Annotated in this window: 59 protein-coding genes, 1 tRNA gene and 1 pseudogene; 15 read left to right on the top strand and 46 right to left on the bottom strand. The window is 64.3% G+C overall.

Annotated elements, in window-relative coordinates:
- Positions 1-1,397 precede the first annotated feature (1,397 nt).
- The 3 genes from AC5RWA_RS14975 to AC5RWA_RS14985 all read right to left on the bottom strand — a co-directional run bounded on the left by AC5RWA_RS14975 (position 1,398) and on the right by AC5RWA_RS14985 (position 2,141).
- On the bottom strand, positions 1,398-1,586 hold the full coding sequence (locus tag AC5RWA_RS14975) for a hypothetical protein (protein WP_494058155.1): 189 nt from the start codon (positions 1,584-1,586) through the stop codon (positions 1,398-1,400).
- A gap of 64 nt (positions 1,587-1,650) precedes the next feature.
- On the bottom strand, positions 1,651-1,923 hold the full coding sequence (locus tag AC5RWA_RS14980) for a thymidylate synthase (RefSeq protein ID WP_494058156.1): 273 nt from the start codon (positions 1,921-1,923) through the stop codon (positions 1,651-1,653).
- Between the two features lie 62 nt (positions 1,924-1,985).
- A complete protein-coding gene (locus AC5RWA_RS14985; RefSeq protein ID WP_494058157.1) occupies positions 1,986-2,141 on the bottom strand; it encodes a thymidylate synthase in 156 nt (51 codons plus the stop codon).
- Positions 2,142-2,271: 130 nt separating this feature from the next.
- Here AC5RWA_RS14985 and AC5RWA_RS14990 point away from each other — a divergent pair, with 130 nt between their 5' ends.
- Entirely contained in the window at positions 2,272-2,940 is a 669-nt protein-coding gene (locus AC5RWA_RS14990) for a hypothetical protein (protein WP_494058158.1), read from the top strand.
- A gap of 284 nt (positions 2,941-3,224) precedes the next feature.
- On the opposite strand, the gene AC5RWA_RS14995 is transcribed toward AC5RWA_RS14990, so the two are convergent.
- From AC5RWA_RS14995 to AC5RWA_RS15035, 9 genes are all read right to left on the bottom strand, one after another.
- On the bottom strand, positions 3,225-3,713 hold the full coding sequence (locus AC5RWA_RS14995) for a hypothetical protein (protein WP_494058159.1): 489 nt from the start codon (positions 3,711-3,713) through the stop codon (positions 3,225-3,227).
- A 57-nt stretch (positions 3,714-3,770) separates the two neighbouring features.
- Positions 3,771-4,061 (bottom strand): hypothetical protein, encoded by a 291-nt coding sequence (locus AC5RWA_RS15000; RefSeq protein ID WP_494058160.1) that lies wholly within the window; start codon positions 4,059-4,061, stop codon positions 3,771-3,773.
- Positions 4,054-4,806: a hypothetical protein gene (locus tag AC5RWA_RS15005; protein ID WP_494058161.1), complete on the bottom strand. Its 753-nt coding sequence runs from the start codon at positions 4,804-4,806 to the stop codon at positions 4,054-4,056. The genes AC5RWA_RS15000 and AC5RWA_RS15005 overlap by 8 nt, the downstream gene beginning before the upstream one ends.
- Positions 4,807-5,039: 233 nt before the next feature.
- The gene (locus tag AC5RWA_RS15010; RefSeq protein WP_494058162.1) at positions 5,040-5,468 is read right to left on the bottom strand and encodes a hypothetical protein; all 429 of its coding nucleotides are present in this window, start codon (positions 5,466-5,468) and stop codon (positions 5,040-5,042) included.
- Between the two features lie 72 nt (positions 5,469-5,540).
- Complete coding sequence (locus tag AC5RWA_RS15015) at positions 5,541-6,290, bottom strand: NUDIX hydrolase (protein ID WP_494058163.1); 750 nt, start codon at positions 6,288-6,290, stop codon at positions 5,541-5,543.
- On the bottom strand, positions 6,287-7,393 hold the full coding sequence (locus tag AC5RWA_RS15020; RefSeq protein WP_494058164.1) for an AAA family ATPase: 1,107 nt from the start codon (positions 7,391-7,393) through the stop codon (positions 6,287-6,289). The genes AC5RWA_RS15015 and AC5RWA_RS15020 overlap by 4 nt, the downstream gene beginning before the upstream one ends.
- A gap of 1 nt (position 7,394) precedes the next feature.
- Positions 7,395-8,066: a nicotinamide riboside transporter PnuC gene (pnuC, locus tag AC5RWA_RS15025; RefSeq protein ID WP_494058165.1), complete on the bottom strand. Its 672-nt coding sequence runs from the start codon at positions 8,064-8,066 to the stop codon at positions 7,395-7,397.
- Between the two features lie 123 nt (positions 8,067-8,189).
- Positions 8,190-8,471 carry a hypothetical protein gene (locus tag AC5RWA_RS15030; protein WP_494058166.1) on the bottom strand — a complete coding sequence of 94 codons (282 nt, stop codon included), beginning with the start codon at positions 8,469-8,471 and terminating at the stop codon, positions 8,190-8,192.
- 95 nt (positions 8,472-8,566) lie between these two features.
- On the bottom strand, positions 8,567-9,040 hold the full coding sequence (locus tag AC5RWA_RS15035) for a DNA adenine methylase (RefSeq protein ID WP_494058167.1): 474 nt from the start codon (positions 9,038-9,040) through the stop codon (positions 8,567-8,569).
- Positions 9,041-9,421: 381 nt separating this feature from the next.
- On the opposite strand from AC5RWA_RS15035, the gene AC5RWA_RS15040 reads away from it, so the two are divergent.
- Positions 9,422-9,700, top strand: coding sequence for a helix-turn-helix domain-containing protein (locus AC5RWA_RS15040; RefSeq protein WP_494058168.1), 279 nt, complete (start codon positions 9,422-9,424; stop codon positions 9,698-9,700).
- 250 nt (positions 9,701-9,950) lie between these two features.
- Here AC5RWA_RS15040 and AC5RWA_RS15045 read toward each other — a convergent pair whose 3' ends face one another.
- Positions 9,951-10,280, bottom strand: coding sequence for a histone-like nucleoid-structuring protein Lsr2 (locus AC5RWA_RS15045; RefSeq protein ID WP_494058169.1), 330 nt, complete (start codon positions 10,278-10,280; stop codon positions 9,951-9,953).
- 100 nt (positions 10,281-10,380) lie between these two features.
- Here AC5RWA_RS15045 and AC5RWA_RS15050 point away from each other — a divergent pair, with 100 nt between their 5' ends.
- The 3 genes and pseudogenes from AC5RWA_RS15050 to AC5RWA_RS15060 all read left to right on the top strand — a co-directional run bounded on the left by AC5RWA_RS15050 (position 10,381) and on the right by AC5RWA_RS15060 (position 11,928).
- On the top strand, positions 10,381-11,163 hold the full coding sequence (locus AC5RWA_RS15050) for a hypothetical protein (RefSeq protein ID WP_494058170.1): 783 nt from the start codon (positions 10,381-10,383) through the stop codon (positions 11,161-11,163).
- A gap of 262 nt (positions 11,164-11,425) precedes the next feature.
- The gene (locus AC5RWA_RS15055) at positions 11,426-11,560 is read left to right on the top strand and encodes a hypothetical protein (protein WP_494058171.1); all 135 of its coding nucleotides are present in this window, start codon (positions 11,426-11,428) and stop codon (positions 11,558-11,560) included.
- A gap of 39 nt (positions 11,561-11,599) precedes the next feature.
- Positions 11,600-11,928 (top strand): annotated as a pseudogene (locus tag AC5RWA_RS15060) (M15 family metallopeptidase).
- A gap of 1 nt (position 11,929) precedes the next feature.
- On the opposite strand, the gene AC5RWA_RS15065 reads toward AC5RWA_RS15060, so the two are convergent.
- Both AC5RWA_RS15065 and AC5RWA_RS15070 read right to left on the bottom strand, forming a co-directional pair.
- Positions 11,930-12,436 carry an HAD domain-containing protein gene (locus tag AC5RWA_RS15065; protein WP_494058172.1) on the bottom strand — a complete coding sequence of 169 codons (507 nt, stop codon included), beginning with the start codon at positions 12,434-12,436 and terminating at the stop codon, positions 11,930-11,932.
- An 86-nt stretch (positions 12,437-12,522) separates the two neighbouring features.
- A complete protein-coding gene (locus AC5RWA_RS15070) occupies positions 12,523-14,145 on the bottom strand; it encodes a competence protein CoiA family protein (RefSeq protein ID WP_494058173.1) in 1,623 nt (540 codons plus the stop codon).
- Between the two features lie 1,765 nt (positions 14,146-15,910).
- On the opposite strand from AC5RWA_RS15070, the gene AC5RWA_RS15075 reads away from it, so the two are divergent.
- Both AC5RWA_RS15075 and AC5RWA_RS15080 read left to right on the top strand, forming a co-directional pair.
- Positions 15,911-17,101 (top strand): hypothetical protein, encoded by a 1,191-nt coding sequence (locus AC5RWA_RS15075; protein WP_494058174.1) that lies wholly within the window; start codon positions 15,911-15,913, stop codon positions 17,099-17,101.
- Positions 17,102-17,210: 109 nt separating this feature from the next.
- Entirely contained in the window at positions 17,211-17,636 is a 426-nt protein-coding gene (locus AC5RWA_RS15080) for a hypothetical protein (RefSeq protein ID WP_494058175.1), read from the top strand.
- Positions 17,637-17,727: 91 nt separating this feature from the next.
- On the opposite strand, the gene AC5RWA_RS15085 is transcribed toward AC5RWA_RS15080, so the two are convergent.
- A complete protein-coding gene (locus AC5RWA_RS15085; protein ID WP_494058176.1) occupies positions 17,728-18,180 on the bottom strand; it encodes a hypothetical protein in 453 nt (150 codons plus the stop codon).
- Between the two features lie 214 nt (positions 18,181-18,394).
- Between AC5RWA_RS15085 and AC5RWA_RS15090 the strand changes: the two genes are divergently transcribed.
- On the top strand, positions 18,395-19,450 hold the full coding sequence (locus AC5RWA_RS15090; protein WP_494058177.1) for a hypothetical protein: 1,056 nt from the start codon (positions 18,395-18,397) through the stop codon (positions 19,448-19,450).
- A gap of 307 nt (positions 19,451-19,757) precedes the next feature.
- Here AC5RWA_RS15090 and AC5RWA_RS15095 read toward each other — a convergent pair whose 3' ends face one another.
- The 3 genes from AC5RWA_RS15095 to AC5RWA_RS15105 all read right to left on the bottom strand — a co-directional run bounded on the left by AC5RWA_RS15095 (position 19,758) and on the right by AC5RWA_RS15105 (position 22,433).
- The gene (locus tag AC5RWA_RS15095; protein ID WP_494058178.1) at positions 19,758-20,765 is read right to left on the bottom strand and encodes an NYN domain-containing protein; all 1,008 of its coding nucleotides are present in this window, start codon (positions 20,763-20,765) and stop codon (positions 19,758-19,760) included.
- A gap of 429 nt (positions 20,766-21,194) precedes the next feature.
- Complete coding sequence (locus tag AC5RWA_RS15100; protein ID WP_494058179.1) at positions 21,195-21,494, bottom strand: DUF4193 domain-containing protein; 300 nt, start codon at positions 21,492-21,494, stop codon at positions 21,195-21,197.
- Positions 21,495-21,632: 138 nt separating this feature from the next.
- On the bottom strand, positions 21,633-22,433 hold the full coding sequence (locus AC5RWA_RS15105; RefSeq protein WP_494058180.1) for a hypothetical protein: 801 nt from the start codon (positions 22,431-22,433) through the stop codon (positions 21,633-21,635).
- A 102-nt stretch (positions 22,434-22,535) separates the two neighbouring features.
- Here AC5RWA_RS15105 and AC5RWA_RS15110 point away from each other — a divergent pair, with 102 nt between their 5' ends.
- The 5 genes from AC5RWA_RS15110 to AC5RWA_RS15130 all read left to right on the top strand — a co-directional run bounded on the left by AC5RWA_RS15110 (position 22,536) and on the right by AC5RWA_RS15130 (position 25,759).
- Positions 22,536-23,240, top strand: coding sequence for an SOS response-associated peptidase (locus tag AC5RWA_RS15110; protein WP_494058181.1), 705 nt, complete (start codon positions 22,536-22,538; stop codon positions 23,238-23,240).
- Complete coding sequence (locus AC5RWA_RS15115) at positions 23,237-23,641, top strand: hypothetical protein (RefSeq protein ID WP_494058182.1); 405 nt, start codon at positions 23,237-23,239, stop codon at positions 23,639-23,641. Before AC5RWA_RS15110 ends, AC5RWA_RS15115 begins: the two co-directional genes overlap by 4 nt.
- Before the next feature lie 93 nt (positions 23,642-23,734).
- Complete coding sequence (locus tag AC5RWA_RS15120; protein ID WP_494058183.1) at positions 23,735-24,196, top strand: suppressor of fused domain protein; 462 nt, start codon at positions 23,735-23,737, stop codon at positions 24,194-24,196.
- Positions 24,197-25,102: 906 nt separating this feature from the next.
- Positions 25,103-25,255, top strand: a complete 153-nt coding sequence (locus tag AC5RWA_RS15125) for a hypothetical protein (protein ID WP_494058184.1) — start codon at positions 25,103-25,105, stop codon at positions 25,253-25,255.
- Between the two features lie 39 nt (positions 25,256-25,294).
- The gene (locus tag AC5RWA_RS15130; protein ID WP_494058185.1) at positions 25,295-25,759 is read left to right on the top strand and encodes a helix-turn-helix domain-containing protein; all 465 of its coding nucleotides are present in this window, start codon (positions 25,295-25,297) and stop codon (positions 25,757-25,759) included.
- On the opposite strand, the gene AC5RWA_RS15135 is transcribed toward AC5RWA_RS15130, so the two are convergent.
- From AC5RWA_RS15135 to AC5RWA_RS15170, 8 genes are all read right to left on the bottom strand, one after another.
- Positions 25,686-26,324, bottom strand: a complete 639-nt coding sequence (locus tag AC5RWA_RS15135) for a hypothetical protein (RefSeq protein WP_494058186.1) — start codon at positions 26,322-26,324, stop codon at positions 25,686-25,688. The genes AC5RWA_RS15130 and AC5RWA_RS15135 overlap by 74 nt on opposite strands.
- Positions 26,325-26,477: 153 nt before the next feature.
- Entirely contained in the window at positions 26,478-26,741 is a 264-nt protein-coding gene (locus tag AC5RWA_RS15140; RefSeq protein WP_494058187.1) for a type II toxin-antitoxin system VapB family antitoxin, read from the bottom strand.
- Positions 26,742-27,162: 421 nt separating this feature from the next.
- Entirely contained in the window at positions 27,163-28,395 is a 1,233-nt protein-coding gene (locus AC5RWA_RS15145) for a tyrosine-type recombinase/integrase (protein ID WP_494058188.1), read from the bottom strand.
- Positions 28,395-28,607 carry a helix-turn-helix transcriptional regulator gene (locus tag AC5RWA_RS15150; RefSeq protein ID WP_494058189.1) on the bottom strand — a complete coding sequence of 71 codons (213 nt, stop codon included), beginning with the start codon at positions 28,605-28,607 and terminating at the stop codon, positions 28,395-28,397. The genes AC5RWA_RS15145 and AC5RWA_RS15150 overlap by 1 nt, the downstream gene beginning before the upstream one ends.
- Before the next feature lie 372 nt (positions 28,608-28,979).
- The gene (locus AC5RWA_RS15155; protein ID WP_494058190.1) at positions 28,980-29,639 is read right to left on the bottom strand and encodes an HNH endonuclease family protein; all 660 of its coding nucleotides are present in this window, start codon (positions 29,637-29,639) and stop codon (positions 28,980-28,982) included.
- Positions 29,640-29,815: 176 nt separating this feature from the next.
- A complete protein-coding gene (locus AC5RWA_RS15160) occupies positions 29,816-30,088 on the bottom strand; it encodes a hypothetical protein (RefSeq protein ID WP_251423341.1) in 273 nt (90 codons plus the stop codon).
- Between the two features lie 127 nt (positions 30,089-30,215).
- Positions 30,216-31,346, bottom strand: coding sequence for a tyrosine-type recombinase/integrase (locus AC5RWA_RS15165; protein ID WP_494058191.1), 1,131 nt, complete (start codon positions 31,344-31,346; stop codon positions 30,216-30,218).
- A gap of 87 nt (positions 31,347-31,433) precedes the next feature.
- Positions 31,434-31,515 (bottom strand) — tRNA-Leu (locus AC5RWA_RS15170).
- A 204-nt stretch (positions 31,516-31,719) separates the two neighbouring features.
- Here AC5RWA_RS15170 and AC5RWA_RS15175 point away from each other — a divergent pair.
- Complete coding sequence (locus AC5RWA_RS15175; protein ID WP_009358190.1) at positions 31,720-32,325, top strand: ANTAR domain-containing response regulator; 606 nt, start codon at positions 31,720-31,722, stop codon at positions 32,323-32,325.
- 62 nt (positions 32,326-32,387) lie between these two features.
- Here the strand turns inward: AC5RWA_RS15175 and pyk are convergent, their stop codons facing one another.
- From pyk to hisI, 11 genes are all read right to left on the bottom strand, one after another.
- Entirely contained in the window at positions 32,388-33,878 is a 1,491-nt protein-coding gene (pyk, locus tag AC5RWA_RS15180) for a pyruvate kinase (RefSeq protein ID WP_115524577.1), read from the bottom strand.
- Between the two features lie 70 nt (positions 33,879-33,948).
- Positions 33,949-35,406, bottom strand: coding sequence for a glutamate synthase subunit beta (locus AC5RWA_RS15185; RefSeq protein ID WP_494058192.1), 1,458 nt, complete (start codon positions 35,404-35,406; stop codon positions 33,949-33,951).
- Positions 35,399-40,012, bottom strand: coding sequence for a glutamate synthase large subunit (gene gltB / locus AC5RWA_RS15190; protein WP_494058193.1), 4,614 nt, complete (start codon positions 40,010-40,012; stop codon positions 35,399-35,401). Before gltB ends, AC5RWA_RS15185 begins: the two co-directional genes overlap by 8 nt.
- A 262-nt stretch (positions 40,013-40,274) precedes the next feature.
- Positions 40,275-41,441, bottom strand: coding sequence for a prolipoprotein diacylglyceryl transferase (lgt, locus tag AC5RWA_RS15195; RefSeq protein WP_494058194.1), 1,167 nt, complete (start codon positions 41,439-41,441; stop codon positions 40,275-40,277).
- A gap of 4 nt (positions 41,442-41,445) precedes the next feature.
- On the bottom strand, positions 41,446-42,258 hold the full coding sequence (trpA, locus tag AC5RWA_RS15200; protein WP_275729395.1) for a tryptophan synthase subunit alpha: 813 nt from the start codon (positions 42,256-42,258) through the stop codon (positions 41,446-41,448).
- An 11-nt stretch (positions 42,259-42,269) separates the two neighbouring features.
- Positions 42,270-43,589, bottom strand: coding sequence for a tryptophan synthase subunit beta (trpB, locus tag AC5RWA_RS15205; RefSeq protein WP_079597065.1), 1,320 nt, complete (start codon positions 43,587-43,589; stop codon positions 42,270-42,272).
- 119 nt (positions 43,590-43,708) lie between these two features.
- Complete coding sequence (gene trpC / locus AC5RWA_RS15210) at positions 43,709-44,530, bottom strand: indole-3-glycerol phosphate synthase TrpC (protein ID WP_494058195.1); 822 nt, start codon at positions 44,528-44,530, stop codon at positions 43,709-43,711.
- Complete coding sequence (locus AC5RWA_RS15215; protein ID WP_476246688.1) at positions 44,530-44,817, bottom strand: HGxxPAAW family protein; 288 nt, start codon at positions 44,815-44,817, stop codon at positions 44,530-44,532. Before AC5RWA_RS15215 ends, trpC begins: the two co-directional genes overlap by 1 nt.
- A 105-nt stretch (positions 44,818-44,922) precedes the next feature.
- Positions 44,923-45,561: a Trp biosynthesis-associated membrane protein gene (locus tag AC5RWA_RS15220; RefSeq protein WP_494058196.1), complete on the bottom strand. Its 639-nt coding sequence runs from the start codon at positions 45,559-45,561 to the stop codon at positions 44,923-44,925.
- Positions 45,561-47,123 carry an anthranilate synthase component I gene (locus tag AC5RWA_RS15225; protein ID WP_115524584.1) on the bottom strand — a complete coding sequence of 521 codons (1,563 nt, stop codon included), beginning with the start codon at positions 47,121-47,123 and terminating at the stop codon, positions 45,561-45,563. The genes AC5RWA_RS15220 and AC5RWA_RS15225 overlap by 1 nt, the downstream gene beginning before the upstream one ends.
- A gap of 120 nt (positions 47,124-47,243) precedes the next feature.
- Positions 47,244-47,687: a phosphoribosyl-AMP cyclohydrolase gene (hisI, locus tag AC5RWA_RS15230; protein ID WP_115524585.1), complete on the bottom strand. Its 444-nt coding sequence runs from the start codon at positions 47,685-47,687 to the stop codon at positions 47,244-47,246.
- 111 nt (positions 47,688-47,798) lie between these two features.
- On the opposite strand from hisI, the gene AC5RWA_RS15235 reads away from it, so the two are divergent.
- The gene (locus tag AC5RWA_RS15235) at positions 47,799-48,443 is read left to right on the top strand and encodes a TIGR03085 family metal-binding protein (protein WP_079597230.1); all 645 of its coding nucleotides are present in this window, start codon (positions 47,799-47,801) and stop codon (positions 48,441-48,443) included.
- 78 nt (positions 48,444-48,521) lie between these two features.
- On the opposite strand, the gene hisF is transcribed toward AC5RWA_RS15235, so the two are convergent.
- The 8 genes from hisF to ribD all read right to left on the bottom strand — a co-directional run bounded on the left by hisF (position 48,522) and on the right by ribD (position 54,451).
- Entirely contained in the window at positions 48,522-49,298 is a 777-nt protein-coding gene (gene hisF, locus AC5RWA_RS15240) for an imidazole glycerol phosphate synthase subunit HisF (protein WP_079597071.1), read from the bottom strand.
- A gap of 45 nt (positions 49,299-49,343) precedes the next feature.
- A complete protein-coding gene (gene hisG, locus AC5RWA_RS15245) occupies positions 49,344-50,204 on the bottom strand; it encodes an ATP phosphoribosyltransferase (RefSeq protein ID WP_079597072.1) in 861 nt (286 codons plus the stop codon).
- An 88-nt stretch (positions 50,205-50,292) separates the two neighbouring features.
- The gene (locus tag AC5RWA_RS15250) at positions 50,293-50,556 is read right to left on the bottom strand and encodes a phosphoribosyl-ATP diphosphatase (protein ID WP_009358176.1); all 264 of its coding nucleotides are present in this window, start codon (positions 50,554-50,556) and stop codon (positions 50,293-50,295) included.
- 95 nt (positions 50,557-50,651) lie between these two features.
- Positions 50,652-51,137: a 6,7-dimethyl-8-ribityllumazine synthase gene (ribH, locus tag AC5RWA_RS15255; RefSeq protein WP_494058197.1), complete on the bottom strand. Its 486-nt coding sequence runs from the start codon at positions 51,135-51,137 to the stop codon at positions 50,652-50,654.
- A gap of 17 nt (positions 51,138-51,154) precedes the next feature.
- Entirely contained in the window at positions 51,155-51,886 is a 732-nt protein-coding gene (gene ribA, locus AC5RWA_RS15260; protein WP_494058198.1) for a GTP cyclohydrolase II, read from the bottom strand.
- Positions 51,883-52,650, bottom strand: coding sequence for a 3,4-dihydroxy-2-butanone-4-phosphate synthase (ribB, locus tag AC5RWA_RS15265; protein ID WP_494058199.1), 768 nt, complete (start codon positions 52,648-52,650; stop codon positions 51,883-51,885). Before ribB ends, ribA begins: the two co-directional genes overlap by 4 nt.
- On the bottom strand, positions 52,647-53,291 hold the full coding sequence (locus tag AC5RWA_RS15270; protein WP_494058200.1) for a riboflavin synthase: 645 nt from the start codon (positions 53,289-53,291) through the stop codon (positions 52,647-52,649). Before AC5RWA_RS15270 ends, ribB begins: the two co-directional genes overlap by 4 nt.
- Positions 53,291-54,451 (bottom strand): bifunctional diaminohydroxyphosphoribosylaminopyrimidine deaminase/5-amino-6-(5-phosphoribosylamino)uracil reductase RibD, encoded by a 1,161-nt coding sequence (gene ribD / locus AC5RWA_RS15275; RefSeq protein WP_494058278.1) that lies wholly within the window; start codon positions 54,449-54,451, stop codon positions 53,291-53,293. Before ribD ends, AC5RWA_RS15270 begins: the two co-directional genes overlap by 1 nt.
- Positions 54,452-54,676: the final 225 nt, after the last annotated feature.

Consider the following 54,676-nt stretch of genomic DNA (forward strand, 5'->3'; position numbering starts at 1 on the left):
CACCCTGGGCTCCCGCGCACATGCACTTCGGCGTGGGCCGTAGTAACCGCCGGGTCTGCCCCCGCGCCCTTCCGACACTGTTCCACCCGCACCCTGGATTCCCGCATACGTTCACTTCGGAGTGGCAAACGCTCGCTTTCCTACTGCTTCGACGCGGCCACCAAACCATCAGATACCAAACTGCTCTATGAAGTTCTCAAGAAAACGCGCCTGGATAGTCTCCGGTGCTGGAGTGGTGGCGCTGACGCGGCCTCACTCTGCCATTGACCATGCGTAGGCCGAACCAGTTCAGCTGCTCGCACCGCTGTTGGATGTCTCATCCACCCATTTCCCGGGATCCAAGCAGCAGGGTTTCGATGCTCGAGAACGGGGGGGAGGGACCCAACACGACGTGGATCATGCTTCGCGATGAACGGCAGGGACTTCGGGAAAGCGCTGTTCGGCACTTCGATCGGGAGTTGGTCATGCCCGTTAGTGTGCGGCCGATCCAAGTTGGAGGCGGACGGTGAGAAGCCGTTTGAGGCCAGAGCGGTCGTCGCCGAAATCGCTGGCTGCGGGCTCCGAGCGTTCCTGCTGGGCCGGGAAACGGCTAGTCGGTGTCGAACCGACCGGAACCGACCAAGACCGACCGGGGGGTAGGAAGAATTTCGGGATCAAAAAGCCCGGAAATAAAGGGCGAAAGGGCCCTTCTATCTATCTATACCTACTTACCTACCTTAAAACACACACATATAGGGGCTCTCAAAGTGTTAATGTTCCCTCCTCCAAAACACAACACATCATTGTTCCCTTATGGAGATGTTGTTCCCCGGTCGGTGTGGTCGGTTTACCCCTCTTGCGACACCCAAAACCCCTAGAATCCGCGGCAAAACGGGTATAAATTAGACCGACCGGGGGTCGGTTTGGAGCTGGTAAGGGGTGGGATTCACCCCACAAAAGTAGGTTTCAGGGCGCCAGCGCGACTTTTTGCAGGTTCCTCTGCCGTTCACCCGGGAGCCGAGCTAAACCGACCGAGGTGGGTTCAGGGATCTCGATGCTTCCCTGCGCACCACTCCGGTCGGGTACGTGACCTTGTTTAGGAGGTGACGACACTGGCGAAGTGGGCACAGGCGGAGCCCGGCGCCTAAATTGCTGCTGTTCGGCTTTGTGGTCGACTGGGCGGCGCCCTCGTCCGGCCGTTCCAGACGTGGTCATGTCGTCTCGAGCTTCATTTCGTGGCTGAAGCCGTGGAGGTTTCCATGAGCCGTAGCTGGGGTCCGAAGGTCAGATGCTTGCCCTCGACACCCTAGCCATCGTTGCACGTGCCGCTGCAGGGCCTCACGCAACCTGTGAGATTGGCTCTTGGATTCCAACCAGTCGTAGGCCCGCGAAGTAGCCGAATCTTGCATCGTCCACGCTCATGCCGGGCACGGACTTCTGCCCTTGTCCAGGGCATACAGTTCTTCGGCCCGGTCGATGGAGTAGGGCAGGACGTTTGGCCAGGTAGGTCCGGCACATCGTCGAGCTGGTGCTTCCCTGCCTGCGACGTCGGCCCAGTACTGGTCCTGCTGGTAAGTCCCCGGAACGATGTCCACGCTCTGCGTCATCCCAGCTTAGACTTCACGATCTCGCTCACGGCCTTGCCGTCAAAGCGGCCGGCGATCTTGGGCGTCACGGACGGCAGTTCAGCTTCCAGGGGTCGCCGTCTGCGTCCGGGGTGACGTGGAACTGGAAAATGGTGTGGCACGGCGGCAACGCCATGTCGTTGATCCGGGCGACGTTCCAGGCGTTCACGATGTGCCGGCGGCTGAGCGGGGCCTTCACCAGACCCTCCAGCAGCACCTCGATCTGATCGATGTAGCCGCCACCCTCTGCTCCCGGAACGTCCCAGGGGCGCGACTGGTGGTCATAGACGGGTCCGAGGCTGCCGTTTCTTTGGCCCATTCTTTCCAGATGTTCAGGTTCTTGTCCCGAAGGGTGTGTTCGTTGGTGTCGCCGTCCAGGATTCACAGGAGCTCTTCGATGATGCCGCGGGTGAACACCTTCTTGGTAGTGATGAGCGGAAACGCCTTGCTCAGGTCATAGCGGATCGGGGCGCCGAAGATGCCGATCGTGCCGGTGCCGGTGCGGTCGCTGCGGTGGGGTGCCGGTCTCCACAACATGGCGGAGCAGGTCCTCATAAGGGGTGTTGGTCATGATGGCTTCCGTTGGGGGTCTCCTTGCTTCATGCAGACTCTTGGCTCGTTGCCGATGCCGGCGCTTCCCGAATGGGGTCAGTAAACAGTTGACCCCATGATCACCTCGGCGGATACTCCGCATATGAGCGCTAAGCCAACCGGCCAGGCTCGCCCGGATGATTCCGGCGGGAGGGTCACCTGGTCGAACTTCTGGAAGCGGCCAGAAATTATCTTTCCTGTCGCCATCGGCTTAGCTGCCTCGGTGTGGGGTGTTATGGCTGCACAGCCAGGGCCTGATCCCGTAGCAGAGTGTCGAAAGAAATATCCTGACGCGCAAGGGAAACCAGTCCGCATTGGAGTGAACACGCCCCAGACGTACAGCATCGAAGGCTGCAGGAGTCCAGGTATTCCGGGCGTCGGCGATGACGGGCTTTGGAAGGCCGACCTGCGCATCTACGGAATACCTGGATCTGCGCTAGCTGATCTGTACACCCAAATAGAAGTCTTCACGACCGATTGCTCGGCTGTTGGGCTCGACTACCTATTCGATAACCAAGGAACAACCGTCCATCACCGGATGACAGTTCAGAACGGGCAAACGGTATCGGGTTACACCGGCGGGGCGGAAAACGTCTTTTACCCGGCCACTCCAGATGATGTGCAGAACATGTCACCCTCCAAAGATCGACTGCTTGTCTACATCAACGGCAGGTATCAACTTGAGACTGTCAGCTGTGAAGAGGTCAGCGCTGTGACTCCGGTAATCAGACCTGAGGAAAGGTAGGTCTGCACGGGCACCGTCTCACCTCTGTGCCCTGGGCTGGACTTGAACCAGCGACCCGCGGTTTAGGAAACCGGCGCTCTATCCGACTGGGCTACCGAGGCATGTGGTGTGCAGATCATCACGATGGCAGCCCCGAGACTCCGCCGTGGACCCCCACGGTGGGGTGATGTGCGGCATTCCGTGGCACCAGCGACCACGGCCGGCCAGTTTGCTTCCCCGGGGCCCTGGTCGGACGGCTTCCCTCGGCCCGGGGCTGATCGCTTGATCCCGGCGCGTGCAATCTTCTATGCGGGAACTTCCGCGACGGCGGTCACTGGTGCTGCCGTCTTCGCGGCCTCCTCCGCCATGTAGAGCTGGTAGCAAGCTTCCATCGACTGTTCGGTGGTTTCAGCCTTGCCGTCGCGCAGGTCGCGAAGGTACGCCAGGACGCGCTGCTTGGGTGTCTCCTGCTGGTAGACCGAGCTCTCTCCGTCGTTGATCGGGTAGATGCGGTATGTGGTCGACCAGAGTTCCTCGAAGGTGTTCCACAAGGCACTGCCTTCGGCGTCGTTGGAGCCCATGTGGAACAGGTGCCCGAAGAAGCAGTTGGTGGCCCCGTCGGCTGAACGCACAGTCTTGACCCGCCAGGAGTCCTCTGCCGTGGCTTCCATGTAGGCGATGACCAGGTCCAGGGTTTCCAGCTGGCCATGTACCCACCGCCCGGCGCGGAGGTGCTCCGCCTTTTTCCTTGCGTCCATGGGGCCCATGTGTGCGGGCGCCGGAGGCTCCTTCACCGGAGGCTCCTTCACCGGAGCCTCAGTACCTTCGTCAAAGTTCTGGCGCTTCGTCCCTCAGGTCGTGCTTCCTCCAGTACAGGACTCACCTGTCACGACCAGCACGCCAAGGATTCGGGCGATGAAGCCGCCAGCGGTGGTCTCGGCATCTGATGCCTGGTTTCCGTCAACGGCCCCAGTTGATGTGGTAGCCGCAGGAGTGGCCTCCGCTGCGGAGACGTCTGTTGGACCTTCGGCGGCGGCTTCGGCCGGGGCAACAACGGCAGCAGCTGCACCACGGAGGACCATGGCCGCGGCGAGGAGCAGGGAGGCCAGCCCAGCGCCTCCGGCGGCGATGCGCTCACGCACGGTGGCCTCCAACTTTGCGGGCGAGGCGGCGCGGACGAATGATGAAGGCGTAGGCCGCAGCTGCCCCCACGGCCAGGATTCCGAGAACGGAGAACACCAGGACAGCTCCTGTTGGGGCTTCCGTAGATGCCGATGCGGTGTCCGCCTTGATCACGAGCCGCGCGGCGCTCTCTGAAGCCGTCGCAGAACCAATGGCTGACGGGCTGGCAGATGCGGAGGGCGCCTCGGAGGCAGCTGCCGTGTCAACGGTCGACTCTGCCCCGGCTTCCGCCGCCCCACCAGCTGGGACCTCTGCCTCGGCCGCAGGCGCTTGACCTGCAGGTTCGACGGCAACAGGAGCGCCGGGAATATTGGCCGGTGCCGGTACGCGGACGACAGCCGGGGCTGGCACCTGGGCGACCGGCCCAACGGGCTGGAGGTTCTGCTGCACATTGGCAGGGACAGGCACTGGTGCAGGAGCGGCCGGAGCTGGGGCAATGGGCGCAGGGACGTAGGCCGGCGGCGGAGCAGGTGCCGCAGATGGTGGGGCGGCTGGAGCAGGTGCCGCTGGCGGCGGGGCAACGATGCCACCCCCTCCCCCAACACTGCCCGTGCCCGGAGCCACACCGCCGGAACCGTCGACCCAGCAGTACTGGGCCCCGTTGGGCGCTATGGCGCAGACCTCGGCGGCGGAAGCAGGCGTGGCCAGGAGCAGTGGTCCGGCAAGGATGGCGAGGCATAGTCCGGCCCCGGTTTTGATGCGCATTGTTCCCCCAATTACGTGCCGGTAACGGACCGGCTAGGGATAGCGTATCCGACCTCGCCTTTTCTATATCCGCCGGTCAGACGGTTACAGGGGGCAAGCTCAACCAACGCATCGACCCATAGCGAGTGTGCCGGGACACCTCAGCCCCAGTACATCCTGCTCCGCCTGCATTCGGACAACAGTCCCTACCGGATTTCAGTACACCCGCGCTGTCCATCCAACGAGCGGGGCAATCAGTCAACCAGCCGATAGTCGTGCACCGATGGAGTCCCTTGCATGATGTCTTTGGTCCACACTCTGGAAAACCAACCCATGTCGAACTCGTATTCGCTGCCAGCTTTGAAGGATGCAGCCACTTCGTCTCGATTATCGAAAGTCACCCCAGGAGAGACGTAAATACTCCCGCAGTTAGTCGTCTCAACCATGACGCTTGCTGTTGAAGCCGAACCTCTGGAGCCACCAGAACTTTTATCGGGCTTTGCCGAGCTAACCTCGCATCGGATGCTCTCAATCCCTACAAAGTCCAGAGGGAGCATCACCATATAGAAAATGGTGTAGCCGAAGAACACTAATCCAGCCAGCTTCCAATACCATTTCATTTTTGGTCTAGGTGCCTTTTGGCTCTCGGCCCCGCCTTCTACGTCACTGCCGGTATGCGTCATTCCGTTTCCATCCCGGTTACCAGCCGTCCGCACGACGACCGGTGGAAGAACCAATCGCATGCCACATGCACTTTAGGCCGCCCTGGGTTTGGTAAGTGGCGGGTGAATCGGTCGGTCCGTGGCCGTGAACAGGGTGGCCGGGGCCCCACCTCCTGCACTGCGGGTTTTCCGTCCGGTGTCTTCGAGCTGGGGTGTCATCTTGCGGGTGAAATTCCCGGGGGCCAACTGGGCATTCCAGACCGCCTCGTACACAGTACGCAGCTGCGTCATGGTGAACTCGTCCGGCAACAGTCGGGCGGCCACCATGGTGTATTCCATTTTGCCGGCCAGCCGGTCCAGCCCATCCTGGAGAATGGCGCGATGGTCGAACGCAAGATTATTGCTGGCCAAGACTTCGTGGACGGGGTGCCAGGCGGCGGCCGCGGCGTCCGTACCGGCTGCGATCTCCGGCAACTCCTGTCCGTCGGTGGCGAGCAGGACAAGGTGGGCGACGGAGACAACCCGCATGCGGGGGTCCCTGTCCGGGGCGGTGTACGTGGCGAGCTGCTCGACGTGCACAGGCAGCTGGCCGAGCTCCAGCCCCGTTTCCTCGGCAAGTTCCCGGTAGGCTGCCTGCTCGGCTGATTCCTGGGGCCCTACGAAACCGCCAGGCAGGGCCAGGGCGTCCTTGAACGGGTGGCCGCCCCTGCGGACAAGGGCAGTGTTCAGCACTCCCCCGGTCACGGCGAAGACCACCAGGTCCGCGGTCAGGGCGATTGAGGGGTAGTCCTTGGGCTTGTAGTTGTCGAGGAATTCCTTCTCGGCCTTGGCTTCGGGCGTCATGCCGCGGCTCCTTCCAGGACAGTGCGGGTGGCCCACGGCGGGGAGCTGAAGCTGTTCCGCTGGGCGAGGATCAGGTCGATGATCTCGACGGCGGTCTTCATGCGCCGGTCGTGATCACCACTGACCAGTATCCATGAGTGGCCCTCTTCGGTCAGGGTTTCCTTGAACCATTCGGTCATCTCGGCCCGGCGATGTTCGCCTTCACGCCAGCCGTCATCTTCGAAGTCCACGCCGTCGTGGTCAGTGATCAAGTAGAGGTCGCGCCGGGGCAGGTTGTCCATGGCGTGGTAGGAGCCGTAGCTGCGCTCCCCCACGTAGAACCGCTCCCACAAGGTGGTGGCCAGAGTGTCGGTGTCGGCGATGACCAGCGGGCAAACGTCGGCTGCGGCGTTCTCCATCTCATTCTGTTTGGCGCCAATGATGCTGAAGTCCTGGGCTGTCCATTCCATGTCTGCCAGCTCTGCGTCCGGCTTCTCGGCGCGCAGGGCATCGAACTTCTCGTAGGTGTAGTCCCGGCCATATTCGGGGACATCCGCCAGCCGGGGGAACCGTGGCCGGTAGTGGTCCATCAGGGCTTTGGTGAGGGTGGTCGTGCCGGTGGATTCGGCGCCGACGATGATGATCCGGGTGGCCAGTTCCTGCCGGGCCGGGGCGATCACGTACGGCCAGGCTGCGCCGAGGTCGTCCCGGCAGAGCGTACCGCTGACCGGGTACGTGGTGCGGGACAGGTCCACGAGGACGTGCTCTGCCCCGAAGTACGCGGCCAGCTGGGTGCCGTATTCCTCCGAGCTGAAGACCGCGTCGATGGCATTGATCCCGTTGGTTTTCAGGGCCAGGCGCATGAGTTCGTTCTGTGCTTTCCAGATCTCCTCGGAGTGGTAGTCCTCCGGGCAGTCGTTCCGCATCGCGATGACCTGGACGTTGGTGTCCTCGAACTCGGTGGCCAGCCACTCGGCCCGCTCGGCGACCGTGACCGACTCGAAACGGTTGCCCAGGACGAGGACTGCGACTTTTTCGGACCGGGCAGCGGCGGAGGCGATCAGGTGGGCGTGGCCTGCGTGCGGCGGGTAGAACTTGCCGATGACCATGGACTGCTTGAACATTTCAGGCTCCTGCGGGGACGGTGGCGACGGTGAGGGTGGTTTCGGTGGCACGGGTGCGCTTCCAGTCGATTAGCCCGTAGATGCACAGGGCGAGGAAGCCGATGTAGAGGATGCCGGTCAGTGTCAGGCCGCGGCTGAAGTAGAGCGGGATGGAGACCACGTCGATGAGGATCCACACGTACCAGTGCTGGAAGATCTTCTTGGCCTGGCCGTAGGTGGCAACCAGGGAGGCGGTCAGGACGAAGGCGTCCGGCCAGGGCACCTGAGAGTCGGTGCCGTGGGTGAGGACCATCGCGACGGCGGCGGTACCGGCCAGGGTGGCGACGATGCCGAGAACGGCTTCCCTGGTGGTGGTGTCCCGGATGGGAAGGTCATTCTTTGCGGCGGTGGCTTTGCTGCCGCGGATCCAGTTGATCCAGCCGTAGATGGCGACGGCGGCGAAGATGACCTGCAGAACGGTTTCACCGTAGAGGCCGGCGCCCAGGAACAGGATGATGAACGCGATGTTGTTCAGGATCCCAATCGGCCAGTTCCACAGCTTCTGCCTGGCGACCCCGTAGACGCAGGCTGCTCCGGTGACGAAGCCGATGATTTCGATCCAGCTGACGGGAGCGCCAAGGAGGTTGGGAATTGCTGCGGAGTTCATCCAGTCGAGCAGGGCTGTCATCGTCATTCCGATCGTCGGTCTTCGTTATTCTCATACTGAGAATAACCTAGTTCTTATCAGAGTGACAAGAACTAGGGGCGTGACCTCCGTCGCCGACAGATGGCCGGCTGCGCAACCTCTGAACCCACGTCAGAGCTTGAGCGATTTGAGGTACCGCTTGAGGAGCTTGCGGAAGAGCTTCTCGAACTCGTCGCTGGTGAGTGAGCCGGCGTAGTCGTCCCCGGTCACCCCGCTGATGCCCACCTGCTCCGCTTCTCCGACGGACAGCGAGGCGTAGTCGTTGCGGAAGCGGAAGTAGAAGCTTTGGCCGAGGATGGTTCCCTGGGCCTGGAAGGGGCAGGCGCCGCCCTGCTCCGTGATGGTGCGGGTGGCCAGGACAAGGTCGGTGAGCTTCGGGACTGTTTCGGTCATGACTGCCTTCGATTCCGGGCGGCCATTCCGCCCGTTCCAGTCCCATGTGTGCGGAGAAGGACGGCGACCTCGTCGGCGGCCAAAGCCGGAAGCGTCTAGGCCGCGAGGAGCTGCACCTCGCCCTTCCCGAGCGGGTTGGCCTCGGGGAGCCGCATCCCGGGGCCCAGGACCAGATATTCAGTCCCGACGCGGGAACTACCGGCCGTGTAAGGGATGTCGAACTCGACGACCTCTGAGCGTGGGTAGAGCAGAGGTATCTGCGGATGGGCGTCGTAGGTGAGCAGCCATGGGGCGGTAAGCCGGTTCAGGGCACGGGCCAGGCGCTCATGGAGGTCGTCATTCATGCCGATGGCATAGAGGGCGTTGCCCACCCCGATGTAGGGCGGATCCACGAAGCAGAAGACCTCGTCCTGGATTCCCGATGCCGGCAGGTCCTCCAGGAAGCTGATGCCGTCCCCTGTGAACACCTTAAACCGGTCCCCCAGTGCGTGGACGGCGCGTATGCGATCCGCCAGGGCCGGGGCGTTGAACCGTGCGCCGATGGTGTCGCGACCCGTCTGCGCGGACATGTGCGTTTCTGTCGGCCGTCGGGACTAGGGCGGACCACCCTTGGTCCAAGGTGGTCCACAACCGGTCCAATGTGGTCCACCACTGGCCCACGGATGGTCCACGGGGTGGGCCACAACTACTGGTCCATGGGTGGGCCAGGCCGGTCCACAGCCCACTGGATGTGTGAACCAGAACGGCCCCACACTGCTTGAGGGGTGTCCTCGTACGGCTGAACGGCAACGTGATTTTCGGTGCCTTCCCCGCCTCGATCATGCCGATCAGCCTGTTCTTCGCCGCGAGACTACAGGACAGCTGGCTGTTGCTCCCCCGGTCGGCACAATGTCCCAACGGCGCAAACGGGCCATGACCCGACTGATCCAAGAAAGGGTTGGACCAGAACCGTGGACCAGCTTGGGGCAATTGCCGGACCACCTGCGGGGCAGCGGTACCAGTTAGTGGACCGTCCGTGGACAACTTGTGGGCCACCCCTCTGGACCAACCGGGCCAAGGCTGAAGTGAAGCCGGAGCGCATCCTGGAACGGGCCGGCCAGAAGCTCTCTCAGCGGGCCATCGCCCAGCAGTTGGGAACAGCAAAGTCCACAGCTGCACGGGTCCTCGCGGAGCATGCCGAGTCCCACGGTGGATCCTCAGAAAAGGCGACAGCGCTGTCCAAGGCCTAGGGGTTGTAATTCACAGCAAATTGGGCACGACCAGGGCGCGTCGCGGGAACGCACATGCGATGTTTCATATTTGTGCTGGTTCCGCCACGAATATGACATGGCGGCCCAAGGCAAGCTCCTGGGCGGACAGAGGCAATCAATAAGCCATCGCGGAGCATCCGTATTGCGGACGTGGTGGAGTGTCGCCATCCACGTGGTTGGAAGCTGAAACCTCCGCACAGGACTCGGGACTTGCGCATTCAAGACTGGGCTAGCTCAACTCCGACAGATAGCGCTGTACGACGTCGTACTTGACCCGGCCGCGGGGGTTGACCTCGATGCCGTTCTCTGCCGCCCAGGCACGCACGGCCTTCACATCAGCCGCAGGCGCAAGGCGACGGATGGTAGGGACAGACTTTGTGTTGCCCGCCGCCTTCCGGCCGGCGCCTACAAAACGTGCCAGAACGCTGCGCAGCTCGTCGGCATTCTGCCCGGCCAGGTCAATCTCGTACTCGGTTCCGTCCAGACTAAAGCGGACGGTTTCGGTCGCCTGGGATCCGTCGAGGTCATCAATCAGTTCAATCACAGTGCGTGTAGCCATCCGAAGATCCTAACCATCCTGCCTGCTCAGCGGCGGGTGCAACGCTGATGAGGGTGCACATGATCCCGAGCACAACCGGGCCTGCGGCTACGCGCGAGGTATGCTGGCACCGGATGATGTCCTCATCGGCACGAACCATCCTGCTCGTCCTCCCAGCCGCCGTCGAGCGGCGCCGGCTATTCTTGCGCCCACCAGTTTCGGAATCGGCAAGGCAAAGAGCCGACATATCCCGCTGGACCGTGTAGAGGCCACCGACAAGCTATTCCGACCAAACCGCTCCCGCACGGCGGCGAACCGCTACCATCGGGGCATGGGTGGACTTGAAGATGCCGTGCAGCGTCAACTAGCGGCGCAGGCCCGTGCCGAAGAGGAAGCAAAATTGGAATCGCAACACCGCGACCAAACAAGGGAACGAGCCGAGGACTATCTCTTCTCGCAGTTCCAGGACCTGGCGCAGTATCTCGGAACAAGACTCAAACCCCGTAGGCTTGAACTCGGTCAAACCAGATTTCTTGGGCTTAGGGCCTCTTCCCCCTACGGATTCGTGTGGCGGGACGAGAGGAATCAGGCATGGAGCTACTTTCGAACCGAGATGATTCTCCCGACTGGGGACATCTGGAGGTACTCCCTGGAAGGGGGCCACTACTCCCCGTCTACTCGTCAAATCCGCGGCAGCAGTTCCCGCCTCCGGGGGGCCCTGCGGCAACGTTTTTCCGTCTTCGGCTACTACTTTAGCGTTGACCCCTATGGGAACCTGCTCGTCCAACAGCAGTACGGCCGAGAAGACATGCCCACGCCTTATCTGTCCATGGAGAACGTCAAAACATACCTGGCCGTGGAATTCCTCAGACGCCATTCAGGCCAAGTCACCGTCACTCCTTAGCTCGAAGCACTAGCCCGGCGCGCGGCCAACTGCACGAACTCCGGAGCTCCGCACACATAGGGCCCATGTCACTCCGCATCCGAAAAGTCCTGGGTTACGCGCTGACCGACGTCGAACCCGCTGACCCGCGCATCAACTGGAGTCACCCCTGCTGGATCCCGGGATGGCTCTGACCTTCACCGAAGAAGGCCGAGTCCGAGATCTGGGAGAAGGACCTCCAGCGCTACAGCGAGCAGGCCGGGGTCTGATGAAGACTGAGGACATGAACCAGCCCGGATGGATGCGCGAGCAGCTGAGCAAGGAGTTCACCCAGCAGGGCCACCGCATGGCCGATCGGCTGCGCCGGTCCGCCGCCGCCCGCGCCGACGGCGTGGCCATCACCCTGGTCAGCGGGTAACGCTCCTTCACCACTCAGGCCATGGTCCGTGAAAGCCACATGTCCGCGCTCGGAGCTGAAGCAGCCGAGGTTGTCAGCGCACGCCCGGGCCACTCCGAACACCAGACCGGCTGGGCCATGGACATCGGTGACGGCAGCGGGACATGCAGCATCACGGCATGCTTTGCGGATCAGCCGGCCGCAGCCTGGGCGGCAGCGAACGCCCACCGCTTCGGTTTATCGTCCGGTACCCACCGGGAGCCCAGCACATCACCGGCTACGCCTACGAACCCTGGCACCTTCGATACGTCGGCGCCGACGCGGCCGCGATCATTGCCGCCGGCGGCATCACTCTGGAGGATTACCTCGGTTCTGTCGGTGAGGGCTAGGTCATCCGCGGGAGGGGTCGGACCCCCGACCCCCTTCACTGTCGATGAACACCTGGACCGCCACGACGTGCGCCTCCGTCAACCCCTCGTCGGGCACCGGCTTCTCCAACAGCACAGGCTTGCCGTAGTCGTGGGCCCACTCGTGCACGTCCGGTCCAAGGACGTCATCGATCCACACGACCGAGTCCCAGTCCGCCTCGCCGGCAGCATCCATCCGGTCCAGCCATCTGGCGATTGACCGCAGCTTCGGCGTCGGCTCATCTAGGTCGCTGTCCTTCATCGCCAGGGTCACGCGCAACGGTTCCACCTCGAGCTGCAGCTGGTCCTCCAGACTGGACACGACGTCTGCCGGCGAGGTGGACACCCATGCGATCCGGCCCTTTGTGGCGAGCCGCCGCACCAGGGCAACCTTCCCGTCCGACAGCTGCGGGTCCGGGCTGTCGCCGTCCCCGCGGCGGACCTTGGGGTTGAGCACGCCGTCGATGTCGAGAAGGATGATCGGCTTCATGGACGTGACCCTAGTCCGTCCGCGTGCCTGGCGGTAGCCGTAAAGCCAAGGGACCGATGGCGCCCAGACCAGCTGCTACCCAGCTGCTAACGCCAGCCAGATGACCTGCCGCCTGCCAGGCATTGAGCGTCCGCATGGATGCCCTCGTTATCGTCCTCGAACACTCCTCCGCAGTCGCTGCACTGAAACCGGAAGCCGTTTGCGCTGCCGATGTAACGGGGGTTCTCGCTGATCGCGCGGAGCCGTGCCGCCCTTGCGTCCTTGGCCGCCTGGCGTTCCTCGATCTCCTTCGCATCTCGGGCCTCAGACATCCAATGCGCCCAGCGCCTCGGTCCGTTGAACTCCGGGTCACCTTCCTGAATGACGGCCGGCCGATGCACCGGCGGCACGCGGAAAACGGGCTCGTGACCGGAGGCTTGACTCTGTATGACCCGTACGGGCGCCAGAGGTGTTGGGGCCGGCCACGGGGTGAACACCGAAAAATCCACCTCTGGGGAAGTACTGTCTTCGGCGATGACCGACCACTTGGCCAGCGGGAGCGACGTGACCCATCGTCCCCAGATGACGTCCTTGCACACCGGACATGTGAAAGCCCGTGAATTGCCCTTGAGCCGGTGGACGCCGGCCTTCTCCAGTCCGCTCCCGGACTCGGTCAGCCAGCGATCGACATACGGACGGGCCTTGTCAAAGTTCTCCGACCTTGGCATCCACTGCTGATCGCCGGCCTTCGACGTTCCCGGGTCAGTCGATAGCCAAATCAGCGAGGGATGACCCGCCTCCAGGCAGCGGACGACACTCGCCCAGATAGTTGTCTCCGCAAAGACAGGCTCCACGTCGGGGAGCTCCGGTGCTGCCGCAGAGTCAACAAACCGTGCCATCCGTTCAGCTTCGACAAGCGCGGCTCTCTCGTCCGCGAGCCGCTTCTCCTCCGCCAGTTGCTCTGCCTCTTTCTGGGCGGCAGCCCGACGCTCTTCTTGCTCCCGGGCCAGACGGTCTGCTTCTTTTTGTGCGGCGGCGGCCCGCTCTGCTCCCTCCCGGGCCAGGCGTTTGCGCTCCTCCAGTTGGTGCCGCGGTGTTCCGTGCGGCCACCGGAAGGACGGTCCCAGGACAGTGTCCACCATGGCCCCGACCCGGCCCATGACTCCGGCGATGGGCTGGTACTCAATCCAGTTCATGAGGTCAGCCGGCGCCTCGGGCAGGGGGCTGGTCTTGCCGAAGCCGGTCACGATCATCGGCAACCGCACCGTGACGTGGTCGAGGCTCGCGGGCACTACCCACACTGGTCCGATGCCGTCATCGATGTAGCGCTGGGAGCGGCGGATGTACTCTTCTTCGGTCTGCTGCGAGAGCTGGACTTCGAAGGCAAGACGCTTCCCGCTGCCGTGGGTGGCCATGACGTCAGCGGTCCATGCCCGCTCCGGATGGGAGACCTCCACATCCGCGCTCCAGCCAGGGGCCGCGTTTATCCTGTCCTTCAGCGACTGCTTCATTATCAGGTGCTGATCCGACTCGGACTTGTGCTCAACCCTGCAGTCCACGGATGGATAGTGCGCGAAGAATTGCCGGCCCTTAGGAGAGGTCACGCGTTTTGCCCGCAGCCCGCATTCAACCAGTACGAGGTCCGCGTAGTCGACCCTGGTGTTCAACGCCCGCCACAGCGGATGCGGCATCTCGGTCGCGTCGACCCTTTCATCATTCACGTACGCCACCAACTGCATCCAAGCCCCCGTCCCGGCAGTAAATCCTGGCGGTCAATCTACCTTCCGTCTTACGCCTGCCGCCATCAACATCTCTTGACTCCACGGGCCGCCTGTCGGCTCTCCGGACGCGCGGCGTTCGGGCGGGCGATAGCCTCAGGCCTTGCCGGCCTGTGAGTGCCCGTGACCGCTGTGAGTTTGGTCGGTGGAAGGTCGGAGGTCGGCATATTTAAGAGGGGCTCAGGCGCTTCGCGCCTTCGCCCGGACCCTTTGAGTTCCCCGGTAAGTTTTCCTTCTCGTCCGTCACACTGTTCGTCTTCTTCTTGTTGACCTCTTGGCTGCTGCGCGGCCTGGCTGTTCGTTGGCGCGGCGCCCCGGGCTGAGCGAGGACCTGGGCGTTGGGCGCTGCGCGCCCTGGTCCGGTGCGGGGCCCGCCCGCCTGGTGCCGGCGTCGCTGCGCTCCTTGGGGCACCCGGCTGGGCTGCCTTCACTGTTGGCCTGGGCTTTCCCTGCGGGGCTAAGGCGGCTGCGCCGCCCGTAACGTTGGACTGGTCGTTGGCTTCTCGTTTCCCCTGGGGCTTCTGGCTGAGTGGTTAGGCGCTTCGCGCCGGGGAGTTGGCCCGAAAGGATGGCGTCTCGTGTCACGAATCGTTGTCTGCTCGTTCCCCTGTGAGTGTTCCCGGCCCGGCTGCCGCCGGCCCTTTCCCTCCTCGTCCGGCTGATCGTTGTCGGTCCGTTGACCTGCTGCTTAGCAGCGGGGGCTTCTCATGAGATGGCCTGCCTGCAAGGACGGGGCCTTCGGCCTGGAGCCGGACTTCGTCCGTCCGGGGGACTGTTCGTTGGCCGCACGGATCGTGTACCGTCTCGTGCCACGCCGAGATGACTTTTCGTTCCTCCTCGCTGCTCGCGCAGCGCGATGACGGATCGATGACTTGACGCTTCCACTCGTCGATGACCCCTGCCCTCCCGGGGGGGAGCCCCTAACACCACGAGCCCTCTGCAGGACAAGGCACCGACTGTTCCACGACGTGTCCGCGCGAAGCGCTACCAAGCCGGCTCACGGTCAGCCGAGGCTGGGTGATGAGTGGCTCATCCTGGGGCGGCGCCCCTTGCTAGGCGGCGGCAGGCTGACGGGCCGGGACGGCAGCCCCGTCGGATTGGGGGTCCGCCGGAGGGCCATGATGGGTGAGGCCCAGGGCGGAGCCCGGCCACCGAATGGGACGAAGGCCAGCGGCCCTCAGGGCTGCTCCTCTGCGACGGATGCCGCACACAGGGAGATACAGGCGGGATCCGAGAAGATGAGGGCTCCTTTCCTCCACAAACCACACGTGGGAGAGGCCTGAAGCGGGGGTGAGGGGCCCGATCCCGGCTTCCGGGGATAACCGGGTTTTCCATTAGCAAAACGGTGATTCAGAATCGCGGTTATCCGGGGTGTGAGGTTTCTCAGCGCCAGGGGCTGGCTCTACGCATGGTACTAAGGGTCCACGCTCTTCCATTTGCCACAGGGGCACTTGGAAACCACCATGTCCACCTTCGCCTAGGGCTACGCCCGGCCCATCCCTGCAGGAGCAGTCCCATCGCCACGCTGACCCCACGCGGCATCGCGGCCGCCGACTCAGTCCACGCCTCGCTCATTCCGTCCGCTTGTTCTGACGATGAGCTGGCCACCCACTCCCGCCGCGACCCGTACTGGGACCGTCTGTGGGCGCCCGGTTCCCAGGCCGCTTGGTCCAACCGGCCCCTGCTTCAGCAGCGGAAAGAGGCCAAACCCTCGTCGGTGAACGCCCGCTACCTCCTGGATGAGGACGAGGCAATGCGCCTGCTCACCATCAACCAGGGCCGGCGCGAACGCCTGGCCGTATGGGGTGTCATCGATTCCTGGCGGACCGTCTCCGCCGAGCAACTGGCGGCCATGACCGGGTCACGGCTGTACCTGAACTCTGCCTCCTCCAACCTGGCCGCGTCCATCTCCCTGCTCCTGCTGGACGTCGGCACCTACTCCGCACCTGGCGTCTCCGACGGGGCCTTGGACCGCAACTCCCTGTACCGGCCGTCCAACTCCGAGACCTTCGACAAGCTGATCGCACCGGAGCTGACCTGGCCCGAGTGGATCTCCGTCACCGGCGGCTATCCCTGGTCCGGCGGTGGCCAGTACGACCGGCACAACCTGCTCTCTACCGAGCTCGCCCTGCGCGCGGCCGAGTACCTGCCGATCGGCGCTGTCCTGGGCGAGAAGTTCTCTACCGTTGATCTGCTCGCCGGCACCGGCCTGGGCAAGAAGGTGAAGAACCCGGACAACCGCCGGGCTGATGGGACCATCGTCCGCACGGACGGGCTGCGCATCGCGTACGAGCTGACCGCCACCGCCTCCCGGTCCCTGGAGAACAAGGTCCGCCGCTGGGCGCAGCTAATCAACGAACGCCCGCTGGAAACTTCCGGGCTCACCGTCGTCTTCATCGCCGCACCCCACCCGGACCGGCCCAAGGACAGGTCCGGCGATCCGCGCCATGAGATCTACCGCCGGGTCGCCGCAGTCCTGAAGGAGTTCCCCGGGACCGGGACCGACTCCCCCGCCGCACGGATCGGCATCGCCGCGTGGGACGAGTGGTTCCCGGCCCGCCATGAACTGTCGGAGGACTTCTTCACCCTCGCCGCCGACTTCGCCCTCAACAACGTGCACGGCCCCGGCAAATGGGTGAAGCGCCAGTTGCTAGGCGACTACGCCTTCACGCCCTGGCAGACCTTCGACGCCACCGCCGTCGTTGACCAGGCACCACTGCTGGCGGCAACGCCGCACTGGATGCGAGGCGGCGACCGGACACACTTCATTGGCTCACCCATGGACCGTGCCGGCGAAACGGCACCCGTGCCCGGACCCGTTCGGCCTGAGCTCTCCCGCGGCCGCGCCCTCGGCCAAGGAACCGGCAGCGCCGGCGACGCGAAGCTCCCTCCCCGGCTACGGCTGTAACCCGGGCCGCCGTTCGTAAGTCGCCACGCCGATCAGCCCTTCGCCGTGGTCGAAGACAGAAGCGATTATTCTCGGTGAGCTATCAACCGTATTTCTTCAATTGGATCCAATGAAACTTTCAGTTTTGCTCGTCGTCCTGCTCGCTGCTGCCTTGGGCGCTTGTTCCGCCCCTACGACGACTCCGACCGCTGCCACTGCCACCGCTTCATCGCCTAGGGCCGTCACCACAAGCGCCGCGCCCACTCCAACCGCCGACCTCGAGCCGACCACCTTGAAGGAAGCTTTAGCCATAGCCAATAAGGAGCAGAGCGAGCCCATCGCTGCAGTCGGCGCAATGGAGGACTTGTACCGGCAGGCCGAGCCTGCACTGAGGCCGGGCATGACCGATAACGGGTGGTACAAGATCGAGATCATCAGGATCAACACAAGCCTCGGGATGCTAAAGGACAGCTTGAGTGACCGCGAAGTCATCCTCGGTGTGAAGCAGTACGTGGCCATGATGGAAGCGGAAGCGATCAGGCAAGGTAAGGCGTAACCTGCCTGCGGCGGCTTCTGGAGATCGATTTGCCAGTCAAAAAACGCCCCGACCAGCACGATGCTGGCCGGGTCGTTCTTCGTGCCGGGGATCAGTTCTTCTTGAGATTTACCGTCGTCGTGGTACCAAGGGCGCTGACCTTGTAGCTGATGGTGTCGCCTTCGTACTTGAACTCCTTGGCGTCGTCAGTGGATGCCAGGAGCGCCGTGTCGGTTGCCGCCGCGTCCCTCTGTGAGGTCCAGGTGTATGGTTCCGTGGCGTCAGTCGGCGCAGCGAACGTTCCAACCCAATAGATCGAGGTCGTGCTGCCGCCGTCGCTGACCCATTCGACGGTGATGGTGTCGGCGGTGATCGTGGCCTGCTGGTAGGACTTCTCGCTGTTGGGGTTGCTCTGCTTCCATGCCCCGGTCAGGTCAGGAGCCTTTTTGGGTGCTTCTTCAGTGGTCTTGGAATCGGCAGCACCTGCCGGGGCGGTGCTTGCTCCGCCGCAGCCTGTCAGGGCAAGGGCAGCAGCAAGCACGAGGGGTGCGATGAGTTTCTTCATGAATCACTTTTACATACTCATCCGACGTTTTTTCACCGCTCCCGCGGCCCCGCATGGTGGCGCTGGTTACTCTTCTCTTGGGAAGTGCCAGGCACCCAACGTCCCCCGGAAGTCCAGCGCTGAGCTTCCCTACCGGATTATGACGCGGCCCGGCAAGTCACATGCCCGGCCGTGACGTACGATTCCGTTATTTCATCGAATCATGGGGGACCAATTGAATAAGCTTTTCCCGGTCGCAGCAGCAGCTGCCGTCCTGGCGCTGACCGGCTGCGGCGGAGGATCCAGCGCCGGATCGCCGGAAGCCGCACCCGAAACCACCAAGGCGGCGTTCACAGCAGACCAGACCTGCCACCAGCTCTTTGCCAATGGTGATGAGGGCCGGATGTTCGGAGCGGTGGCCTTCCTGTCCAACCTCCCTGACGCGATCACCAAGTCCGATCAGACCAAGGCGAAGATCTTCGCCACCGATCTCGAGTTCGTCGGCAACACCGCCAATGACGAGCTGAAGCCCCTGATCACCGACATGGCCAAGCCGCTGAACGACCTGGCCGCCGCGCAAGGGACCAGCTACGAGTTTGTAGCTGAGCCGTTCAAGGCGGCCGCCAGCAAGGTCGTCGAGATGTGCCCGAAGCAGGCCAAGGAGTACGACGACGAGAAGGCTGCCAAGGCGGCCCTGGAAAAGGCAGAGGCCGACATCGCCGCCAGGAAGGCAGCGGAGGAAGCCGCAGCCAAGGCCGCCGCTGAGGCTGCAGCCGCACCGAAGGAGTACGCGGGCTTCGGGGACGACGTTGTCACGATCACCAAGCACGGCACTGGCCCCCAGGTTGCGATCATCCAACACACCGGCGGCAGCAACTTCGCCGTCCACACCCTGGACGCCACGATGGACACCACCGACCTGCTGGTGAACGAGATCGGCAACTACAGCGGCACCGTTCTGTTCGATGCCCGCAGCCGGGACCAGACGACGGCCCTGAAGATCACCGCCGGCGGCAACTGGACGGTCAAGCTTGTCCCGCTGACGAGCGTTCGGTCCTTCGACGGTTCAGCGCCGATGACCGGCCACGGGGACGATGTCTTCTACTACAAGGGTGCCGCCAAGCCGGCGACCTTCACGCACAACGGCACGTCCAACATAGCGGTGCACACGTACGGTACCCGCCCGGACCTGCTCCTCAATGAGATCGGCGCCTACACCGGCACGGTCGTCTGGGCCCCAGGGCTGTACAAGGTGACTGCTGACGGAGACTGGTCCGCGACTTTGAAGTAACGACGCTCAGATGGAGCCGCCTGCCCGGATGCACCACAGGGTGGGGACCGCCGCGGTTCCATCTGAAAGTCTTTGGCCATAGAGAAGCCGTCCCGTGCCAACGGGACGGCTTTTCCATGGGGGCAGCCACGGCCGCCGCCAAGCGATCCTCTATGGAATCGGCCCGAAAGGGTTGAAAGTCCTGTGGAGCTAGGTGCACATGCGGTGAGGTAGCTACTACCGAATGGCCAAGGGGTACATCGGCCCCTCCTAAGCCCCGCATGCTCTTCTGTTAAATCAGCATTACGCGGGAGCCCACGGCTGGCGCCTAGATGAGTTGGTCCAACTTCGTCCAGAACGTTTCCCGCAGCGCCCGCCGGATTCCCTGCAGGTCAGTCTTGTATTCGCCGATCCGCTGGGCGCAGTCCTTTAGGAGCACCCGGTCGATGTCGGCGGGAAGGATGGGCCGGTCGGCCAGGAGTTCGTTGAGTTCGCCCTGGGTGATGGTGCCGTACCAACTGGCGGCGACACTTTCGCCAACGTCGTGCGCGACGTCCATGGCGCTGTCCTCGGTGGGGAGGATGGTGGGCCCGGATCCCCCGGAGCTATAGACGAGGTGAGCCTCGGTTTTGTGTGTCCGCGGCGCCGGCAGGACCATCCGCTCCCGTGCTGGAGGGCCGGGGCGGGCTGCAAGGTCGGACGGGCGGGGACCGGGGGCAGGTATGGCAGGAGACGGGACAGGTGGCCGGACAGCCAAGGCCGGGGTGGGCCGTGGTGCCTCGGCGACGGTTTTGGTGAAGCACTCCTCGATGAGCGAGGTCGGCAGGGTGATGATGCTGTCCACTCGCAGGGCGAGGTGTTCGGCCACGGAGGTGACGCCGAGCCGGTGGTTGGGGTTGTCCAGGCCGACGAGGACGACCTTCATGCCCAGGTCCTGGGCTTCCTCAACGGCCTCTGCCAAGTCATCGTCGCCGGACATCAGGAAGGCGACGGAGGCGGCCCGGTTCCGGGCCACGCCAACCAGGTCCAGCCCGAGCTTGAGGTCCACGCCCTTCTGGTCCCCGTTGAACGAGATCCGGCCCAGGCGGACCTTCACATCCGGGAGCAGGCCGATGGTTTTGTGCTCGTCAGTGAAGAGCGCGTCCTTGGAGGCGTCGTACCAGTAGACTCGCAGAACATCGAGGCCTGAATGCTCCGCGGTGCGCTTCAAGATGCCCTGGATGAGCTTCTCGTAGTTGACCTTGAAGGCCGACCGGAGGGAGGTGCCCGCGACGTGCGTACCGCCTACTGCGAGGAGAAAGCCGGCATCAACAAAAATCGCACTCTGGGTCACCATGGACTCAACCGTACAGGCAGGTACCGACCCCCTTGGAACGGTTCAGCGCTTGACGGGACTGGCCTGTACCAGTCGGCGAAAGCAGCCAGTTCGAGCTCCAGTTCCTGACCCTTGCGGAGGACGTCAACGTATCTGGATGCTCCGAGGGAACGCAATGGAGCGACCATCCAGGCCGCGAAAACGTTGTGCGGGACCTTCAGGTCCAGCGCCACGTCGAAGAGCCTCATCACGGCAGGATCAGGTTCGCCGTCGCGGAACTGAAAGCCGGGACAGAAGGTGCCGTCGCAAATGCACCCCCGCATAAGCTGCGGCAAAGGCCGGTCCGAGCTGGCGCGGAACCTGGCGGTCGCATCCGCAAGCGGCTCCGTACCAAACTCGGGCCTTATTCGGTCCCAGGCATCGTCACCTACCGCTGGCCAGAACCTTGGCTCAGCCTACACATTCGATGCAGTAGGCGTGGCCGTTCTTCTCCTTGGCGACCTGGGAGCGGTGGCGGACCAGGAAGCAGGAGTAGCAGGTGAACTCGTCGTCTGCCTGCGGGATGACCTCTACGACAAGTTCCTCGGCGATGAACTCGCCACCTGGGGTGAGACCGTCGAAGACATCCGCCTCGTCGAGCTCCAGGACGACGGACTTCGCATCGGGTGCTTTGGCGGACTGCAGGGCCTCCAGGGAATCGTTCTGGGATTCCTTGACGTCAGTGCGCAGTTCGTCGTAATCGGCTGCCACGAAGGTGCTTCTCTTTTCTGTTGATTCGGGTTTGTCCGACATGCAACGTACACGATGTTGACCCTATTCCACAGCGGGCAGACTGAGGCGCAAGAGGAGGCACAGCAGGCTCCTGAGCGCTTGCGGTTCAGGGCGGGACTAGCTGAGCCTCGGGGAGGTTGCCCCCGGACGGATGGAGTGTGGCTCTACCCGTTTGTGAAAAGCCAAACCGGCGAGCCCTGCGGCCCAAATAATGGAGGTCCAGCCGGTGACCGGGCCAAGGCTTCCCGCATGGTCTGGGTAGACGGTGCTCACCGTTCCGAACCAGGCAGCGCCCGTAGCGACGATAAACACCATGAGGCGCCAGCCCGGAAGCCTTATCGAAAGCAGCGCTCCAGCCAAAGGGATCACCAATCCTGCGGCGGCCTGTATCGGCCAGTGGTCGAAATCCCAGGTGAGGTCAACAGGATCCCGCCCCTCCCGCGTTGCTGTCGCCATCTCGGCGGCAAACATAACGGCGACGGGAAGCGCGAGTACCGATAGGGCAAGGGTGGGCCAATGGAACGTGCCGGCCGTACGGAGTGCCTTGAGTTCCCTGTTTCCATCCGGTAGGAATTTCACAGCGGACGGGATCAGCAGACCCGCAGCTATCGGCAGGTGCCCGGGGCGGACGGACACAATTGCGGCAGCAAGCACAGCGGTCGCTGCTGCAACCGGAATCAAGGCCGCCGAGGCGTTCTCAGGGCGTGAACCGAGGACGCAGAGCGGTATACCGACGAAGAACGTGAACAGGACGCCCCAGCCCGTCTCCAGCAAGTAGCTCTCGGTGAACTCCGGCCGGGACTGGAAGAACAATGGAACGCTCAGGTCGATGAGACCAAAAAACAGCAGCAAGACGAATAGCCCTGCGATCCAGCTGATCCACCGGACTGTCCTGCGCCTCTCCTCCTCCTCGTTCATGGGCAAAGAGTCCTCCCGCCGCTCTCCCGCATAAAGAAGGTTTCTCCCGGCCCTGGGCAGCGCGGACATCACCATCCGTTTTCAATGCGGCAAAATGGGCCCATGTGCGGAAGATACGTGATGTCGAAAGCCACAGGGGACCTGCTCTCTGCCTTTGAGGCCAAGGAAGTCGAGGGCACGCCTCCGCCGCCGAGCTGGAACGTGGCACCCACCCAGGCCGTGCCGATTGTGGCTGAGCGTCTGGATGAAGGCAGTATCGAGCGACATCTGCTGATCGCCCGCTGGGGCTTGGTCCCGTCTTGGGCAAAGGACATCAAGATCGGCTCTAAGCTGATCAATGCGCGCAGCGAATCGATCCTCGAGAAGCCCTCGTTCCGGAAGGCTGCGGTGAAGCGCAGGGCCATCGTCCCGGCCGAAGGATATTACGAGTGGCAGAAGACCGAGGACGGCAAGAAGATCCCTAACTACCTGTACTCGGAGAAAGAACCGCTGCTGGGCTTCGCGGGCCTGTACGTGTGGTGGGCTGACCCTTCCTTGCCGGAGGACGATCCGGAGCGGTGGCTGCTTAGCTGCACGGTCTTAACCACAACGACGCAGGACGCATTGGGACACGTCCACGACCGGAGCCCGGTCATCATCCCGCGGGACCGGTTCGCCGAGTGGCTGGATCCCGACCTGACCGATAAAGCGGACGTGCAGCACCTGCTGGACTCCCTGCCGGAGCCGACGCTTACCCCGAGAATCGTCAGCGACCGCGTGAACAGCGTCCGCAACAACGGGCCCGAGCTGATCGAACCGGCCGAGTGAGCAGCTTCCAGACCACGGTCGCGTTTCCCAATGGGCTGCTCTGGCTCATGTCCGAGGACAACAGGCAGCTGGAAATTCCAGACATCGACGGGGTAGCCAACTTCTGGTCCAGCCACAACGCGTGGGGGGTCGCGGTCCAGCACGACGCCGACGGCGAGGTGCGAGTAAGTTTCAGCGCCGACCCGCCTCAGGACCCGGCCCTTGCATTACTACATGAGGGCGTGCTCCACTCCAGCCGCCGGCTAATTGAAGTGCAGTCGGTCTACATCAACCCCGTCGCCCGCTTCCGGACCAGCTCCACAGCGGCGCCAATCCGCATCTGGGGTGACGACCCGCGGCAGCCGGAGCGGGTCCACATTCAGTGCCGGGACATCGACGGGGGGGTGACTCGTAATCGTTGAGGAGTTGCGCCAGCACTACACGACGGCCGTCGGCGCAGAACCGGCCTACAGGGAGATGCGAACCCGGGACGGGCAGGCTCTTGGAGTCTTCGAGTGGCCAGACGGGAGCCCCGCCTCGGCGTCCACTTTTACGAGCTATTTGTTGGGGTGAAGCAGGGTGACGAGGCGGTCCTGGAAGGCTTCGCAGACATGGCCCTCAGCGTCTTCGAGAGCGGCACAGTGCCCAGACACGGGGTCTTCGTTGCCGGTGACTGGAAGGCCATCAAGGGCCGGGTGTTCACCGGCTGGGTGCTTACCGAACGTCTTGATGACCTGATCCCTCAACTGGACCTGCCCGACGGCCGCCACGTCATCTTCCTGGACGCGCTTCCCGTCTTCTGGGAGGAAGCCGGGTTCAGACACGGCAACCGCGCCGACGAGCTATTCGACATCTGGGAGGCTGAAGAAGTGAAGTCCTGGGACCTGGACCGGGGACTGCCGATGGGGATCAAGCCACGAACAAAGGGGTTATCTGCCTGGCTGGGACGCTCGCTGGGGAAATTTAGGAGCGGGTGAACGAAGAGCCTGCGGCCTTCGATGCAGCAGCCCTAGGAACGCACCCTCGGCGGCCATTCTCCCCAGAACAACGTGAACGTGGTTCGCGGACCTCGTGACTATACGAGCTGACCTCAAGTCAGCGCGCAGGGTTACGGCGACGGATCACTAGAGGATGACCCTTGATGGAATCTTTGGGGCCAGAATCTAGGATCTGGAGCATGACGAACACGGGGGACATAAGGCGCCAGTTTGAGCCGAACGATAGTTTGTATCGGGAAATTAAGGACGACGTCGAAAAGCTTGAGCGCCAACTATTGTTCGTGCTGAAGCTTTGGAGTGACAGGGATGAGAACTACGAACGGATTGCAGGTGCCGTCCGCGTCGGGGCGGGGAAAGTCCGATCTAAAGCTCAGGACATTAAGGATTCTCGAGCCCGGCAGGACTTGCTGCGGAAAATCGAAGGCGTTATCTCGGATATTTCGCACGTCAATCGATACCCGCCGTATGTCCCGGGGTCCGGAGGACAGCGTCCAGCACCTCCCCGAGGCCGAATCAGCTCGATAAAACCCGGTGGGCTGCCCGGGTTTGGGAGGCGGCGATAGTCCAGGCGCAGGCTGCCGCACCCCGACCCGTGGAATCGCCAGATTTTCTCAGAAACCCTCAAAGCCGTGCCGCCAGTCAGACGCTGACGTCGCTTGACATGGGGTGTCCAAAAGCTCTTCGAGGCGATCATAGACCTTGTAACCCGACCCCAGATCCTTCCGCACCCGTCGCTGTACGCCTACTGCGGAGTCGTTGCGGCTGTGGCCGTGCTGTTTCCCTCGGATCTCACCAAATGCCTTCAAGTTGTGGTTGTCCATCTTCTGGGCGAGGATTTCGTCGCCAAACTTCTGCACTGTCGGGCCTTACGTTTAACCTGCTCGAATGGTGAAGTTTGACCCTGTGGGTTTCGCGGCGATGATGGACCGGATAGCCGGGGAGGATGAAGCGGAGGCCGCGGAGGCCCGGTACGTCGACCTGGAGCCCGATTACGAGTACATGACGGCGACGGCGCGTTGCTGCTGCCCGTGCCACTGATATGGAGGCGCCATAGCCGGCGGGCAAGATCTGGAGCAGATGGCAGCGGAGGTAGCAGGCATACGCGAAGAGATCAGGCAGCTTCGGGAGGCGCTTACCGCCTCGCCGGCGGAGCCCTTCCTAACCACCCGAGAGGTAGCGAAGATGTTCCGGATCTCCTACGAAACTGTCCGGCGCCGCGTGGCGATTGGAAAATGGCCCGCGATGATTATCGGCAGGCAAGCGCGGTTCGGGCCCGAAGAGATCACTGCAATCCGACAGAGCCTGATACAGCGGACCTCGGAGCCTCCGACGGGCAGGTGGGAACGCCGGCAACGGAACAAGAAGGTCCGGGCGCTCTTTCCAGGAGGGCAGGGATCACGCCGTGTTCACTCGCAAAAGTATGCAGTCGTGGCAAGGGCGACGGCGGCGCCAGCTAATACCGAATCAGTTAGTTGTCGAGCTCTAGTGCCCAGTCGCGTTCATCAGCTTCTTCTAGAAGTGCACTTTGTCCGGCAGTGGTAAGGATGGCGGAGAAGACCATCTCCCCAGGCTCCACGTCGAGCTCGGCTACCCCATCCGGCTCGGGGAGCCAGTCTTCTTTGGCAACATCGGCAAACGAAGACATGAGGATGGCGTAAGTCTTGGCATCCGCGAGGCCATGAGCACCTATGGCAATGTACACGATGTTGCTTTCCATCATGCGGACTCGCACCCAGATCAGCGCATCCCCGATAGGGAAGCAAAACGCCCTGCTCAAACTAAGAGATAGCCAGGCACATTTTCGGACCATTTCCTGCATGATCGACTTAGCTGCCCAAGCCTGCTCTGCATACCAGCGCTTCCAGTCCAAGTCCTTCGGCAGGAAACCACTTGTATCCGCCGGCAGCGACGCGTAGAAATCCTTTGAGGGGGTGTCAGCCTGGCGTTTTCCTGCCAATCCAAGCCACAGGGATTCGTCTGTGCACACGTGTGACCACTCCGCTGGCGTTTCAATGGCCGTGACGCCGCCCCGGAACTCGCCTGTTTTCACTTTGACCCAGCGTCGATCGTGAAGGGAAAGGATTGGCTCAGCGTCATGTGAGTCCATGAGGTCAGGTATCTTCTGGGCCTTCGCTACGAGGGGGTGGTCCGCGGCGTCCAGCGGGACGTCAATTGAAGGCCTTTTAAGGCCCAAAACCTCCAAGCATCCGAATGTAGGGCGTACGAATCGTTGCTCAGAGGTCATGGGTACTATCTCTCGCTATTTTTCAGGGACGCCGCCGAGCTCATCGAGCTCTTCGCGGGAAAGTCCGGTCATCATTGACACTTCGGATGCGTTTGATCCATCGAGTTGGTTCATTGCGTCCTTGATGGCTGAAGCAAGCTCTGATCGATGGCTCTCGATGTATTCGCGCATAGCTTCATCAACTACGGCCTTCTTCGTTTTACCGAAGAAGTGTGCTGCATGTGAGATCAGGCGGTCGGTCTGCTGGTCAACCTTGATTGGTGTGGCGGTGGTAGTCATATTCGTTTATTCACCCACGGTCTTTTCTATTTTGCGTTGTGTGCGTATTCGCGGTGATGACTCAATAATGGTCCAAGTACCCGAGTACCGCAAGCTGAGGTTTACCAAGGTTACCCTTCGATGCCTTCTAAAGCTTCGCGGGGCCCTGTGCTCACCGAGTGAGCACACACGACATGACACCGGCGGGCACAGCAGGGGTTGTGAGTGTTCCTGACTCTTGAAACCCGGGCCAAAGGAGACATGCAGGCACAAGCGGTCCCAGCTGATCACATAGGTGAAATCACTGTAAATCAGCTGCCTTTGGCGGCCGGGCTAAATGCCCCAACCGCTGTGGGCTAATCACGATGCCCGGGAGGGACGGCACGATTGCTTTCCCTCCCGGGGAAGTACAAGGAGTGCAGGCACTATCCGCCTGGATGGTTTAGGACAGGTCTGGTGCCAGGTTTGCCAGTCCTTCGCCGAAGTCAGGGATCAATTTGGGCCTGACGATGTAGGAGCGGCGAGTAACTTCGGGTGAGGAATGGCCGAGCTGGATTGAAGCGGACTGGTCGTTGAACCATGCGGCCAGCTGGCTGGCCACCGTTCTACGGAAGGTGTGCGGCGTGACTGCCTCTGTGATTCCAGCCGCTTCAAGCGCCCGGGCAAAGTCTTTCCGGAAGTTAGACGGGCGCCAGAAGGTCCCGTTTCGTGTTCCAAACACTGCTCCTGTCCGTGTCGCTTCAGCATTGGCAGAGCGACGAAGGAGCATGCCGGATGCCCATGGCACCGTTATTGGGTAGATTCGCTCGCTGTCCTCCGACTTCGGGAAATCTTGGCGGTAAAAGTACCGCCCTTCCACGAGCGTGCCACTGACCGTGACTGTGGGTGGTGTAGAAGAAAGGTCAACGTCCTCCCATCGGATGGCAAGGACTTCTCCTACACGCATGCCCGTTGCCGCAATCAGGACCACCACGTCCGCCAGGCGGCTCGTGGGCTTTGGCCCGCCAACTCCTGGTTCAACCTGGCGCTCCGTCACCGCCGCGTGCACTCTCCGTACCGTGGTCGGCGTCATGATCTTTGGTTTTTCCCTCTTCCTTGGGATTTTGGAGATACTCCGCACAGGATTGTCCGTGCGGTAACCCTGCTGGACAGCGTGGTCCAGTAGCTGTTGCAACACCTGCTTCGTGAGGGCCGCCGTCCTAAATCCTGTCCCGGCTTCAATGTCGTATAAGGCGTGAATGGCGCGCTGGCACTGCGGTGTCGTGAGTGTCTCCACTGGAATGTCTCCAAGAACCGGAATCACGTGTGTGGTCAGCTTCTGCTCATACTGGAGCCAGGACTGCATGCGCAGCCCGGCAGTGGGTGTACTTCCGGACTGCGTCTGTGGATCTATCACGACGGAAGCTGGCCGGATAACATCGAGCCATTCTGCGGCCAACCGGGCCACCGTAAGAAGGCTTGTGCGGCTCGCGGCGCCCCAGTCGTTCTCGGCCTCTCTGATTGCTGCACGGACCGCCTGCTCCGCGGCGCCTTTAGTCCTTCCTTGGCGCTTGATCATGACAGATTCGCCGGCGCCGTCGCGGTATCGCGTTCGGGCCACCCAGCGCCCCGTCGTCTCATCCTTTTTGGTGTTGAAACTACCCGGCTGCCAAGGCAGCATCTTGGCCCGTGCCATCAGGCCGCCCTGCCGTTCTGGGACAGCATCCAGGAATCAAGATCTTCACGGCGGTAAAACGTACGCCCGCCCCCGAGGCGCGTAAACGAAGGCCCCACATCCATGGAGGCCCAGTTCGCCAAGGTTGCTGGCGAGAGACGGAGGAAGGCAGCTGCTTCCTTGCGGGTCAGCCATGTAGCTGCCACAAGCGGTTCGACTGAGTCAGTGGTCATGCAGGCTTCTATGCACGAGTGGCCGCCACGGGTGCCCTGCGTCGCATGAGAAGGTTCAGGGCACACTTTGGGGCACGTTTTGAACGGTAACGACCGGTGACGTGCGGGAACCTTCCAGGCCGCAAAAGTCCTAAGAATCCGGGGATTTATGGGTGCACGGGAACTGCCGGGACCTCCAGTGAACCAATGAACTGGAGAGAAAAGGTCAACAAGTGGATTCTTGGAGCAGACGAGCCATTTCAGACTCTACGAAACCGTCGGCTATGAGAAAGCTCAAACAGTCGGTGGACCACAGCTCTGGCAACTTTGTTCTTTCACTCAATTGCATCCCTTCAGCGTCCTCGCAATCGCGTCGCGCTCGGTTCGGGTGACTTAAAGACTGTATTTGGCCTTAACAGCAGTTTGGCGGGCGACGTATTCGCATCGGAAAGCTTTGTTCGGCGGAAGCCACGTGGCCGCGTCTTTATCGTCTTTGGCACCGTTTGTCGGGCCGTCGGCAGCCATGAGATTCAGCGGGTCGTTCGCAAGTTCCTTGCGCTGGTCGGCGTTGAGCTGCTGTGCGCCCTTCTGCCAGGCGTCGCTAAGGGCGACGATGTGGTCGATCTGGACGTCCGAGCTCGTGTCCTGGCCTCGCGTGAAGGTAATCGTGGCGCCGGTGTACCTATCGGCCAGGGTTCCTGTCATGACCACACAGTTGTTGGTGCCTTGCTTGAACGTTTCGCTCGTCAAGTCTCGGGCGAGGATGTCATTACGGGTGTCGCAGCCGTTGCGGTCAATATCAGCCCAGGCAGGTCCAAACTCATCGCGGGTGTACCCAGTCATTGGGGCCCGCCCCTTCGCCGGAATGCTCTCCAATTGCATTAGGGCGTTGGCGACGTCAACGGCAGCGGCTGGCGCATCGGCGGCGACGTCTGGAGTAGCGTCTGTGATTTCGAAAGCGTTGGTTGCGGCGGCACAACCTACTAGTGATCCAGCCACCATCATCGCGGTGACAGCGGTCAGGACTTTGGCGGGAAAACGGGTAGTCTTCATGGTCCTTCTGGTTAGGTGGCGTCGTTGCACGCTAGCTTCGACCACCAGCTGCCGCAGGCAACCAAGTCCGTGGTGCCTGCCACACGGCCCATAGAACTCTTTCGGAAGTCGGATTCGGGTGCCACTGGTTGCCTCAACTTTTCAAACCATGGCCCTTACGGAAGCGCCACGCTTACTCAATGCGCCGCAGTCAGTCTGACTTTGGACCGAGTTCCGATGAGCCTTTCCTTCGTTACTGGACCACGGCCGGAGAGGGAGGAACCAGTGCTGCCGGGGAGGATCTCACTCAACTTGGCGATTTCCAGGATGTGTTCGGATGTGAAAATGATCTTTCCCTTTCCCCAGCATGCATGGGGGAAGCGTCCACTTGTGGCGCCGTCACGGAGCCATGACTCTGTGCAGCGCATCAGCGCGGCGGCTTCGGCGGGTTCAAAGAATTCGATCTCCACTGGATCTCCAAAAGGAAGGCGCTACTTTCCACTTTCATGGGCGTATGGAACCTGACCGACATGACCGACGCTGCGCGTCAGTCAAGCCAACCCGGGAACACTTCCGCCATGCTGAGTAGCATGACCGTCACCGCAGGAAAGCCGTTACCGACCGCTCAGTCGCGTCAGCACCAGCCTGAAGCGCCTCCGGCATCAAGTGCCCGTACACCTGCTCTGTGGTCCGTGTAGAGGCGTGCCCGAGCCGGCGCGAAATGGTGAACAGGGGCACTCCGTCTTGGATCAGCCAGGACGCGTGGGTGTGGCGGAGGTCGTGGATGCGGGGGTTCTTGGTCAGGCCAATTGCCTGGGCGGCGCGAACAGCAGGTACCCAGTAGTGGTGCCAGTAGAGCTTGTGGATGATGCGCTCGCCTTTCGGCGTCGTGAACACAAGTTCCTTACCGGGCCTGCTCGCCACCAACGGGATCAGCAATTCCACAAGCGCAGGGTTCAATCCTATGGTTCGCTTGCCGGCGCCTGTCTTCGTCGCGCCGATATAGAACTGGTTCTGCCCGTCCCGCTTCCAGGCCTTGTTGATTCGGGCAGTTGGCGGCTTGGAGAGCAGGTCAACGTCCGCCACAGTCAGCGCGGTGGCCTCTCCGAACCGGGTGCCCGTCATGACCAAGAAGTTGGTGAAGGCCTTGTACCGCTCTCCCATCCCCTCCATGATGAGACTGAACTCGGTATGGGTCAGGAACATGGCCTCATCCTCGGCCTTTTCAATACCTGGAAGCTGCACGCCACGGCACGGGTTCCGCGAAATATAGCCAAGCATCTCAGCGGTGTTCATAGCGGCCGAAATCAAGCCGTGGACGTTGTGGATGGTCTTCGGCGCCTTGCCCCTGGCCATCATCGACTTCACCCAGTGCGCAACCAGCCGATAGTCCAGCTTGTCCACCGGCACATGGCCAATGACGTTCCGGATGTGCAGGTCCAACATGGTTTGGTAAGTCTTTGTGGTTCCGCTGGATGGACGGATCAGCAGGTCGATGTGTTCCTGGATAACTTCAGCAACAGTCGGTGTGCGCTTCTCGTTGGAGAGGATGGCATGCTGCGCAATCTCAAAGGACTGGCCATTGGCGTCCAGCAGCCGTTTCAGCGTCTCAGCCTCGATAAGGGTGCCAACGGTGAGGCCTTGTGAAGCGCGGGTCTTTGGATCCCGCCAGCGCACCATGTAGGACTTGGAACCGTCCTTTTTGGTGCGAGTAGCGATGCTTGCCATACGAAAGACGGTACGCTCGTGTACACACTTTTGGTGGTTTTGTACACACCTGACCGCCCAACAGGCCTCTGACCTGCGGAAACACTGTGCCCGAGGTGGGACTCGAACCCACACACCTTTCGATACCGCATTTTGAGTGCGGCGCGTCTGCCAATTCCGCCACTCGGGCGCGGAATACATGGAGCCAAAGAGTACGCCCACAGCTGACTGTGAGCAACGCGATTGCTTCACGTACGCGGAATTACTCTACATGCAGATAGGCTGAATTCCAGAATCGCGCCGCCGACGCCGCAACCGACCCATGCAGATCAAGTACAGGACCGGGGGCACCTAAGATAGTGATGTCCCCGCCGTACCTTTCCAAGGAGATCCCGTGACTGAACAGACGGAGTCAAAACCCACGTCCCAGCCGGCGCGCCGCGTCATTGTGGCCGAGGATGAAACCCTCATCCGCCTCGACATCATCGAGATCCTGCGCGGCGAAGGCTATGACGTTGTGGGCGAGGCGGACAACGGCGAAAAGGCCGTCCAGCTCGCCGAGGAACTGAAGCCAGACCTGGTCCTCATGGACGTCAAGATGCCCGTTATGGACGGCATCTCCGCAGCCGAGAAGATCGTCAAGGCCCGCATCGCCCCCGTGGTGCTGCTGACCGCCTTCAGCCAAAAGGAACTCGTGGAGCGCGCCCGCGACGCCGGCGCCATGGCCTACGTGGTCAAGCCCTTCACTCCCGCCGACCTCATCCCCGCGCTCGAGATCGCCCTCTCCCGCCACGAGGAGATCAAAGCCCTCGAAAGCGAGGTCTCCGACCTCCAGGAACAGTTCGCCACCCGCAAGCTCGTGGAGCGCGCCAAAAGCCTCCTGACCACCAAGATGGGCCTCACGGAGCCGGAAGCCTTCCGCTGGATCCAGAAGACCTCAATGGACCGCCGCCTCAGCATGCGCGAAGTGGCCGAGACCATCATCAATCAGGTGAACTAACCGTCGTTCCAAACAAAAAGGACCCCCGCCAACCGGCAGGGGTCCTTTTCGTTTCAGAAAGGCTAGGCCTTCTTCTTCTTTTCCGGCCAGGGGCCGAGCTTTTCCTTGTTGCTGGTGACTTCTCCCGCGCGGGTGGAGTCGGCGAGGTCGCCCACCTTGTGCACCTTCAGCGAGTTCGTGGAACCGGCCTTTCCGGGAGGGGAACCGGCGGCGATGACCACCAGGTCACCGTCCTGCACGAGGTCCATCTCCATCAGGCTGCGGTCAACCTGTGCCGTCATGGCATCGGTGTGGTCCACCATCTGGACCAGCACCGGCTGGATGCCCCAAGTGAGGGCCAGCTGGTTCCAGACCTGCTCCACCGGGGTGAAGGCGAAGACCGGCTTGATGGGACGCAGGCGCGAGAGGCGGCGTGCGGAGTCGCCGGACTGGGTGAAAGCACAGATGTACTTGGCGTCCAGCTGGTCGGCGATTTCGACGGCGGCACGGGTGATGGCGCCGCCACGGGTCTTGGGCTTGGTCCCCAGCGGAGGGACGCGCTCCAGGCCGTGGACCTCGGTGGACTCGATGATCCGGGCCATGACCTTGACGGTTTCGATCGGGTACTTGCCCACGCTGGTCTCGCCGGAGAGCATGACCGCGTCCGCACCGTCGAGCACGGCGTTGGCGCAGTCGGAAGCTTCTGCACGGGTGGGGCGCGGGTTGTCGATCATGGATTCCAGGACCTGGGTTGCCACGATGACCGGCTTGGCCCAGCGGCGGGCCAGCTCGATGGCGCGCTTCTGCACGATCGGCACTTCCTCCAGCGGAAGCTCCACGCCGAGGTCGCCACGGGCTACCATGATCGCGTCGAACGCGTCAATGATCTCGTGGAGCTGGTCCACGGCCTGCGGCTTTTCGATCTTCGCGATGACCGGCACGCGGCGGCCTTCTTCGTCCATGATTTCGTGCACACGCTTGATGTCCGTGGCGTCACGCACGAAGGACAGGGCAACCAGGTCAACACCGCGGCGGATGGCCCACCGCAGGTCGTCCTCGTCCTTTTCGCTCAGCGCGGGGACGTTGACGGCAACGCCGGGCAGGTTGATGCCCTTGTTGTTGGACACCATGCCGCCCACGGTTACAGTAGCCACAACCTTGACGTCGTCCACCTCGATGGCACGCAGGGCCACCTTGCCGTCGTCGATCAGCAGGGCATCGCCCACGTTGACGTCTTCGGTGAGGCTCTTCAGGGTGGTGGAGCAGATGTCCTTGGTGCCGGGTACGTCTTCGGTGGTGATGGTGAAGGTGTCACCTTCGGCAAGGGCGTGGGGACCGTCGACAAAACGGCCCAGGCGGATCTTCGGACCCTGCAGGTCGGCCATGATCGCCACGGGCTTGCCGAGGTCGGACGCTGCCTTGCGGACGTTGTCATAGGTGTTGTCATGCACGGAGTAATCGCCGTGGCTCATGTTCATCCGGGCGACGTCAACGCCGGCTTCGAGCACCGCGAGGGTGTTCTCATAGCTGGCAATTGCCGGGCCGAAAGTAGCCACAATTTTTGCGCGTCTCATATACCTACCCTATTGGTCTCTTGCATTGGTTAAGTTGTCGCGGGGGTGAACTTAAGCCCCCGGTGCTGCATTAGAGGACGGCGATGGCGCGGTCCGTCGGCGCGACGGGAGCCGGCAGGATGGTGCTTCCCATCAGGTACTTGTCCACGGCTGCGGCGGCGGCGCGTCCTTCGGCGATGGCCCACACGATGAGGGACTGGCCGCGGCCGGCGTCGCCCGCCACGAAGACACCTTCGGTGTTGGTCATGTAGTAGCCGTCGCGGGACACGTTGCCGCGGCCATCGAATTCGGCGTGCACCTGTTCGGTGATGCCCGCCGGCTCGGCGCCGGTGAAGCCCAGGGACAGGAACACCAGGTCCGCGGGGATGATTCGCTCGGTGCCGGCCTTGGGCAGGCGCTTGCCGTCAACGAACTCGGTCTCGGCCACCTTGACGCCGGTCAGCTTGCCGTTCTCGCCAACGAATTCCACGGTGGAGGCGAGGTAGGTCCGCTCGCCGCCTTCCTCGTGGGCGCTGGCGACCTCGAAGAGGGTGGGGAACGTCGGCCAGGGCTGGTGGCTGGCGCGCTCGGCCGGCGGCTGCTTGCCGATGGCCAGGGTGGTCACGGATGCAGCGCCGTGCCGGTGCGCGGTGCCGAGGCAGTCCGCGCCGGTGTCGCCGCCGCCGAGGATGACCACGTGCTTGCCCTGCGCATTGATCTGGTTCTCAACTGTCTCGCCCGCCACCACGCGGTTCGCCGGCACCAGGTAGTCCATGGCGAAGTGGATGCCGTCCAGGTCCCGGCCCGGAATGGGCAGGTCGCGCGGGACGGTGGCACCGGTGCAGACCACGACGGCGTCGTAGCGGCGGCGCAGCTGCTCCCACGTCACGTCGGTGCCGACGGCGACGCCGGTCCGGAAGCGGGTGCCTTCCGCCTTCATCTGCTCGACGCGGCGGTCCACCTGCTCCTTTTCCATCTTGAAGTCGGGGATGCCGTAGCGCAGCAGGCCGCCGATCTTGTCGTCGCGCTCGTACACGGCAACGGTGTGGCCCACGCGGGTCAGCTGCTGTGCGACGGCGAGGCCGGCAGGACCGGAGCCAACGACGGCGACGGTCTTGCCGGTGAGGCGCGCCGGGGGCAGCGGGTGGACCCAGTTGTTGTCCCAGGCCTCATCAATGATGGAAACTTCCACCTGCTTGATGGTGACGGCAGGCTGGTTGATCCCCAGGACGCAGGATGCCTCGCAGGGCGCGGGGCACAGGCGGCCGGTGAACTCGGGAAAGTTGTTCGTGGCGTGCAGGCGCTCGATCGCTTCCTCGCCCTTGTCCCGCCACATCAGGTCATTCCACTCGGGAATGAGGTTGCCCAGCGGGCAGCCCTGGTGGCAGAACGGCACGCCGCAGTCCATGCAGCGGCCGGCCTGGGCCTTCAGGGTGCCTTTTTCCTGAGCTTCGTACACTTCCTTCCAGTCCATAATGCGGACGGGAACGGGACGCCGTGGCTGGGTTTCCCGCTGGCGTACTTTCAAAAATCCGCGTGGATCAGCCACCGGTTACCTCCAGGATTCGAGACCACACTTCTTCGCCGTCGGGGTCAAGGCCCTCTTCGATGGCGTCGAGGCGGGTTTGCAGCACGGCCGCGTAGTCGCGCGGCAGCACCTTGGTAATGCGGGCTGCGGTGTCGTCGAAGTTCTCGAGGAGACGCGCAGCCAGCTGGGAGTCAGTTTCTTCCGTGTGCTTGACCAGCAGGCCGTGCACGATGTCGCGGTCCTCGGCGTCCAGCTCGCGGAGCTGGAGTTCGCCGGACTGCAGGGCATCCTTGTTGACCTTGGCAGTATCCAGGTCCAGGACGTAGGCGGTACCGCCGGACATGCCGGCGCCGAAGTTGCGGCCGGTGCGTCCGATGATCAGCGTCTGGCCGCCGGTCATGTACTCGCAGCCGTGGTCGCCAATGCCTTCGACGACGGCCGTGGCACCGGAGTTGCGGACCAGGAAGCGTTCGCCCACCTGGCCGCGCAGGAATATTTCACCGCTCGTGGCGCCGTAGCCGATCACGTTGCCGGCAATGACGTTGGACTCCGCCTTGAAGACGTTGGTCCGGTCCGGGCGGACGATGATCCGGCCGCCGGACAGGCCCTTGCCCACGTAGTCGTTCGAGTCGCCGTACAGCCGCAGGGTGATGCCGGCGGGCAGGAACGCGCCCAGCGACTGGCCGGCGGTGCCGTTGAGGGTGACGTCGATGGTGTCCGTGGCCAGCACGTCGGTGCCGAACGTCTTGGTGACGACGTGCCCCAGCATGGTGCCCACGGAACGGTCCGTGTTGATGACGTCCACGGCGATCTTCACCGGGCTGCGGTCCGTCAGCGCTTCGGTGGCCATGGTGATCAGGCGCTGGTCGAAGTGCTTGTCCAGCTCATGGTTCTGGCCGGTCATGTTCCGCAGCGGCGCGTCGTCGTCGAACTCGAGCCCGTGCAGGATCGGGTCCAGGTCCAGGCCGTCGGCCTTCCAGTGGTCAACCGCCTCCCGGGTGTCCAAGACTTCGGCGTGGCCAATGGCCTCCTCCAGGCTGCGGAAGCCCAGTTCGGCCAGGATTTCGCGGACTTCCTCGGCAAGGAACTCGAAGAAGTTGACCACGAACTCGGGCTTGCCGGTGAAGCGGGCACGCAGTTCAGGGTTCTGCGTGGCGACGCCCACAGGGCAGGTGTCCAGGTGGCAGACGCGCATCATGATGCAGCCTTCCACCACCAGCGGAGCGGTGGCGAAGCCGAATTCCTCGCCGCCCAGCAGCGCAGCGATCACAACGTCGCGGCCGGTCTTGAGCTGGCCGTCTACCTGGACCACCACGCGGTCGCGCAGGCCGTTGAGCATCAGGGTCTGCTGGGTCTCGGCAAGGCCGAGCTCCCACGGGACACCGGCGTGCTTGAGCGAGTTCAGCGGCGAGGCGCCGGTTCCGCCGTCATGGCCGGAAACCAGTACGACGTCGGCCTTCGCCTTGGTCACGCCGGACGCCACGGTGCCGATCCCCACTTCGGACACCAGCTTCACGTGCACGCGGGCCGAGGGGTTGGCGCGCTTCGCATCGTAGATGAGCTGCGCGAGGTCCTCGATCGAGTAGATGTCGTGGTGCGGGGGCGGTGAAATGAGTCCGACGCCGGGGGTCGAGTGCCGCGTGCGGGCCACCCACGGGTAGACCTTCTGCGCCATCAGCTGGCCGCCTTCGCCGGGCTTTGCGCCCTGCGCCATCTTGATCTGGATGTCGTCTGCGTTGGTCAGGTAGAGGCTGGTCACGCCGAAACGTCCGGACGCGATCTGCTTGACCGCGGAACGGCGCTTCGGGTCCAGGAGCCGGTCCACGTCCTCGCCGCCTTCACCGGTGTTGGACTTGCCGCCCAGCTGGTTCATGGCGATGGCCAGCGTCTCGTGGGCCTCCTGTGAGATGGAGCCATAGCTCATGGCGCCGGTGGAGAACCGCTTGACGATGCTGGAGACGGGCTCCACTTCCTCGAGGGGAACAGCCGGGCGCTCATTCTTGAACTTGAGCAGGCCGCGCAGGGTCATCAGGTTGGTGGACTGGTCGTCCACGCCCTTGGTGTACGCCTTGAAGATGTCGTAGCGGCGCTCACGGGTTGCGTGCTGCAGCCGGAAGACAGTCTCCGGGTTGAACAGGTGCGGTTCGCCGTCGCGGCGCCACTGGTACTCGCCGCCGCCCAGCAGCGGGCGGTGGGGCTGCTCGATGCCGCCCTCGGGGTACGCCATCTGGTGGCGGGCCGAGACCTCGGCCGCAATAACGTCCAGGCCCACGCCGCCGAGCTGGGAGTGGGTTCCGGCGAAGAATTCGTCCACCAGTTCCTGGCCCAGGCCCAGGGCCTCGAACGTCTGGGCGCCGGTGTAGGAAGCGACCGTGGAGATGCCCATCTTGGACATGATTTTCAGGACGCCCTTGCCGAGGCCCTTAATGAGGTTGTAGACGCCGTCCTGCGGGGTGACGCCGGTGACGTCGCCGGCAGCGATCAGCTGCTCCACGGATTCCATGGCCAGGTACGGGTTGACGGCCGAGGCGCCGTAGCCGATGAGCACGGCCACGTGGTGCGTCTCGCGGACGTCGCCGGCCTCGACCACCAGGGCGGTCTTGGTGCGGTTGGCGCTGCGGAGCAGGTGGTGGTGCACGGCGGAAACCAGCAGCAGCGACGGGATGGGTGCCCACTGCGCGTTGGAGTCACGGTCAGAGAGCACGATGTACTGGACACCGCGGTTAATGGCTCCGGAAACCTGTTCGCAGATCTCGGTGAGCCGGGCGCGCAGGGCGTTCTCGCCGCCTTCGGGGCGGTACAGGCCGCGGACCTTCATGGCCACGCGGTTGCCGTCGGCGTCCTCGATGTTGGCGATCTTGGCGAGCTGGTCGTTGTTGATCACCGGGAAGGGCAGCTGGACCTGGGGCTGGCGGACCTGCTTGGTGTCCAGGAGGTTGCCGTTGGGGCCGATGGCGCACGTCAGCGACGTGACCAGCTCTTCGCGGATGGCATCCAGCGGCGGGTTGGTGACCTGCGCGAAGGACTGCACGAAGTAGTCGAACAGCAGGCGGGGGCGCTTGGACAGCACGGCCACCGGGGTATCGGATCCCATGGCGCCCAGCGGCTCGGCGCCGGTGCGGGCCATGGGGCCCAGCAGGATCTTCAGTTCCTCGGTGGTGTAGCCGAAGGTGCGCTGGCGGATGTTCACGGACGCAGCCGTGTGCACCACGTGCTCGCGCTCGGGAAGGTCGTTCAGGTCGATCAGGTTGTCCTTGACCCACTCCGCCCACGGGTTGGCGGCGGCAACCTCTGCCTTAACCTCTTCGTCGTCGATGATGCGGCCGGACTCGGTGTCCACCAGGAACATCTTGCCCGGGGACACCCGGCCCTTCTTGACCACCTTGGAGGGTTCGACGTCGATGACGCCCACCTCGGAGGCGAAGACGATCAGGCCGTCTTCGGTGATCCAGAAGCGGCCGGGGCGCAGGCCGTTGCGGTCCAGGGTTGCGCCCACCAGGTTGCCGTCGGTGAAGGAGACGGCGGCGGGGCCGTCCCAGGGTTCCATCAGCAGGGAGTGGTACTCGTAGAAGGCACGGCGGGCCGGATCCATGGTGGCGTGGTTTTCCCACGCCTCGGGGATCATCATCATGATCGAGTGCGTAATGGGCCGGCCGGACAGCCAGAGGAGTTCGGCTACCTCGTCGAAGGACGCGGAGTCGGACGCGCCGGGGGTGCAGATGGGGTACAGCTCTTCGGGCGAATCGCCCAGCAGCGGGTTGGCGAGCTGGGACTGCCGCGCCCGCATCCAGTTGCGGTTGCCCTTGACCGTGTTGATTTCGCCGTTGTGCGCGATGGTCCGGAACGGCTGCGCGAGCGGCCAGGACGGGAAGGTGTTGGTGGAGAACCGGGAGTGGACAATCGCCAGCTTGGTCTTGAACCGCTTGTCCGAGAGGTCCGGGTAGAACGGCTCCAGCTGGGCGGTGGTGAGCATGCCTTTGTACACGATGGTGCGCGAGGACAGCGACGGGAAGTACACGCCGAACTTGTTCTGGGCGCGCTTGCGGATACGCCAGGCGCGCGAGTCGAGTTCGTTGCGGTCCAGCTCCTCGCCCGTGGCGGACGCGAGGAAGGGCTGGGAGAAGTAGGGCATGCAGGCGCGGGCCATGGCGCCGACGAGGTCGGCGACGACGGGCACCTCGCGCCAGCCGAGGACCTTGAGTCCTTCATCGGCGGCGAGGCCCTCGATGCCTGCCTTCGCTGCGTCAGCTTCGCGCTGCTCGGCGGGCAGGAACGCGGTGCCGGCCACGTACTGGCCGGGCGCGGGCAGTTCGAACTCGGTGACGGCCCGGAAGAACTCGTCCGGGATCTGCATCAGGAGGCCTGCGCCGTCACCGGTGCCCTCGTCGGCGCCCACGGCTCCGCGGTGCTCGAGGTTGCGCAGGGCGGTGAGGGCGGCGTCGACGATGTCGTACCCGGGTTCGCCGCGGAGCGTTGCGATGATCGCAAGACCGCAGGCGTCCTTCTCCTGCTCGGGGTTGTAGAGCCCGGCGGCCTCCGGAAGGGCTGCGAAGCGCTTGAACGGCGACATGGCGGCCTCAGGCTGATCCGGTTCGGACCAGCTGGGAGTGTGAAGAGTTTGGGTCATGGGAGACGTCCTTCCTCCTGATCGTGCGTATGGAAGGGACACCATTGGCCCCACTCGTCGGGCACCGCTCACATGGGCACAACAAAGTGTTACTTACTGGAAATTGTAGGTCAGCCCGGCCTGCTGAACTAACGGTTACGCAGGCCCCTGCCCAGGGCTTCGTCCGGCAGCAGCTCTATGCTGACCAGATTGGGCCCCATGCCACGACGTTGTGGTTTCGGGAGCTCCGAGCGGTGGCTCTGCTGCCCTGCGTGGCCGGCGGCTACTTGCTGGTGCCGGCCTCGGGTGCGGTTCCTGTGGCTGTGCTGCCGGAGTGTCCGGAAGCCGTTGCATCCGTGCCGGGCTTGGTGCCCGCCGGTGCCGCCGTGGCCTCTTCCGTGGGGGCGGAAGTGGGCCTGGAACCGCTTTGGTTATCAGGGAGATTATCACGCGCTTCACTATCTGAGACAACGGGGTCCGGATCACGGACCTCATCGCCGGTGTTTACGGCAGCATTTCCGGCGACCGTTTTCGCCGGTTCACGGCCGGGCAAGAACACGCTGTCCGGTTCCGGACGGCCCTTCCTGCCCAACAGGATAAAGGCAACCAGGGCCACGGAAAAGACCAGGATGCTTGTCCAGACGTTAAGCCTCGTGGTGATACCGAAGAGGGAGATCTGTTCGGCATCGTCAATGCGCATCGCTTCGATCCAGACCCGGCCCAGGGTGTAATACATGGCGTACAGCCAGAAGAGCCTGCTCCGGCGGAAATTGAATTTCCGGTCCAGGGCGAGCAGGATCAGGACGCCCGCCACGTTCCACAGGGACTCGTAGAGGAACGTGGGGTGGAACAGGGTGTCGGCAGGCACGCCTGCCGGGAAGTTGGCGTTCTCGGCGTCGATCTGCAGGCCCCACGGGAGCGTGGTGGGGCTGCCGAAGAGTTCCTGGTTGAAGTAGTTGCCCCAGCGGCCTACTGCCTGGGCAAGCAGGAGGCCCGGTGCGGCGGCGTCCAGGAAAGCGGTGAGCTTGACGCCGCTGCGGCGGCAGCCGATCCAGGCGCCCACGACGCCGAGCACCACGGCGCCCCAGATTCCGAGGCCGCCGCGCTGGATCTGCGGGATCAGCGAGAGGTCGCCCGTGCCGTCGAAGCCCGGCCCGAAGTAGGCGTCCGGCGACGAGAACACGTGGTACAGCCGGCCGCCGATGATGCCGAACGGGATGGCCCAGACCACGATGTCCCAGACGCTTCCTTCAGGCGCGCCGCGCTTTGCCCAGCGGGCGGAGGTCAGCCAGAGGCCCACCACGATGCCGGCCAGGATGCACAGGGCGTAGGCGTGGATGCGCAGCGTTCCCCACGGCAGGGGAATGTCGAACCCGGACCAGTCCGGGCTCGGAATGCTGGCGGGCACCAGGGCAGGGACCAGGGCGGCCGCCTGAAGGATGGTCTGCATGGGGTCAGGCTTCTTCCCGTGTCAGGCCGGAGCTCAGGTCCTTGGTGAGGGCAGCGACGGCGTCAACGCCGCCGTCACGGACTGCTGCTACCAGGGCCGTGCCCACGATGACACCTTCCGCGTAGGCGGCGATCTCGCGCACCTGGTCTGCGGTGGAAACGCCCAGTCCCACGCACACACGCTCAGCACCGGCGGCATGTGCCGCAGCCACAACGTCCTTCGCGGCGGTGCTGACGGAGGAACGGGCTCCGGTGACGCCCATGATGGACACGGCATACACGAAGCCGCGGCTCGCATCCACGGTGCGCTGCATGCGCTCGGCGGTGGACGACGGCGCCACCAGGAACACCCGGTCAAGGCCGTACTTGTCGGAGGCTGCCATCCATTCTGCGGCCTCGTCGGGGATGAGGTCGGGGGTGATCAGGCCTGCTCCCCCGGCTTCGGAGAGGCGGCGGGAGAACTCGTCCACGCCCATCCGGACCACGGGGTTCCAGTAGGTCATGACCAGGACGGCGGCGTCGGTCTTGCTGGTGATGCCGGCCACCACGTCGAACACCTGGCTGACGCGGAAGCCGTTGGCCAGCGCCTCGGTGGTGGCTGCCTGGATGACCTGGCCGTCCATGACGGGGTCAGAGTAGGGAATGCCGATCTCGATCAGGTCGGCACCGTTTTCGGCCAGTGCGATGCCGGCGGCGATGGTCGCTTCCACGCTGGGGTAGCCCGCGGGCAGGTAACCGATGAGGGCGGCACGGCCTTCGGCGCGTGCCTTGTCGATGGCTGCCGCCGATTTGCTGGTCATCTGTGCCTTGCCGGCCATCTGTGCGCTGCTCACAGCTGCTCCCCCTCTTTGCCGATTTCCGATTCCGCGGATTCCTTGTCCAGCAGGTCAAACCATTCGGCCGCCGTGGCCACGTCCTTGTCGCCGCGTCCCGAAAGGTTCACGATCACGATCTTGTCCGCTGCGGCAGCTGCGTCTTCGGCGGCAAGCCGCTGGCCCACCTTGATGGCACCGGCCAGGGCGTGCGAGGACTCGATGGCGGGGATGATGCCCTCGGTGCGGCACAGGAGCCGGAAGGCATCCATGGCTTCGCTGTCCGTGATGGGTTCGTAGCTGACCCGGCCGATGTCCGCGAGGTAGGAGTGTTCCGGTCCCACGCCGGGGTAGTCGAGCCCTGCCGAGATGGAGTGGGACTCGATGGTCTGGCCGTCATCGTCCTGCATGAGGTAGGAACGGGCGCCGTGCAGGACGCCCGGCTTGCCCAGCGTGATGGTGGCGGCGTGGCGTCCGGTGTCCACGCCGTCGCCGCCGGCTTCGAAGCCGTAGATCTTGACCGACGGATCATCAAGGAAGCCGTGGAAGATGCCGATGGCGTTGGACCCGCCGCCGATGCAGGCACAGACGGCGTCCGGCAGGCGTCCTTCCTGGTCCAGGATCTGGGCGCGGGCTTCCTCACCGATGACCTCATGGAAGTAGCGGACCATCGCGGGGAACGGGTGGGCGCCGGCGGCCGTACCCAGCAGGTAGTGGGTGTTGTCCACGTTGGCCACCCAGTCCCGGAGGGCGTCATTAATGGCGTCCTTGAGGGTCTGCGAGCCGCTCGTGACGGGAATGACGGTGGCGCCCAGAAGCTCCATGCGGGCGACGTTCAGCGCCTGGCGGCGGCAGTCCTCGGCACCCATATAGACCACGCATTCGAGGCCCATGAGGGCCGCGGCGGTGGCACTGGCAACGCCGTGCTGGCCGGCGCCGGTCTCGGCGATGACCCGGGTTTTGCCCATGCGCTTGGCGAGCAGCGCCTGGCCCAGCACGTTGTTGATCTTGTGCGAGCCGGTGTGGTTAAGGTCCTCGCGCTTGAGGAATACCCGGACTCCCCCGGCATGCTGGGAAAACCGCTTGGCTTCGGTCAGCAGCGAGGGACGGCCGGAGTAGTTCTTGTTCAGGTCCGCGATCTGGGCCCGGAACTCGGGATCGTCCTTGGCCTTGTCGAACGTTTCCTCGAGTTCGTCCAGGGCGGCGATGAGGGATTCGGGCATCCAGCGTCCGCCGTAGTTTCCGAAGTACGGCCCCGGGGCGTGCCGGAGCGAGCCGCCCTGCAGGAATGCTTCCGCGGCGTTGTGGTCAGCGTTGCCTGAAGGTGCGTCGGCCATCAGTCCCGTCCTGTTCAAGTTGATCGGTCAAAAGTATGGCCCGGCCGAAGCCGGGAGTTATGCCGGGCACCATTGCTCTTCGAGCGGCACCCCTGCCGCGCGTCGTACAGGGCGGCCGGTCAGCCGCGTGCGGCGATGGCGGCGGCGCCGGCGGCAGTGAACTCCGCGATCCGCTCCCGGGGGGTGGAGTGGCTCACCAGCGCCTCGCCCACCAGCACGGCGTTGGCGCCGCTTGCGGCGTAGTGGGTGACGTCGTCGACGTCCCGTACGCCCGATTCGGCAACCACGAGGGCCCCGGCCGGGATCTGCCCGGCCAGTGCCGCGAACACCGAACGGTCGACGTCGAGTGTTTTCAGGTTCCGCACGTTGACGCCGATGATGCGCGCGTCCGCCGCGGCCGCCCGTTCAACTTCCTCTTCGGTGTGCGTCTCCACCAGGACGCTCATGCCAAGTTCGGAGCTGAGGGCACTGAATTCGGCAAGCTGGGCGTCGGAAAGGGCGGCAACGATCAGCAGGATCAGGTCCGCGCCGTGGGCGCGGGCTTCCCAGATCTGGTATTCGTCAAGCGTGAAGTCCTTGCGCAGCAGGGGGACGTCGACGGCGGCGCGTACCGCGTCGAGGTCTGCCAGGGACCCGTTGAAGCGGCGCTGTTCGGTCAGGACGCTGATGACGGAAGCCCCGCCGTCGGCGTACTGCCTGGCCAGCGAGGCAGGATCGCCGATGCTGGCGAGGTCACCTTTGGAGGGACTGCGCCGCTTGATTTCCGCGATGACCTTGAGCTGGTCGCGGGACGCCGAGGGGCCGCCGAGGGCTGCCCAGGCGTCGCGGGCAGGTGCAGCGCCCTGCGCCAGGTCTTTCAGTTCAGCCAGGGAAACGAGCCGTTTCCTGGCCTCCATATCCTCCCGGACACCGGCATTGATGTCGTCGAGAACAGTTGCCATCAGTGGCCGGAGTTCTTCAGCTTGCTGCCTTCGACGCCGTAGCCTGCCTTGCGCATGATGTAGCCGAGGATCAGGCCGAGCACCATCACGCCGCCGCCGGCGATGAAGATGGGGGTGTTGGCGATGACGAAGGCGATCGACATGATCAGCGCGCCGACCAGCATGACAATGACGCAGGTCCAGGCTGCCGGGCTGTTGCCGTGGCCCAGTTCCTGGCTGTGGTCGATGGCGCCGGGGGCTACCGTGCGGGTGCCGGACTTGGAAACGGACGCAGGTGCTTTGCTCATGGAAAATCTCCTCAGGATGAATACTGCTTACATTCTGCCATTTTTTGGCCCGCGACCGGTCATCGGCCGGCCGCGTCCGCTGCCCGGTGAAGGCCAGTGCGGGGGTCAGGTGGGATCGTCACCGCGTGACAGCCGGTCCCAGCTGTCGATTTCGTCAACGGGACCTGCTGTTGCTGTGCTGCCCGCCGCTGTGGGAGCGTCATATTTGGTCCTGGTTTTCCAGTACCGGCCTGCCGGGATGATGAGCAGGGCAGCAAGGGCGAGCAGGCAGCCGGCGACGACGGCCAGGGTGGGGAACGCGGTCACCGCCACGTGCGCCTGGGCGCCGGTGACGCCGGTGGCGGCGGCGATGGATCCCTGTGCCGCGGCGAGCGGGTCGGCCAGGACGGTGGCCGCCGCGGCGACGATGCCGGCCGAGGCAAGGACGATGATGGCGGTGATGATCCAGCGCGCGATCCTGCCGGCGATGGCGGCCGCGAGTCCGCCCGCGAGGGCCACCAGGGCAAGTGCGGTCACGGCGGTGGCAGCCTTGCTGCCCTGAACCTCGAGCGCCTCCTGCGCAGCCCCGGCCTGGCCCACTTGGTCGGGGTTCACGGTGACGGACATCCACGTTTGCGTGGTGGCCCCGAAGACGGCCAGTGCCAGCACAGCGATCAGCAGCACCAGTGAAGACTTGCGGGCCCAGGCGGGTGCCGCCTTTGCCGCGGCAGCCGCCTGTCCTGCTGCCTGTCCCGCGTTGGGCATCAGGCGTCCGTCCCGCCGGGGAGGGATTCCGCCGAGATGTTCTGCAGGGAGCCGGCAGTGTGGACCGCGCGGAGCGGGGCCGCGGCCTTGTTCACGGTTTCGAGTGCTTCGGTGGGGTTGACGGAGTCTGCCACGATGCCGCCGCCGGCCTGGACGTACGCGCGTCCCTCCCTGATCAGGGCAGAGCGGATGGCAATGGCCATGTCCATGTCGCCGGCGAAATCGAGGTAGCCCACCACGCCGCCGTAGATGCCGCGGCGGTGCGGTTCCAGCTCGTCCAGCAGCCGCAGCGCCCGCGGCTTGGGTGCGCCGGAGAGGGTGCCCGCCGGGAACGTGGCTTTCAGGACGTCATAGGCCTTCGCGTGCGGCGCGAGCTCGCCCACCACGGTGGACACCAGGTGCATGATGTGGCTGAAGCGCTCCACTTCCATGAACTGGGTGACGTCCACGGTTCCCGCGACGCAGACCTTGGACAGATCGTTGCGTGACAGGTCCACGAGCATGAGGTGCTCGGCACGTTCCTTCTGGTCGGCCAGGAGCTCCTCGGCGAGGGCTTTGTCCGCCTCGACGGTTTTGCCGCGCGGCCGGGAGCCGGCGATGGGGTGCGTGATGACCTCTTCACCGGTGACGGTGACCAGTGCCTCGGGTGAGGACCCCACGATCGAGTATTCCCGGCCGTCGGCGTCCTCGAGGCTGAAGATGTACATATACGGACTGGGATTGGTGTTCCGCAAAACCCGGTAGACGTCCAGTGCCGAAGCGCTGCACTCCATTTCGAAGCGCCGCGAGATGACCACCTGGAACACCTCGCCGTCCACGATGGCTTCCTTGCCGCGGTCCAGGGCGGCCAGGTACTCGGCTTCGTCCCAGCGTTCCTGGACGCTGGAGGCGAAGTCCAGGGCAGCGGGCGCCAGGACCGAGACAGGCTGCGCCACCGGGGTGCTGACCTGGGCCAGGAGTGCCTTGACCCGGGCCACGGCGTCGTGCCAGGCCTCGTCCACGCGCTCGGAGCTGTTGTCGAAGTTGATGGCGTTGGCGATGAGCAGCACGGTGCCGTCCACATTGTCGTGGACCGCCATGTCGGTCACCAGGTTCAGCGCCATTTCCGGCAGCTGCAGGTCGTCCTCGGGCGGGCTCACCAGCCGCTCCCAGTGCCGGACCGTTTCCCAGCCGAGGAAACCCACCAGCCCGGAGGTGAAGGGCGGCAGGCCGTCGAACCGGTCGGTGCGCAGGGCGTCGATGGTGTCGCGGATGGCGTCCACCGGGCTGCCGTCCAGCGGCACTCCCACCGGCGGCTCCCCCAGCCAGTGTGCGTTTCCGTCCTTGGTGGTCAAGGTAGCCCGTGACTTTGCACCGATAAACGAGTAGCGGGACCAGGCACCGCCCACTGCTGCGGACTCCATCAGGAATGTCCCGGGCTGGCCCTGCGCCAGCTTCCGGTACAGGCCGATGGGAGTTTCGGCGTCCGCGAGCACCTTAAGCCTGACGGGAATGACACGGCTGTGGCCGGCCAGTTCCCGGAATTCCTCCAGGCTCGGGCTAATGATTCCAAGGTCCTGCATGGCTATGCTTTCCGCCTGTTCTTGTGAGGGCCGGCCTGGCCGGACGCCTTGAATGTTCTTGCAGAAGGCCGGGCTGCTGCTGCGACGGCAGCGGATGCCCGCGCGGCTACTGCTCCGGTTTCAGCCCGCCTGGGCCGTGGTGACGTTCAGCTCCCGGCCGTCGAAGCAGGTCCGGGTGCCGGTGTGGCAGGCGGCACCCACCTGATCGACGCGCACCAGCAGAGCATCGCCGTCGCAGTCCATGGCAACGGACTTTACCCACTGAACGTGGCCGGAGGTGTCCCCCTTGCGCCAGTACTCCTGCCGGGAACGTGAGTAGAACGTCACGCGGCCGGTGGTCATGGTCCGGTGGAGGGCTTCGTCGTCCATCCAGCCGAGCATAAGGACCTCATTCGTGTCGAACTGCTGCACGACGGCGGCAACCAGGCCTGCGCTGTCGCGCTTCAGGGCGGCGGCCAGCGCGGAAGGCAACGGGCTTTCAGTAAGGGCCGCTGCAGGGGCGCCGGAGGGGGCTCCGGGCACGGCGGAACCGGGGGTTTGGACGGGGGCGGGCTGCTCAGACATCAGGTCAAGTCTAGTGCCTTCGGCGGACCCGGATCGGATGTGAACAAAGGCACGCCAGCAGCCGCAGGTACGCTGCCCAACTTCCGGCCTCTCGTGCTAGTTTCACAAGTGATGCATTACGTCGAACCGTCCCGAGAAGTCCTGGCCGAGACCCTGCTTGCGGCCGGTCCCGATGCGCCCACGCTGTGCAAGGGCTGGCGTACCAGGGATCTTGCCGCGCACCTGTACCTGCGTGAACGCAAGGCTGCCGTGGGACTGGGCCTGATCATCAAACGCCTGGCCAAAGCATCGGACCAGGCGACCGCCAGGCTGGCCGCGAAGCTGACCACGGCGGAGGACTATGCCGGGCTGGTGAACACCTTCCGCGCCGGGCCGCCGGCCCTTTCCCCGATGAACATCAAGGCGCTGGACGAAAGCTCCAACCTCATTGAGTACTTTGTGCACACCGAGGACGTCCGCCGTGCCGTGGACCGCTGGGCGCCACGTGCCCTGGACGAGGCCTACTCCGACGCCCTGTGGGACGAACTCGTGAAGCGCGCCGCCATCCTGTACCGCGGCGTCGACCTTGGCATCGTGCTCGTGCGCCCGTCGGGTCCCCGCCACGTCGCCAAGCGCGCACCGGTCTCGGTGGCCATTGTCGGCGAGCCGGGTGAACTGCTGATGCACGCCCACGGCCGTACCCGCCACGCCCTCGTCACGTTCGAAGGCCAGCCGGACGCCGTCGCACTCCTCCAGTCAGCCGAAGTAGGGCTCTAGTCCCCACCCGCACCCTAACCTCGCAAGCTCGGCCAGGGAACCCTGCGGGCGTGGGCCCACGGCTCGACCACCGAATCGTTAGCGGACTTCGAAGCCTGCTGCCCTGATGGCGTCCTTGACCTGGTGCATCATGTCGTTCGGACCCCAGTGGAAAATCGATGCAGCCAGCACGGCGTCGGCACCTGCCGCCACCGCGGGCGGGAAGTGGGCCGGTTCCCCGGCCCCGCCCGAGGCGATGAGCGGAACCTTGACGGCAGCCCGGACCATGCGGATCATTTCCAGGTCGAACCCGTCCTTGGTGCCGTCGGCGTCGATGGAGTTGAGCAGGATCTCCCCCACGCCACGGTCGGCGGCTTCCTTGGCCCATTCGATGGCGTCGATTCCGGTGCCGGTGCGCCCGCCGTGGGTGGTCACCTCGAAGCCCGACGGCGTGGGCTTCGATCCGGGGCGGGTGCGGCGGGCATCGACGGACAGGACGAGGACCTGGGAACCGAAGTGCCGGGTGATTTCGTCGATGACGTCCGGGCGGGCGACGGCGGCAGTGTTGATGGCCGCTTTGTCCGCACCGAAGCGCAGCAGCTTGTCCACCTCCGCTACGCCGCGGACGCCGCCCCCCACGCAAAGAGGAATGAACACTTCCTCCGCGGTGCGGCGGACCACGTCGAAGGTGGTCTCGCGGTTGCCGGATGACGCCGTGACATCAAGGAACGTCAGTTCGTCGGCCCCCGCATTGTCGTAGCGGTGCGCCAGCTCCACAGGGTCGCCCGCGTCGCGGAGGCCTTCGAAGTTAACGCCTTTGACGACGCGCCCGGCGTCCACGTCAAGGCAGGGAATGACGCGTACTGCTACTGCCATGGGAACTCCTGGAATGTTGCGGTTGGTACTGCTGCGCGGGCCGGCTCAGATGCGGCAGGCGTGGATGCTGCTGACCAGGATGGCGCGGGCGCCGAGGTCGTAGAGCTCGTCCATGATCCGGTTGGTTTCCTTCTTGGGCACCATGGACCGGACGGCAACCCAGTCGGAGTCCCGCAGCGGGGAGACGGTGGGCGATTCCAGGCCGGGGGTCAGGGCGGCTGCCTTCTCCACGAGTTCCTTGCGGATGTCGTAGTCCATCAGGACGTACTGCCGGGCTACCAGGACGCCCTGCAGGCGCCGGATGAGGACGTCGATTTCCCTGGCGGTCCCGTTGGCGGCGCCGCCTGCGCCGGTACGGCGGATCAGGACTGCCTCGGACTTGAGGATCGGATCGCCGAAGATTTCCATGCCGGCGGCCTTGAGCGTGTTGCCGGTCTCCACGACGTCCGCGATGGCGTCGGCCACGCCCAGCCGGACCGAGGATTCCACGGCGCCGTCCAGGCGGACCACCTTGGCGTTGATGCCGCGTTCAGCCAGGTAGGTGCGGAGGAGTCCGTCGTAGCTGGTGGCCAGGCGCTTGCCCTCAAGCTCCTCAACCTTGCCGAAATCCCCGACCGGGCCGGCGAAGCGGAAGGTGGAGGCGGCGAATCCCAGCGGAAGCAGCTCCTCTGCCTCTACCTCCGCGTCCAGCAGCAGGTCGCGTCCGGTGATGCCGACGTCGAGCGTTCCCTGGCCGACGTACACGGCGATGTCACGCGGGCGCAGGAAGAAGAACTCGATGTCATTGTCCGGGTCCACCATGACCAGTTCGCGGGTGTCGCGGCGCTGGCGGTATCCGGCTTCGGACAGCATGGCGGAGGCGGCTTCGGACAGGGATCCCTTGTTGGGGACGGCTACTCGCAGCATGGGAAATCTTTCTGGATTGGGAGGTCTAGGTGTTCAGGCAGTGCAGGCCACAGCGTGCACGGCGGCTCGAGGCGCGCCGGACCGGTGGCTACAGATGCTTGTAGACGTCTTCCAGGGTCAGGCCTTTGGCGAGCATCAGAACCTGCAGGTGGTACAGCAGCTGGGAGATTTCCTCTGCCGCGGCTTCATCGGATTCATATTCGGCAGCCATCCAAACCTCGGCTGCTTCCTCAACGACTTTTTTGCCGATGCCGTGAACACCGGACTCCAATTCAGCGACGGTGCGGGAGCCTTCCGGGCGGGTGGCTGCCTTCTCGCTGAGCTCAGCGAACAGCGTCTCGAAATTCTTCACGCCCTCCAGCCTACTTGCTGCGGCCCGAAGGGCGCTTCCCGGGCCGTTGCATGACGGGCGCGATGTGAGCGAATACACACCGCGCCCCTCGGATGCTAGGAGTACTGCTTGAGGACGACGGCGGTGGCCAGCGCCGCCGTGGCGGCCTCGTGTCCCTTGTCTTCCTTGGAGCCGGGGAGGCCGGCGCGGTCCAGGCCCTGCTGTTCGGTGTCGCAGGTGAGGACGCCGAAGCCCACGGGTACGCCGGTGGCCACACTGACGTCGGTGAGTCCCGACGTCGCGGCCTGGCAGACGTAGTCGAAGTGCGGCGTGCCGCCGCGGATGACGACGCCGAGGGCCACGACGGCGTCGAAGTGCGGTGCCAGCCGCGCGGCAGCGACCGGCAGTTCGAAGCTGCCGGGGACGCGCAGGACGGTGGGCTCGGCGATGCCGGCATCCTTCGCGGCGCGCAGGGCTCCGTCGAGGAGTCCGTCCATGATCTGGGTGTGCCAGCTGGCCGCCACGATCGCCAGCCGCAGCTGCGACGTTTCGGCGGGGTTGAGGGTGCTGAGGTCGATGTCGGGGGCGCCGTGTCCGCTCATAGGTTCGTTTGTTCCGTTCAGTCTTGTTCGTGGATAAAAGTGTCGGGGGTGGTCACGGGCACAGGTGCCACGTGGTTGTCCAGGATCAGGCGGTGCTCCATCCGGTCCTTCTTGGTCTGCAGGTAGCGGATGTTCTGGTCCCGGGACGGTACTTCGGTGGGGACCATCTCCACTACCTTGACGCCGGCACGTGCCAGCCTGTTCTGCTTGTCCGGATTGTTGCTCAGCAGCCGGACCTCGTGGAGGCCCATCTCGGCAAGCACCTGGGCTGCGGCGTTGTACGAGCGCGCATCCACCGGGAGTCCCAACTGCTCATTGGCCTCCACCGTGTCGAAGCCGGCCTCCTGCAGCGCGTAGGCCTTGATCTTGTTGGCGAGGCCGATGCCGCGGCCTTCCTGGCCGCGCAGGTACAGCAGTGTTCCGCCGTGCTCGTGGATCACTTCAAGCGCATAGGCCAGCTGCTCGCCGCAGTCACAACGGTACGAGCCGAACACGTCACCCGTGAGGCATTCGGAGTGCAGGCGGACCAGGGGTGCCTTGCCGTCGCGGGGAGGGTTGGGGGAACTGACAGCCAGGTGTTCAACGCCGGTCACAAGGTCTGTCCATGCCTGCGCCACGAAATCGCCGAAAGCGGTGGGCAGCTGCACGATGGGGCCGCCGCTGACCGGATGGGGCACAACACCGCTGCCGGTGCGTCCCGTCCGGTGGCCATCCTGGTGCATGCCGTCGCTGGCTGCGGACGCCGTCATCTTGTCTCCTTCTTCCCGCCCGGAACCTCCCGGGCGCTGTCGTGGGGAACACCCGGCCCTGCTGCGAGGTAGGCCGCCAGGTCCTCAATGGAGACCAGGGGGCAGCCATGCTCTGCCGCAAAGGCGCGGAGCCCGTCCAAACGCATCATCTCGCCGTCGTCGTACACCACTTCTGCAATGACGCCCACCGGCTCAAGGCCGGCCAGGCGGCACAGGTCCACCGCGGCCTCGGTGTGGCCCGGGCGTTCCCGCACACCTCCGTCAACTGCACGGAGCGGAAATATATGCCCCGGCCGGGTGACTGACGCGGGCACGGACTGCGGATCCGCCAGCACCCGGGCCGTGAGGGCCCGGTCCGTGGCCGAGATCCCGGTGCTGACACCCACGGCCGCATCGCAGGAGACAGTGTAGGCGGTTCCCTTGGCATCTTCGTTCACTTCCACCATGGGCGGCAGTGCCAGGGCATCCGCGCGGTCGCCGGAGAGCGGGACGCAGATGACGCCGGAGCTGTAGCGGATGGTCCATCCCATCAGCGCCGGGGTGGCGTGCTGGGCGGCGAAGATGATGTCGCCTTCGTTTTCCCGGTCCTCGTTGTCCACCACCAGCACGGGCCGGCCGGCGGCGATGGCCCGTACTGCTTCCTCGATGGAATCAAGTGCGCGGCCAGGTTCCGCCTGGGCGTTGCCGGCCAGGGCGCTGCCGGTCCCGGAACCGGCGACGGCGGCGCCGGTCACCTCGGGCTGGAGCCGGAGGGCGGCGTTCATCGCGCGCCTCCTTCGGCAGCGGCAGGGCGGGACGTGCTGAACGCCAGCAGGCGTTCGGTGTACTTGGCCAGGACGTCCACCTCGAGGTTGACCCGGCTGCCCGTACGCTTGGCGCCCAGGCCGGTCTCCGCCAGGGTGGTGGGAATCAGACCCACTTCGAACCATGGCTCGGGTTCGGTGGCGGCACTGACGGCCGTGACGGTGAGGGATACGCCGTCGATGGCGATGGACCCTTTTTCGGCGATGTAGCGGGCCAGGTTGGCGGGCACACCGAAGCGGAGGCGTTCCCAGTTGCCCAGCGGCTCCCGCTCCAGCAGGACTCCCACCCCGTCCACATGGCCCTGCACCACATGGCCGTCCAGCCGTCCGCCGGCCGGGACGCAGCGTTCCAGGTTCACGGAGTCGCCCGCAGCGAGTTCGCCGATAGTGCTGCGGACCAGAGTCTCCCCCATGACGTCCACGCTGAACTCCTTGCCGTCAATTTCCGTGGCCGTCAGGCAGACACCGTTGACTGCGATCGAGCCACCCAGGGCAAGGCCCTCCGTGGTGCTTGGTGCCTCGAGCCGGACTGTGGCGCTGGTGTCGCCGTCACGGTCCACGGACAGGACGTGTCCCTGTTCGGCAATAATTCCGGTAAACATCAGTAGCCTCCCTGGGCTTGCTCCGCGCTGCCGCGGGACGGTTGTGGGTTGAGTGCTGGTTGTGGATCGAGGGCAACGGTCCGTTGCGGTCTCAGGTGAAGTCTCAGGTCGCGGCCCAGCGTACGCACCGCACCGCCGTCGGACGCGTCCCACTCCCATTGCTGGGCGTCGGGAAGGCTCGTGATGCCCAGGCCGTTCAGGGCCGGAGTTCCGGACCCCAACAGGGTGGGGGCGAGGTACACGATGAGTTCATCAACCAGCCCGGCGGTGAGGAATGCGCTGAGGATGCGCGAGCCTCCCTCCACCATGATGTGGCGGGCGCCGGATGCGTAGAGCGTGGACAGGGCCTCCCGGGGTTCCCGGGTGGGAAGGTGCATGGCCAGGCCGTCGTCACCGCGGATGGCGGCCCCGGCCGGGATGTCGCGAAGTCCCATGACGGCACGCACCGGCTGCTTGGCAGCGGGTGCTCCCTGGGGATCACGGGCGGTCAGCCTCGGATTGTCCACCAGCACAGTCTGCGTGCCCACCAGGATGGCGTCGATGCGGGTGCGGATGGCGTGATTGTCGATCAGGGATTCCGGGCTTGAGATCCACTGGCTGGTGCCGTCCTCGGCGGCGATGCGGCCGTCGAGGGTCTGCGCGATATGCAGCGTGACGAAGGGACGCCGGGCAGCCACCGCCTCGAACCAGCGGCGGTTCAGGTCCAAAGATTCGGCGGCGCCGAGTCCGCTGCGGACCCGGACCCCCGCGGAACGGAGCGTTGCGGCTCCGCCGGCGGCGGGGTCATGGGGATCGTCCACGGCGTACACCACGTCGGTGATGCCGGCGGCGATGATGGCCTCGGCGCAGGGGCCGGTACGGCCCACATGGTTACATGGCTCCAGCGTCACCACCATGGTGGATCCGGCCAGGTCAAGCCCTGCAGCATTGGCCTGCGCGATCGCGTCAGCCTCAGCGTGCGCAGTTCCCGCGCCGCGGTGGAATCCGGTCACGAGGGTGCGGCCTTCAGGATCGACGACGACGGCGCCCACCAGCGGGTTCGCCCCGCGCGGCCCCTGCAGGGCTGCTTGGAGGGCGGCCTCCATGGCAGCGGTTTCAGTCGCGCTGAAGGCTGTGACGGTTCCGGCGGCGGGGCTCAGCCCCGGGTGTCCGGATGTCATGGTTTCGGTGGCGTCCGGACGGAGGTTTTGGCTTTTCGCCGTAACCGGCGGATTGCTGACCGTCATGCGGCTGCCACCACAATGGGGGTGGCTGCCGTCGAAGCAGCGGTGTTATCGGCATCAAAGAGCCATCGCTTGGGGTTCATTCCTGTGTCGTTCCTTCCCTCTCGAACCGCGATGGCTCCGGGGGTATACGACAGCAGAACGCTGCGGAGCCCTATGGCC

Source organism: Arthrobacter sp. 210 2, from assembly GCF_059093025.1.

Coding starts and splice junctions, on each gene's coding strand:
- AC5RWA_RS15145 (WP_494058188.1), bottom strand. CDS start 28,395: ATGGCACGGGCCAAGATGCTGCCTTGGCAGCCGGGTAGTTTCAACACC.
- ribA (WP_494058198.1), bottom strand. CDS start 51,886: ATGACGGCGTCCGCAGCCAGCGACGGCATGCACCAGGATGGCCACCGG.
- AC5RWA_RS15030 (WP_494058166.1), bottom strand. CDS start 8,471: ATGACCGAAACAGTCCCGAAGCTCACCGACCTTGTCCTGGCCACCCGC.
- AC5RWA_RS14980 (WP_494058156.1), bottom strand. CDS start 1,923: ATGGGCCAAAGAAACGGCAGCCTCGGACCCGTCTATGACCACCAGTCG.
- hisI (WP_115524585.1), bottom strand. CDS start 47,687: ATGTCTGAGCAGCCCGCCCCCGTCCAAACCCCCGGTTCCGCCGTGCCC.
- AC5RWA_RS15270 (WP_494058200.1), bottom strand. CDS start 53,291: ATGTTTACCGGAATTATTGCCGAACAGGGACACGTCCTGTCCGTGGAC.
- trpA (WP_275729395.1), bottom strand. CDS start 42,258: ATGGCCGGCAAGGCACAGATGACCAGCAAATCGGCGGCAGCCATCGAC.
- AC5RWA_RS15105 (WP_494058180.1), bottom strand. CDS start 22,433: ATGAACGAGGAGGAGGAGAGGCGCAGGACAGTCCGGTGGATCAGCTGG.
- AC5RWA_RS15150 (WP_494058189.1), bottom strand. CDS start 28,607: ATGACCACTGACTCAGTCGAACCGCTTGTGGCAGCTACATGGCTGACC.
- AC5RWA_RS15215 (WP_476246688.1), bottom strand. CDS start 44,817: ATGAGCAAAGCACCTGCGTCCGTTTCCAAGTCCGGCACCCGCACGGTA.
- AC5RWA_RS15055 (WP_494058171.1), top strand. CDS start 11,426: ATGAACCAGCCCGGATGGATGCGCGAGCAGCTGAGCAAGGAGTTCACC.
- gltB (WP_494058193.1), bottom strand. CDS start 40,012: ATGACCCAAACTCTTCACACTCCCAGCTGGTCCGAACCGGATCAGCCT.
- ribB (WP_494058199.1), bottom strand. CDS start 52,650: ATGAACGCCGCCCTCCGGCTCCAGCCCGAGGTGACCGGCGCCGCCGTC.
- AC5RWA_RS15005 (WP_494058161.1), bottom strand. CDS start 4,806: ATGCGCATCAAAACCGGGGCCGGACTATGCCTCGCCATCCTTGCCGGA.
- AC5RWA_RS15050 (WP_494058170.1), top strand. CDS start 10,381: ATGCTGGCACCGGATGATGTCCTCATCGGCACGAACCATCCTGCTCGT.
- pyk (WP_115524577.1), bottom strand. CDS start 33,878: ATGAGACGCGCAAAAATTGTGGCTACTTTCGGCCCGGCAATTGCCAGC.
- AC5RWA_RS15015 (WP_494058163.1), bottom strand. CDS start 6,290: ATGACGCCCGAAGCCAAGGCCGAGAAGGAATTCCTCGACAACTACAAG.
- trpB (WP_079597065.1), bottom strand. CDS start 43,589: ATGGCCGACGCACCTTCAGGCAACGCTGACCACAACGCCGCGGAAGCA.
- hisF (WP_079597071.1), bottom strand. CDS start 49,298: ATGGCAGTAGCAGTACGCGTCATTCCCTGCCTTGACGTGGACGCCGGG.
- AC5RWA_RS14975 (WP_494058155.1), bottom strand. CDS start 1,586: ATGACGCAGAGCGTGGACATCGTTCCGGGGACTTACCAGCAGGACCAG.
- trpC (WP_494058195.1), bottom strand. CDS start 44,530: ATGGCAACTGTTCTCGACGACATCAATGCCGGTGTCCGGGAGGATATG.
- AC5RWA_RS15110 (WP_494058181.1), top strand. CDS start 22,536: ATGTGCGGAAGATACGTGATGTCGAAAGCCACAGGGGACCTGCTCTCT.
- AC5RWA_RS15045 (WP_494058169.1), bottom strand. CDS start 10,280: ATGGCTACACGCACTGTGATTGAACTGATTGATGACCTCGACGGATCC.
- AC5RWA_RS14985 (WP_494058157.1), bottom strand. CDS start 2,141: ATGTTGTGGAGACCGGCACCCCACCGCAGCGACCGCACCGGCACCGGC.
- AC5RWA_RS15225 (WP_115524584.1), bottom strand. CDS start 47,123: ATGCAGGACCTTGGAATCATTAGCCCGAGCCTGGAGGAATTCCGGGAA.
- AC5RWA_RS15220 (WP_494058196.1), bottom strand. CDS start 45,561: ATGCCCAACGCGGGACAGGCAGCAGGACAGGCGGCTGCCGCGGCAAAG.
- AC5RWA_RS15140 (WP_494058187.1), bottom strand. CDS start 26,741: ATGACTACCACCGCCACACCAATCAAGGTTGACCAGCAGACCGACCGC.
- AC5RWA_RS15085 (WP_494058176.1), bottom strand. CDS start 18,180: ATGAAGAAACTCATCGCACCCCTCGTGCTTGCTGCTGCCCTTGCCCTG.
- AC5RWA_RS15035 (WP_494058167.1), bottom strand. CDS start 9,040: ATGTCCGCGCAGACGGGTCGCGACACCATCGGCGCACGGTTCAACGCC.
- ribH (WP_494058197.1), bottom strand. CDS start 51,137: ATGAGCGGACACGGCGCCCCCGACATCGACCTCAGCACCCTCAACCCC.
- pnuC (WP_494058165.1), bottom strand. CDS start 8,066: ATGACGATGACAGCCCTGCTCGACTGGATGAACTCCGCAGCAATTCCC.
- AC5RWA_RS15125 (WP_494058184.1), top strand. CDS start 25,103: ATGGTGAAGTTTGACCCTGTGGGTTTCGCGGCGATGATGGACCGGATA.
- AC5RWA_RS15020 (WP_494058164.1), bottom strand. CDS start 7,393: ATGTTCAAGCAGTCCATGGTCATCGGCAAGTTCTACCCGCCGCACGCA.
- AC5RWA_RS15135 (WP_494058186.1), bottom strand. CDS start 26,324: ATGGACTCACATGACGCTGAGCCAATCCTTTCCCTTCACGATCGACGC.
- AC5RWA_RS15155 (WP_494058190.1), bottom strand. CDS start 29,639: ATGAAGACTACCCGTTTTCCCGCCAAAGTCCTGACCGCTGTCACCGCG.
- AC5RWA_RS15130 (WP_494058185.1), top strand. CDS start 25,295: ATGGCAGCGGAGGTAGCAGGCATACGCGAAGAGATCAGGCAGCTTCGG.
- AC5RWA_RS15010 (WP_494058162.1), bottom strand. CDS start 5,468: ATGACGCATACCGGCAGTGACGTAGAAGGCGGGGCCGAGAGCCAAAAG.
- AC5RWA_RS15065 (WP_494058172.1), bottom strand. CDS start 12,436: ATGAAGCCGATCATCCTTCTCGACATCGACGGCGTGCTCAACCCCAAG.
- AC5RWA_RS15095 (WP_494058178.1), bottom strand. CDS start 20,765: ATGGTGACCCAGAGTGCGATTTTTGTTGATGCCGGCTTTCTCCTCGCA.
- hisG (WP_079597072.1), bottom strand. CDS start 50,204: ATGCTGCGAGTAGCCGTCCCCAACAAGGGATCCCTGTCCGAAGCCGCC.
- AC5RWA_RS15235 (WP_079597230.1), top strand. CDS start 47,799: ATGCATTACGTCGAACCGTCCCGAGAAGTCCTGGCCGAGACCCTGCTT.
- AC5RWA_RS15165 (WP_494058191.1), bottom strand. CDS start 31,346: ATGGCAAGCATCGCTACTCGCACCAAAAAGGACGGTTCCAAGTCCTAC.
- ribD (WP_494058278.1), bottom strand. CDS start 54,451: ATGACATCCGGACACCCGGGGCTGAGCCCCGCCGCCGGAACCGTCACA.
- AC5RWA_RS14990 (WP_494058158.1), top strand. CDS start 2,272: ATGATCACCTCGGCGGATACTCCGCATATGAGCGCTAAGCCAACCGGC.
- AC5RWA_RS15080 (WP_494058175.1), top strand. CDS start 17,211: ATGAAACTTTCAGTTTTGCTCGTCGTCCTGCTCGCTGCTGCCTTGGGC.
- lgt (WP_494058194.1), bottom strand. CDS start 41,441: ATGCAGACCATCCTTCAGGCGGCCGCCCTGGTCCCTGCCCTGGTGCCC.